This is a genomic window from Streptomyces sp. NPDC088785, assembly GCF_044750685.1.
Lineage (GTDB): Bacteria > Actinomycetota > Actinomycetes > Streptomycetales > Streptomycetaceae > Streptomyces.
In genome coordinates, this window is record NZ_JBIVKH010000005.1 from 1 (window position 1) to 56,423 (window position 56,423).

The following is a 56,423-nucleotide window of genomic DNA, read 5'->3' on the forward strand; positions in this document are numbered from 1 at the left end:
GCCCGTCGTCCCCCCCCCCGCGCCCGGGCGGGGGGGGCCGGCCGGGCCGGGGGCCGGGGGGGGGGGGCCCCCCCCGGGGGGGCCCCCCCCCGGGGCGGGGGGGGGGGGGGGGGGGGGGGGGCCCGGCCCCCCCCCCCCGCGACGGGTGCGCCGAACACGCCGTTCCGGAAGGGGACTTGTCGCACAGGACACCGGGTTACCGTGTGCCCTGCCCGATCCCCTCACCTGCCCCTCCGAACGCGACAGGGACACCCGATGAGCGACTCCGCACCGCCCCCGAGCACCTCCCCGGACGCCGGTCCCCCCGCGGACGCCGACACCGCCGCCCGCGTCCGCGACCGCATCGACGCCACGCGCCCCCACCCCGCCCGGGTCTACGACGCGCTCCTCGGGGGCCGCAACCACTACCCCGTCGACCGGGCCGCCGTCCTCACGTCCCTGGAGCACAACCCGCGCGGCTACCTCGACGTGCGGCACAACCGCGACTTCGTCCGGCGCGCGGTGCTGCACCTGACCCGCGAGGCGGGGCTGCGCCAGTTCCTCGACGTCGGCACCGGGCTGCCCACCGCGCCGAACGTGCACCAGATCGCCCAGTCCGTCGCGCCGGACACCCGGGTCGTGTACGTCGACCACGACCCGGTGGTCCTCGCGCACGCCCGCGCGCTGCTGACCGCCGGGCCCGAGGGGCGCACCGCCTACCTCGACGCCGACCTGCGCGATCCGCACGCCATCCTCTTCGGGGCCCGCGCCACCCTCGACATGGAGCGGCCCGTGGCGCTGGGTCTCGCGGCGATCCTGCACTTCCTGGAGTCCCCGGCGGCGGACGAGATCGTGGCGACGCTGCTCGACGCCCTGCCGTCCGGCAGCGCCGTGTTCCTGACCCACCTCACCCCGGACCTCAACCCGCGGACCCTGCTGCCCGCGCTGCGGGCGACGGGCCTGGACTTCACGCTCCGCACGCACGCGGAGGTCCTGCGCTTCCTCACCGACAACGGCCTGGAGCCCGTCGCCCCCGGCGTGGTCCCGGTGCACCGCTGGCACCCGGACGACACCTGGCACAGCACGGACCTCGAACCGGAGGACACGGCCGGCCAGGACGCCCTGGAGGTGGCCGCCCGGCGCGGCATCGGCGACGTGCGGGACGAGGACATCAACATCTACGGGGCGGTCGCCCTCAAACCGTGAGCCGGGCCAGGCCGCCGACCGGGAATGCGGGGCGCGCCCGCCCGGTTCGCACCCCTCGGAACATCTCCACACGCACGTCGATTCACGCACGTCGATTCACGCACGTCGGTTCACGCACGTCGATTCACGCACGTCGGTTCACGAAAAGGGAGCAGTGGATGAGTGACACGGGGGCTGTGGCGCAGGCCGGGGCCGCGGGGGACGCGAGCGTGCACGGCACGGTCGCGGACGGCTTCGACGAGATCCGTGCGGAGTTCGCGGCCGTCGTCGCCGCCGAAACGGCCGAGTCCGGGGCGCAGTTGGCCGTCCACCACGACGGGCGGCTCGTGGTGGACCTGTGGGCCGGCGCGGGGATGACGGCCACGACGCTCACCGGGATCTTCTCCAACAGCAAGGGAGCGGCCTACGTCACCGTGGCGCTGCTCGTCCAGGAGGGCGTCCTGGACCTGGACCGCCAAGTGGCCTCCTACTGGCCGGAGTTCTCCCCCGACGGCTCGGACCGGCTGACGCTGCGCGAGCTGCTCGCGCACCGCTCGGGACGGATCGGGGTGGACGGGGGCTTCACGCCCGAGGAGCTGGCGGACGACCGGCTGATCGCCGAACGGCTCGCCGGGCAGCGGCCGTTCTGGGAGCCGGGCACCGGGTACGGCTATCACGGGCTGGTGATCGGCGCGCTGGTCGGCGAGGTGGTGCGCCGGGCCACCGGGCGCACCCTCCAGGAGGTCTACGAGGAGCGGGTCCGCGCCCCGTACGGTCTCGATGTGTGGCTGGGCCTGCCGGAGGCGGAGGAGGCGCGGTTCGCGCCGGTGCGGCCGAGCCTGCCGACGCCGGAGCAGCAGGCGCTCATGGCCGCCCACGCGCCGGCCGCGGACAGTCTCCTGGCGGTGGCGTTCAACCGGGCGGGCGGCGCGGACTTCTCGCTCGCCGACTACGTCAACTCCCGTGCGGTGCGCGCCCTCGGGCCCGCCTCGGCCGGCGGCGTGGGCAGTGCGCGCGGGCTCTCCCGGCTGTACGCGGCCGCGCTCTGCGGGGTCGACGGGCGGCCCGCGCTGCTGAAGCCGGAGACGGTCGCCGAGTTCACCCGGCGCCACTGGACGGGGACCGATCTGGTGACGGGCGAGCGGGACCACTTCGCGCTCGGCTTCGAGACCCACGGGCTGCGCTACCCGCCGCTCGGCCCGGACGCGTTCGGCCACGCGGGGGCGGGCGGCTCGGAGGCGTTCGCCGATCCGGGCTCGGGCCTCGCCTACGGCTACACGCGGCGCCGCCTGGGCTTCCCCGTCGGCCCCGGCCCGGAGAACCAGCGGCTGGTGGCGGCCCTGATGCGGAGCCTGAAGGGCTGACGCGGGCGGATCGGGCAGGGCCCGGGTCCGGGGCCCGGGGTGCGGGCTCAGGGCCCAGGGCTCAGTGCTCAGGTCTCAGGTCTCAGGTGAGGTGCGGCCCGATCTCCGCGATCGCGGCCGGGCCGACCCGGCAGCAGCCGCCGATCAGCCGGGCGCCCCGGTCGCGCCAGCCGGTGACCCGCCGCCCCGAGAAGGACCCCTCCCCGGTCCAGCGGCGGGCCCGGGCGTCCCAGGTCTCGCCGCTGTTGGGGTAGACGACGACCGGCTTGCCGGTGATCCGCGCCGCCAGCGCGACCGCGTCGTCCACGTCCTCGGGGGCGCAGCAGTTCACCCCGACCGCGATGATCTCCGGGACGTCGGCGGCCGGCCCGAACGCCTCGTCGAGCGGCTGGCCCGCGCGGGTGCGGTCGCCGTCGATGCTGTACGAGAGCCAGGCCGGGACCCCGAGCCCGCGCACCGCCCGCAGGAGGGCGCGGGCCTCGTCGGCGTCGGGGACGGTCTCCAGGGCGAGGACGTCGGGCCGGGCCCCGGCGAGGACTTCGAGGCGGGGCCGGTGGAACCGCTCCAGCTCCGCGACGCTCAGCCCGTACCGTCCCCGGTACTCGGAGCCGTCGGCGAGCATCGCCCCGTACGGGCCCACGGACGCGGCCACCCACAACGGCCGCGCGGTGCGCGCCAGGCGCGCGGCCTCCCGGGCCGACTCCACGCTCAGGGCCATCAGTTCGGCGGCGCGCCGGTGGCCGATGCCGTGCCGCGCGAAGCCCTCGAAGGTGGCCTGGTAGCTCGCGGTGATGGCGACGTCGGCGCCCGCCTCGTAGTAGGCGCGGTGGGCCGCGACGATCGCCTCGGGCCGGTCGGCGAGCAGCCGCGCCGACCACAGTCCGTCCCCGAGGTCGTGCCCGGCGGCCTCCAGCTGGTTGGACAGGCCGCCGTCGAGGACGAGCACGTCGTCGCCGCGCAGGGCGGACGCCAGGGTGCCGGGGCCGTCGGGGAACGCGCTGGTGTTCATGTCCCTGACGCTACTGGCCGGAGGGTGACTCGTCGGCGAGCCGGTTGCTGCGGTCGATCTCCGGCATGTGGGTCTCGGCCCAGGCCCGCAGGGCGGAGAGCGGCTCTTCGAGGGACAGGCCGAGGGCGGTGAGCCGGTAGTGGACGGCGGGCGGCACGGTGGGTTCGACCCGGCGCGCGACCAGGCCGTCGCGGACCAGGCTCTGCAGGGTGACGGACAGCATCTTCTGCGAGATGCCGGGGACCCGGCGCCGCAGTTCGGCGAAGCGGAGCTCGTGCGGAGCCTCCTCGGCCAGCGTCTTGACCGCCAGGGACGTCCACTTGGTGCCGATCCGGTCGAGCAGCTGCCGGGCCGGGCAGCGCGGATCCAGCAGATCTCCCCGCTCGCCGGGCCGCGCGCCGGGTCCGCCGGGCTTCGATGCGGTCACTCGGGGCTCACCACCTGAAGGGAAAGTGCCGTCTTGGACGGACCAGGTTAGTTCCCTAGCGTGACCTGGTCACCCTTCCTCACCAACGGCCGGAGCCCTCCCATGCCCGAACTGCTGCGCGTCCCCGTCAACGGTGTCGAACTGAACGTCGCCGTCGCCGGATCGGGCCCCGCCGTCCTGCTGCTGCACGGCTTCCCGCACACCTGGGAGCTGTGGACGGACGTCATGGCCGACCTGGCCGGCCGCCACCGCGTCATCGCGCCGGACCTGCGCGGGTTCGGCGCGAGCGGTCCGGCCGCCTCCGGGTACGACGCGGGCACGCTGGCCGAGGACGCCGCGGCGCTCCTGCGCGCGCTCGGCGTGTCCTCGGCCGCGGTGGTGGGCATCGACGCGGGTGCCGCCCCGGCCTTCCTCCTCGCCCTGCGGCGCCCCGGACCCGTCCGGCGCCTGGTCGTCATGGAGTCCCTCCTGGGCACGCTGCCCGGCGCCGGGGACCTCTTCGCCGGCGGGCCGCCCTGGTGGTTCGGCTTCCACGCCGCGCCCGGCCTCGCCGAGACCGTGCTGGAGGGGCACGAGGCCGAGTACGTCGACTGGTTCCTGCGCGCCGGCACGCTCGGCGACGGGGTGCGGCCCGCCCTCCGGGACGCCTTCGTCCGCGCGTACACCGGCCGCCCGGCGCTGAGCCGCGCGTTCTCGTACTACCGGGCACTGCCCGAGAGCGCGGTGCAGATCGAGCGCGCGGTCGCCGCCGCCCGCCTGACGGTGCCGACGATGGCCCTGGGCGCCCGGCCGGTCGGTGCCGCGCTGGAACGCCAGCTGCGCCCGGTCACCGACGATCTCACCGGGCACGTCATCGAGGACTGCGGCCACATCATTCCGCTGCACCGCCCGCGCGCCCTGCTCACGCTGCTGCGCCCGTTCCTGGGCGTGGACGCCGCCTGACCGGGACCGCTGCCGAATGCCGACTGTCGACTCTCGGCGGGCGCCCCGGACGGGGTCCGTTTCGTACAAGACCGTGGCGCACCGGCCGCCTACGGTGAGACGCATGACCGACATCAGCATGCGCATGGACGCCATCGGCGTCGCCACCTCCGATCTGCCCGCGTCCCTCGCCTTCTACCGCCTCCTCGGCCTGGCGTTCCCCGACGGCGCCGAGGAGCAGCCGCACGTGGAGACGGAACTTGCGGGCGGGATCCGCCTGATGTTCGACCCGGTCGAGGACGCCGCTGACCAGGGCCGCGGCCGGATCGCGCTGGCCTTCCACTGCGGCGACGCGGCCGGGGTCGACACGGCGTACGAGCGGGTGACGGCGGCCGGGCACCGGGGCGAGAGCAAGCCGTTCGACGCGCCCTGGGGGCAGCGGTACGCGGTGGTGCTCGACCCGGACGGCAATCAGATCGACCTGTTCGCGTAGCGGACCCACCCCGCGCACCACCCCCGCACGCCGGACTCCGGACTCAGACGAGTCGGCTCAGGGTCAGGCCCGTCAACTCCTTCACGTCGCGGGAGAGATGGGCCTGATCGGTGTAGCCCGCGCGGACGGCCGTCTCGGCGAAGGGGACGCCCGCACGGGCCAGCGCGAGGGCACGCTGGAGGCGCAGGACGCGGGCGAGCGTCTTGGGGCCGTAGCCGAACGCCGCCAGGGAGCGGCGGTGCAGGTGCCGGGGCCCGAGACCGGTCAGCCGTGCCGTCCGCGCGACGCTCGCGCCCGAGCCCAGCGCGGTGACGATCCCGGCGAGCACGGGATCGGGTGGCGCCGCCGCCGTCACGAGCCGCCGGGCGACGGCCTCCAGCGCGGCGGCGGGGTCGGCGGCGGCGCCGATCCGTTCGGTGAGGCGGCGCACCCGCGCGGACGGCCACAGCTCGTCGAGCGCGACCGCGCGGTCACGCAGCTCGTGCGCCGGGACACCCAGCCAGGCGGGCGCCGTGCCGGGGGCGAACCGCACGCCCGCGTACCGCGTGACGGCCGCCGGGGCGGGACGGTGGGCCCGGGTGTCGGGGCCCGCGACGCGCAGCTCCCCCGGCCCGTCCGCCAGCCACAGCAGGTCGATGCAGCCGTCGGGCAGCACGGGCCCGGCCGGGCCCCGCGCGGGATCGAGCGTGCGCGTCCACAGCACCGCGCCCGACAGCCGGGCCGCCCGCTCGGTGTACGCGCCGTCGCCACCGGGCGCCTCCCCGCCCGTCACGAGCGGTGCTCCCGGGAGTCGGCGATCCGCGCCGCCCGCCGCGTCCCCGGCAGCCCTGCGAAGACGTCCATCCCGCCAGCCTAGACGGGCGCGGGCGCGGGTGCGGGTGAGCGTGGTGCGGGGCTCCCGGCGCCGGTGCGTCAGGGGGCCGGGGCGTCCCCGTCGTCCGGCGGGGACTCCCCCCGGCGCGTGTGCGAGGTCCGCAGCCGCGACGTCACGTCCTCCGGCGGCAGGAACTTCGACCAGCGCTCGGGGAACTCGGACGGCATGTCCGGGTCCCCGAGCCCGTCGTCGGCGTCGTCGGTATCGTCCGGGTCGCCGGTGGTGTCCGGGGCGAAGGGGCCCGGCCACACCGGACCGTCCCGGCGTCCGGCGGCCACCCGGCGTTCGTTCTCGGCCCGCGCCGCCGCCGTGGCCACGGACGGCCACACCCGGTCGATCGCCGCGTTCACGGCGGCCCCCACCAGCACGGCGAACGCCGAGACGCCGATCCACAGCAGCACGGCGACCGGCGCCGCGAGCGAACCGTAGATCGTCGGGCCCTCGATGGTGTTCGTGAGATACAGGCGGAGCAGGAAGCTGCCCGGAATCCACATCGCGAGCGCCACCAGCGCCCCCGGCACGTCCTCGATCCAGGGCGAGCGCACCGGCACGGACACGTGGTAGAGCGTCGTGAGGAAGGCGATGGACAGCACGAGCACGACCGGCCAGTAGAGGACCTGCACCAACGTCTCCGACCACGGCACGAGCGCGATCACGGCGTCCGGTCCGGCGATCATCAGCGGCAGCGCGACCGATCCGACGACGAGCCCCACGAGGAACAGCAGGAAGGCGAGCAGCCGGGTCCTGACGATGCCGCGCACGCCGTCGAGCCCGTACATCACCGTCACCGTGTCCACGAACGTGGAGACCGCGCGCGAGCCCGACCACAGCGAGATGAGGAAGCCGATGGAGATGACGTCGGGTCGGCCGCCCTTGAGGACGTCGTCCAGGATCGGTTCGGCGATCTCCTTCACGCCTTGGTCGGAGAGGACCGTGCGCGAGGCCTCCAGGATGTTGTCCCGGACGCCCTCGATGGTGTTGGCGCCGGTCCACGCGTCGACGTACGCGAGCAGGCCGACCAGTGACAGCAGCAGCGGCGGCACCGACAGCAGCGTGAAGAACGCGGCCTCGGCGGCGAGGCCCAGGATGCGGTACTCCATGCAGGAGTTGACGGTGTCCTTGAGGAGCAGCCACGCGGTCCTGCGTTTGGAGACGTTCTGGTAGAGCACGCGCGCGCGGTGGAGTCGGCCCTGCCGCTGGGGGGATTCACTTGCTGGCTGCACGCCCTAAAGGTATCCGCCGCGGGCGACCTCACCCATCCCCGGTGGCACGGGGTGGCCCGGGTAGGTTTCGGCCCATGGCAGGCAGCACGCACACCGTCGGGGCCCAGGCCCCGCCCGCGACGGGGCACGACCTCTTCACCACCGACCGGCCGCTGGCGGAGGGAGTGGCCCGGCACCTCGCGCCGGAGCTCCTGGCCGAGGCGCGCGCCGAGCTGGCGCTGCTCGGCCGCACCGCGGGCTCGGCGCAGGTCCGGGAGTGGGGGCGGCTCGCGGACGCCCACCCGCCGGTGCTGCGCACCCACGGCCGCGACGGCCGCCGGATCGACGAGGTGGAGTGCCATCCGTCCTTGCACCACCTGCTGGGCGCGGGGGTCGCGGCCGGACTCACCTCGGCCTGGACCCGGCCCGGCGGCCATGTGCGGCGGGCCGCGGCGTTCCTCGTCTGGTCGCAGGTCGAGGGCGGGCGGCTGTCCCCGCTGTCGATGACGCACGCGGCGGTGCCCGCGCTGCGCGCGCAGCCGGAGCTCGCCGCGGTCTGGGAGCCGCTGCTCACCTCCGGTGCGTACGACGCCGGGGCGGGGCCCGCGGCGGGCAGGGCTGGGGCTCTGGTCGGCAGGGGGATGCCGCAGGGGCGGGGCGGCGGCGACGGCCCGGCGGACGCCGTGCGGGCCCGCGCCCTGGGCGACGGCGGGTACGTGCTGGCCGGCCGGCAGTGGTGGTGCGGCGCGCCGGTGGCGGACGGGTTCCTGGTGCTCGCGCAGGCGCCCGGCGGCCCGACGTGCTTCCTGGTGCCGAGGGTCCTGGCGGACGGCGGGCGCAACGGGCTCGCGTTCCAGCGGCTGGAGGACGCCCCGGGCGGCCGCTCCCTGCCGTCGGCCGAGGTCGAGTTCGACGGGACCCGGGCGCTGCGGGTCGGCGACGAGGGCCGCGGCCCGCACACGGTGGGCGGCCTGGTCGCCGCGTCCCGGCTCGACCAGGTGCTGGGTGCGGCGGGTCTGATGCGGCTGGCGGTGGCGCGGGCGGTGCACCACGGCGCGTACCGGGAGGCGGCCGGCGGCGGGCGGCTGCCCGACGGGCCGCTGGCGGAGAACGTCCTGGCCGATCTGGCGCTGGAGTCGGAGGCGGCGACGACGCTGGCGCTGCGGCTCGCGGCGGCGTACGACGCGCCGGATCCGGCGGAGCGCGACATGCTGCGGCTCGCGGTGCCCGCCGCCGCGTACTGGGTGACCGGGCGGTGCGCCCCGCTGCTGGCCGAGGCCCGCGACTGCCTGGGCGGCGCCGGCGGTGCGCAGCAGCCGGGGATGCCCCGGCTGCCGCACGACGCGGCGCCGACCCCGGCCGGGCCGGGGTCGGGGAACCGGCGGGCGCTTGACGTGCTGCGGGTGCTGCGCGGGGAGCCGGGCGCGTTCCACGCGTTCCTGGTGGAGATCGGCCGGGCGCGCGGCGCCGACCACCGGCTGGACGCGGCGGTGAAGGCGCTGCTGACCGAGCTGGGCGACCTGGACGGCATCGAGGCGCGGGCCCGCCGGCTCACCGAGCGGATCGCGCTCGTCCTCCAGGGCTCGCTGCTCGTCCGGTTCGCGCCCCCGGAGGTCGCGGACCTGTTCTGCGCGACGCGGCTGGGCGGGGACGGCGGCGCCGCGTTCGGCACCCTGCCGCACACCCTCGATCTGGGGGCGCTGGTGGAGCGGGCGCGGCCGGTGTGAGCCGCCCGCACCGGTGGTACGGGGATGGCGCCGCGCCGACACGGCACCATCCCCGCCTTTCAGAGGCCCCGTCAGGAGCTTGAGCGCCGCCGGGGCGGCGTTGCTCCCAGTTTCAGCTGCCGCACGGCTGTTCGCCAGGGTTGCAGGGGGTTGCAACGTTCCTTCTGACGTCCGACCCTGGCCGTGGTTCGGAGGACGCACGACGGCGTGGGTCCTCCGCAGACCGTCCGCGGACCGAGGGCTCAGGCATGAACAACGACTCCACGATCGATCTGGCGCGTCTGGCGGCGATGGACGTGACGCTCGCGTCGCGCCTGCTGGAGGGCGTGCGGGACGCGACGCTCGCCGGGCAGCGGCCACGGGTGCGGCCCCGGCCGGTCATCGGTGAGTCCTGGCGGCGGATGCTGCGGGACGGCGTCGATCCGGACCGTGACGTGCGCCGGGGGCTGCTGAGCGCCGACGAGGTCGAGGAGCTGCGGCACTCCTCGCCGCTGGCGCCGGTGCTGCCGGTGCTGCGGGAGGCGCTGGTGGCGGTGGCCGGGGCGGCGCGGCACATCATGGTGATCAGTGACGCGGACGGGCGGATCCTGTGGCGGGAGGGGCATCCGGCGGTGCTGCGCAAGGGCGACCGGCTCGGCTTCGAGGTGGGCGCGCACTGGGCGGAGCACGTCGTCGGCACGAACGGGGTGGGGACGCCGCTGGTGACGCGCCGCCCCGTGCAGGTGTTCTCGGCCGAGCACTTCGTCCGCTCGCACCTCTCGTGGACGTGCGCGGGGGCACCGATCAAGGACCCGCGCGACGGCCGGCTGCTCGGGGTCGTGGACGTCAGCGGCCCGCTGGCGACGATGCATCCGGCGACTCTGTCCTGGGTGACCTCGGTGGCGCAGCTCGCCGAGGCCCGGCTGCGCGAGCGGCACGTCGCGGGCCTGGAGCGGCTGCGGTCGGTGGCCGCGCCGCTGCTGGCCCGGATGGGCGGCCGGGCGCTCGCCGTCGACCCGTACGGCTGGCCGGCCGCCGTGACCGGGATGCCGCTGCCGGAGCGGGTGGCGCTGCCCAAACAGCTGGCGGAGGGCCGCTGCTGGATGCCGTCGCTGGGCGCCTGCCAGGTGACGCCGCTGGCGGGCGGCTGGCTGCTGGTGCTCGCGGACGACGCCCCGCGGCAGCCGACCGCGACCCGGATCCTGCTCGACCTGAGCCGTCCGCGCCGCCCGGCGCTGCACGTGACGGGCAGCGCGGCCTCCTGGGTGCACGAACTGAGCCCGCGGCACGCCGAGTTGCTGTACCTGCTGGCCCGGCAGCCGGGGGGCCGCACGGCAGCGGGCCTGGCCGACGACCTGTTCGGCGACCCCGGGCGCACGGTGACGGTGCGCGCGGAGATGTCGCGGGTCCGGCGCTATCTGGGCGGGCTGCTGGCCCATCGCCCGTACCGCTTCCAGGACGACGTGGAGGTGGCGGCGGTGCTGCCCGACGACCCGCTGGACCTGCTGCCGCACTCGACGGCCCCCGCGGTCGTCAGGGCGCGGGCCGCCGCGCCGTGAGCCCGCGGGGCCGCCGCAGCGGCCTTGGCCGGAACGCGCCGGCCGTGATCCGATGACCGCATGAGCAGCAGTGAAACCAGCGACCGCGCCACCGTCCGGGTCACCACCTGGTCCCTGGAGCAGACCGCCCCGTCCGACCTGCGGCCGGTGCCGCCGCCCGGCGGCGACACCGTCCGTGTCGTGCGCGCCGAGGTGCCCTCCCCGGAGTTCAGCCGCTTCCTGTACGCGTCCGTGGGCGGCGACATCCGGTGGGTCGACCGGCTCGGCTGGACGTACGCGCGGTGGCAGGAGCAGCTCGCCCGGCCGGGGAGCGAGACCTGGGTCGCGTACGAGCGGGGGACCCCCGCCGGGTACGTGGAGCTCCAGGCGCAGGACGAGGGCGTCGTGGAGATCGTCTACTTCGGGCTGATCCCGGCCTTCCGGGGGCGGCGGATCGGCGGGCACCTGCTGTCGTACGGGATCGCGCGGGCCTGGGACCTCGCCGAGCGGTGGCCGGAGCGGACCCCGACGAAGCGGGTGTGGCTGCACACGTGCAGCCTCGACGGCGAGCACGCCATGGCGAACTACCAGCGGCGCGGGTTCCGGCTGTTCAGGACCGAGGTCGCCGACGAACCGGACGTGAGCGCTGCGGGGCCCTGGCCGGGCGCCGACCGGTGACGGTCGATCACCCATTTCCCGGCAATCCGGACGGCCCGCGCCACCCTTGACGTGACCAGGACCACACCCGTCCGCCATGTGGGACACATACGTCCACATGGCGGACGATGGTGGACCGGGCCCAAAGTCCCGTGACACGCTTCCGTCATGTCTACAGCTGGAATCGCCTTGGTGAGTCGGCGGCACGTCGACTTCGGCCGCATGTCCAGCGCCATCTGTCCGGCGCGCTGAGAGAACCAGCACCGCCGACTCCCCGCTCCACCGATCTCCCCGCGCACCGCCGCGCCTTGCGCGAAGTGTGCGGGTCAGAGCCGCCCAGAGCCCTGCCTGAAGGACGTTATCCATGGCTGCCACCCCCGAAAACCCCACCCCGGCCGCGCCGCGCCGCAAGGTGAGCCGTCACCGCGGCGAGGGCCAGTGGGCCGTGGGCCACTTCACGCCGCTCAACGGCAACGAGCAGTTCAAGAAGGACGACGACGGTCTCAATGTGCGGACACGCATCGAGACGATCTACAGCAAGCGCGGCTTCGCCTCCATCGACCCCAACGACCTGCGCGGACGCATGCGCTGGTGGGGTCTGTACACCCAGCGCCGGCCCGGCATCGACGGCGGCAAGACCGCCGTACTGGAGCCGGAGGAGCTGGACGACGAGTACTTCATGCTGCGCGTGCGCATCGACGGCGGGCGGCTGACCACCGAGCAGCTGCGCGTCGTCGGCGAGATCTCGCAGGAGTTCGCGCGCGGCACCGCCGACATCACCGACCGGCAGAACATCCAGTACCACTGGATCCGGATCGAGGACGTGCCGGAGATCTGGAACCGGCTGGAGGCCGTCGGCCTGTCGACGACCGAGGCCTGCGGCGACACGCCCCGCGTCATCCTCGGCTCGCCGGTCGCCGGGATCGCCGAGGACGAGATCATCGACGGCACGCCCGCCATCGAGGAGATCCAGCGCCGCTTCATCGGCAACCCCGACTTCTCCAACCTGCCGCGCAAGTTCAAGTCCGCGATCTCCGGCTCGCCGCAGCTGGACGTGGCGCACGAGATCAACGACATCGCGTTCGTCGGCGTCGAGCACCCCGAGCACGGGCCCGGCTTCGACCTCTGGGTGGGCGGCGGCCTGTCCACCAACCCCAAGCTGGGCCAGCGGCTCGGCGCGTGGGTGCCGCTCGACGAGGTCCCGGACGTGTACGGCGGCGTCATCGGCATCTTCCGTGACTACGGCTACCGGCGGCTGCGCACCCGCGCCCGCCTGAAGTTCCTGCTCGCCGACTGGGGCACGGAGAAGTTCCGGCAGATCCTGGAGGACGAGTACCTCCACCGCAGGCTGACCGACGGGCCCGCCCCGCGGCAGCCCGCCGGCACCTGGCGCGATCACCTCGGCGTGCACCGGCAGAAGGACGGCCGCTTCTACGTCGGGTTCGCGCCGCGCGTCGGCCGGGTGGACGGGACGACCCTGACGAAGATCGCCGAGGTCGCCGCCGCCCACGGCTCCGGCCGGCTGCGCACCACCGCCGAGCAGAAGATGATCGTGCTCGACGTCGCGCAGGAGCAGGTCCCCTCGCTGGTGGCGGCGCTGGAGGCGCTGGACCTCAAGGTCGAGGCCTCGCCGTTCCGGCGCGGCACCATGGCCTGCACCGGCATCGAGTTCTGCAAGCTCGCCATCGTCGAGACCAAGGCCCGCGGCGCCTCCCTCATCGACGAACTGGAGCGCCGCATCCCGGACTTCGACGAGCCGATCACCATCAACCTCAACGGCTGCCCCAACGCCTGCGCCCGCATCCAGGTCGCGGACATCGGCCTCAAGGGCCAGCTGATGCTCGACCAGAACGGCGAGCAGGTCGAGGGCTACCAGGTGCACCTCGGCGGCGCGCTCGGCCTGGAGGCCGGGTTCGGCCGCAAGGTGCGCGGCCTGAAGGTGACCGCGAACGAACTGCCCGACTACGTCGAGCGGGTCCTCAAGCGCTTCCAGGCGGAGCGCGAGAGCGGCGAGCGCTTCGCCACCTGGGCGGGCCGCGCGTCCGAGGAGGCCCTGTCGTGAGCGAGCGCGCGGCCCCCTTCTACTGCCCCTACTGCGGCGACGAGGATCTCCGCCCCCACCCCGAGGGACACGGCGCGTGGGAATGCGCGGCGTGCAACCGGGCCTTCCAGTTGAAGTTCCTCGGGCTGCTGTCCCGAGGACTTCAGCGCAACGACGGTGGAGGGGAACAGATATGACCACGTCTCAGATCTCGTCGCACACCGAAGAGCCGCACACCGAAGAGCCGCACACCGAAGAGCTGCACACCGAAGAGCCGGGTACCGCGGGGCTGGGCGACGAAGAGGTGCGGGCGCTCGCCGAGCGGGCCGGGCGCGAGCTGGAGGACGCCTCCGCCACGGAGATCCTCCGGTGGGCGGGCGACACCTTCGGCAAGCGGTTCTGCGTGACCTCGTCCATGGAGGACGCGGTCGTCGCCCACCTCGCCTCGCGCGTCCTGCCGGGCGTGGACGTCGTCTTCCTCGACACGGGCTACCACTTCGAGGAGACCATCGGCACCCGGGACGCCGTCGAGGCCGTGATGGACGTCAACGTCATCACCCTGACGCCCCGCCGGACCGTCGCCGAGCAGGACGCCGAGTTCGGCCCGCGCCTGTACGAGCGCGACCCCGACCTGTGCTGCGCGATGCGCAAGGTCGAGCCGCTGGCGCAGGGGCTGACCGGATACGCCGCCTGGGCCACCGGGCTGCGCCGCGACGAGTCCCCCACCCGCGCGAACACACCGGTCGTCGGCTGGGACGAGAAGCGCCGCAAGGTGAAGGTCTCGCCGATCGCCCGCTGGACGCAGGACGACGTCGACGCCTACGTCACCGAGCACGGAGTGCTCACCAACCCGCTCCTGACGGACGGTTACGGCTCCGTGGGCTGCGCCCCGTGCACCCGCCGCCTCGTGGCGGGCGAGGACGCGCGCGCCGGGCGCTGGGCCGGGCGCACGAAGACCGAGTGCGGGCTCCACGGCTGACCCCCATGAACGCACCCCAGACTTTGGAGAAGCAAGTGACCGGAGCCACGATCTGGCTCACGGGTCTGCCGAGCGCCGGCAAGACCACCATCGCGTACGAGCTGGCCGAGACGCTGCGCGCCGAGGGCCGGCGGGTCGAGGTGCTGGACGGCGACGAGATCCGCGAGTTCCTCTCGGCGGGCCTCGGCTTCAGCCGTGCGGACCGCCACACGAACGTGCGGCGCATCGGCTTCCTGGCCGAACTCCTCGCCCGCAACGGCGTGTTGGCGCTCGTCCCGGTCATCGCCCCGTACGCGGACAGCCGTGAGGCGGTGCGCAAGCGCCACCAGGCGGGCGGCACCGCCTATGTGGAGGTGCACGTGGCGACGCCGGTCGACGTGTGCTCCGTACGCGACGTGAAGGGCCTGTACGCCAAGCAGGCCGCCGGTGAGCTGACGGGTCTCACCGGGGTGGACGACCCCTACGAGGCACCCGAATCGCCCGACCTGCGCATCGAGTCGCAGAACCAGACCGTGCAGGAGTCCGCGGCCGCCGTGCGCGCGCTGCTCACCGAGAGGGGTCTCGCCGCATGACGTTCGCACCCACGTCCTCCGTCTCCGAGGGATCCGGCGCCGAAGGGTCCGGCGGGGCCGACAGCCCGTACGCGCTGAGCCACCTGGACGCGCTGGAGTCCGAGGCCGTCCACATCTTCCGCGAGGTGGCGGGGGAGTTCGAGAAGCCGGTGATCCTGTTCTCCGGCGGCAAGGACTCCATCGTCATGCTGCACCTGGCGCTCAAGGCGTTCGCCCCGGCACCCGTGCCGTTCTCCCTGCTGCACGTCGACACCGGGCACAACTTCCCCGAGGTGATCGACTACCGCGACCGCACGGTCCGGCGGCACGGCCTGCGCCTGCACGTCGCCTCCGTGCAGGAGTACATCGACCGCGGCGCCCTCAGGGAACGCCCCGACGGCACCCGCAACCCGCTCCAGACGGTCCCCCTCACCGAGAAGATCCAGAGCGAGCGCTTCGACGCCGTCTTCGGCGGCGGCCGCCGCGACGAGGAGAAGGCCCGCGCCAAGGAGCGCGTCTTCTCGCTGCGCGACGAGTTCTCCCAGTGGGACCCGCGCCGCCAGCGCCCCGAGCTGTGGCAGCTCTACAACGGCCGCCACGCCCCCGGCGAACACGTCCGCGTCTTCCCGCTGTCGAACTGGACCGAGCTCGACGTGTGGCAGTACATCGCCCGCGAGAACATCGAACTCCCCGACATCTACTACGCGCACGAGCGTCCCGTCTTCAGCCGCAACGGGATGTGGCTGACGGCCGGCGAGTGGGGCGGCCCCAAGGACGGCGAGACGGTCGAGACGCGGCTGATCCGCTATCGCACGGTCGGCGACATGTCCTGCACCGGCGCCGTCGACTCCGACGCCACGACCATCGAGAAGGTCATCGCCGAGATCGCCGCCTCCCGGCTCACCGAACGGGGTGCCACCCGCGCCGATGACAAGATGTCCGAGGCCGCGATGGAAGACCGCAAGCGCGAAGGGTACTTCTAGAGATGAGCACCACCCCCGCTGTTGAAGAGCTGGCCGGTCTGTCCGCCACCACCCTGCTGCGGTTCGCCACGGCCGGCTCGGTCGACGACGGCAAGTCCACGCTCGTCGGGCGGCTCCTGCACGACTCCAAGTCGGTCCTCGTCGACCAGCTGGAGGCCGTCGAGCACGCCTCGCGTTCGCGCGGCGCCGCCGAGCCGGACCTCGCGCTGCTCACCGACGGGCTGCGGGCCGAGCGCGAGCAGGGCATCACCATCGACGTCGCGTACCGCTACTTCGCCACGCCCCGCCGCCGGTTCATCCTCGCCGACACCCCGGGCCACGTGCAGTACACGCGCAACATGGTCACCGGCGCGTCCACCGCCGACCTGGCCGTGGTCCTGGTCGACGCGCGCAACGGCGTCATCGAGCAGACCCGCCGGCACGCCGCCGTCGCCGCGCTGCTGCGCGTCCCGCACGTCGTGCTCGCCGTGAACAAGATGGACCTCGTGGACTACGAGGAGCGGGTCTTCGCGCGGATCGCCGAGGAGTTCACCGCGTACGCCGGCGAGCTGGGCGTGCCGGAGATCACCGCCATCCCGATCTCGGCGCTCGCCGGGGACAACGTCGTGGAGCCGTCCGCCCACATGGACTGGTACGGCGGCCCCACCGTCCTCGAACACCTGGAGACGGTGCCGGTCAGCCACGATCTGACGGGGTGCCACGCGCGGCTGCCCGTGCAGTACGTGATCCGCCCGCAGACCGCCGAGCACCCCGACTACCGCGGCTACGCGGGCCAGATCGCCGCCGGCACCTTCCGCGTCGGCGAGCCGGTGACGGTCCTGCCCTCCGGGCGCACCTCGAAGGTCGCGGGCATCGATCTGCTGGGCACCCCGGTCGACGTGGCGTGGACGCCGCAGTCGGTCACCCTCCTGCTGGAGGACGACATCGACATCTCGCGCGGCGACCTGATCGTGCCGAGCCACGACGCGCCCGCCACCTCGCAGGACGTCGAGGCGACCGTGTGCCACGTCGCCGACACCCCGCTCGTCGTCGGCCAGCGGGTGCTGCTCAAGCACACCACCCGCACGGTGAAGGCGATCGTCAAGGAGATCCCGTCGCGGCTCACCCTCGACGACCTCTCCCAGCACCCCTCCCCCGGGCGGCTCGTCGCCAACGACATCGGCCGGGTGAAGGTACGGCTCGCCGAGGCGCTCGCCATCGACACGTACGCGGACTCGCGGCGCACCGGGTCGTTCCTCCTGATCGACCCGGCGGACGGCACCACGCTGGCCGCCGGCATGGCCGGAGAGTCGTTCGCGACCGCCGAGGCCACCCACTCTGTTGCGGACGAAGACGGTTGGGACTTCTGATCACCATGATCTCCATCGATTACTACGGCACGTTCGCCAAGGAGGGCGGCCGCGTCGGCAGCGGCTCCCTCGGCAGCGGACAGGGCGGGGTCGCGCGATGTGCGTGAAGACGTACGCGCACCGCTTGCGCGCCCACACCCCCCGCACCCTCAGCACCACGTCCCGCGTCCGGCCCGTCCGGCGAAGACGAAGACCTGCCGACGTCCCGGCCACGCCCTGAGGCGTGACCCGCCGGGCCTACGAGAGGAAAACCTCCCGTGCCTGCCAGCCGCTCCACCCTCGCGCGACGCTCCTTGATGGCCGTCGCCGCCCTGCCGCTCCTCGCGCTCGCCGCGACGGCGTGCAGCTACGGCTCGAAAGCCGATGACAGCTCCAAGGAGAAGGTCGCCGCCAAGGGCAAGGCGCTCTCCGCCGACTCCGTCAAGATCGGCTACTTCGGGAACCTGACCCACGGCACGGCTCTCGTGGGCAACCAGAAGGGCTTCTTCCAGAAGGAGCTGAAGGGCACGAAGGCCTCCTACCAGGTCTTCAACGCCGGCCCCTCGGAGATCGAGGCGCTGAACGCCGGGTCCATCGACATCGGCTGGATCGGCCCCTCCCCCTCGATCAACGGCTACACCAAGTCCAAGGGCACGTCGCTGCGCATCATCGGCGGCAGCGCCTCCGGCGGTGTGAAGCTCGTGGTCGACCCGAAGAAGATCAAGTCCCTCGACGACGTCAAGGGCAAGAAGATCGCCACCCCGCAGCTCGGCAACACCCAGGACGTCGCGTTCCTGAACTGGGTCGCCGAGAAGGGCTGGAAGGTCGACGCGAACTCCGGCAAGGGCGATGTCTCCGTCGTCCGCACGGACAACAAGATCACCCCGGACGCCTTCAAGTCCGGTTCCATCGACGGTGGCTGGGTGCCGGAGCCGACCGCGTCCAAGCTGGTCGCCGAGGGCGGCAAGGTGCTGCTCGACGAGTCCGACCTGTGGCCCGACAAGAAGTTCGTGATCACGAACATCATCGTGTCGCAGAAGTTCCTCAAGGCGCACCCGGACGTCGTCGAGGCCGTGCTGCGCGGTTCGGTGAAGACCAACAAGTGGATCAACGCCAACCCGGACGCGGCGAAGGCGGCCGCGAACAAGCAGCTGGAGGCCGACTCCGGCAAGGCGCTCCCGGCGGACGTGCTCGACCCGGCGTGGAAGTCCATCGAGTTCACCGACGACCCGCTGGCGTCGACCCTCGACAGCGAGGCCGCCCACGCGGTCAAGGCGGGTCTGCTGGAGAAGCCCGACCTCAAGGGCATCTACGACCTGGCGCCGCTGAACAAGGTCCTCAAGGCCGAGGGTGCCGGCGCGGTCGACGACGCCGGTCTCGGCAGCAAGTAACCGTCCAGTCCCACCGAGTTCCCAGGAGGTGACGACCATGGCGACCACCCTCGCCACCACGGCGGCCGGCTCCGCCGTCGGCACGGGCGGCACGGCGGCCCGTATCGAGCACGTATCGAAATCCTTCGGCACACCGGCCGGGCCCCAGCTCGTCCTGGACGACATCAGCCTCGATGTCGCGCCGGGCGAGTTCGTCACCCTCCTGGGAGCCTCGGGCTGCGGCAAGTCGACGCTGCTCAACCTGGTCGCGGGGCTCGACGCCCCGTCGGCCGGCTCCATCACGACGGACGGGCGGCCCGCCCTGATGTTCCAGGAGCACGCCCTCTTCCCGTGGCTGACCGCGGGCAAGAACATCGAACTCGCCCTGAAACTGCGGGGCGTGGCCAAGTCCGAGCGGCGCACCCGCGCCGAGGAGCTGCTCACGCTGGTGCGCCTCCAGGACGCGTACGGCAAGCGCGTCCACGAGCTGTCCGGCGGCATGCGCCAGCGCGTGGCGCTGGCGCGGGCGCTCGCGCAGGACGCCCGGCTGCTGCTGATGGACGAGCCGTTCGCCGCGCTCGACGCCATCACCCGTGACGTCCTGCACGGCGAGCTGACCCGGATCTGGAAGGAGACGGAGGTCTCCGTCCTGTTCGTCACCCACAACGTCCGCGAGGCGGTGCGGCTCGCCCAGCGCGTCGTGCTGCTGTCGTCGCGGCCCGGCCGGGTCGCCCACGAGTGGACCGTCGACATCGAGCAGCCGCGCCGCATCGAGGACACGGCCGTGGCGGAGCTCTCCGTCGAGATCACCGAACAACTCCGGGGGGAGATCCGCCGCCATGGCAAGGACTGAACCGACCGCCCTCGTCGACCAGAAGGACGGGAACGACGCGAGCGGCACCACCGGCGGGACGGGCGCACCCGCCGACAGCGTCCGCACGGACGACCTCGCCGGGCTCGAAGCGGGCCTGGACGCGCTGGAGACGGTGCACGCGGGGCGCACGCCGTTCTCGAAGACGTTCCGCGAGAAGATCCTGCCGCCGCTGACCGCCGTGGTCGTCGTCCTGGTGGTCTGGCAGGCACTGATCTCCTTCAAGATCGTCGATGATCCGACGAAGCTGCCCGCGCCCGGCGACGTGTGGGCCGAGCTGCGCGACGCCTGGCTCAAGGGCGATCTGCTCGGCTACATCTGGACGAGCGTGTCGCGCGGCCTGCTCGGCTTCCTCTTCGCGCTCGCCATCGGCACCCCGCTCGGGCTGCTGGTGGCCCGGGTGAAGTTCGTGCGCGCGGCGATCGGGCCGATCCTGTCGGGCCTCCAGTCGCTGCCGTCGGTGGCCTGGGTGCCGCCCGCCGTGCTCTGGCTCGGCCTGGACAACTCGATGATGTATGCGGTGATCCTGCTGGGCGCGGTCCCCTCGATCGCCAACGGACTGGTGTCCGGCGTCGACCAGGTGCCGCCGCTGTTCCTGCGGGCGGGCCGCACCCTCGGCGCGACCGGCGTGCGCGGGCTGTGGCACGTGGTGCTGCCGGCGTCACTGCCCGGGTATCTCGCGGGGCTCAAGCAGGGCTGGGCGTTCTCCTGGCGCTCGCTGATGGCGGCGGAGATCATCGCGTCGTCGCCGGACCTCGGCGTGGGTCTCGGCCAGCTCCTGGAGAACGGCCGCAACGCCTCCTCCATGCCGATGGTCTTCCTCGCGATCTTCCTCATCCTGATCGTCGGTATCGTCATCGACCTGCTGATCTTCAGCCCGCTGGAGCGTCGTGTGCTGCGCGGCCGCGGCCTCCTCGTCAAGAACTGAGCGACCTCTCATGCACCACTGCGCCGGCTCCCCCGTCCTGCTGGTCATCGCCCACGGCAGCCGCGATCCGCGGCACGCCGCGACCGTGCACGCCCTGGTGCGCGAGGTGCGGGCGCGGCGGCCGGGGGTGCGGGTGGAGACCGCGTTCCTGGACTTCGACGTCCCGTCGGTGGGCGGGGTGCTCGCGTCCCTGGCGGCGGAGGGCGTCCGCGACGTGGTCGCCCTCCCGCTGCTGCTCACCCGCGCCTTCCACGCGAAGGCCGACATCCCGGCGGTGCTGCGGGAGGCGCCGCCGGGCCTGCGCGTGCGTCAGGCCGCCGTCCTCGGCCCGTCGCCGCTGCTGGTGTCGGCCCTGGAACGGCGGCTGTACGAGGCCGGGCTCGACCCGGCCGACAGGCCCAGGACCGGGGTCGTGCTGGCCTCGGCGGGCTCCAGTGACCCGGAGGCGATCGCAGTGATCGCAGATATCGCGCGGGAGTGGCGGCACACCGGTTGGTGCGCCGTGCGGCCTGCTTTCGCCTCCGCATCTCTGCCGCGCACGGAGGACGCCGTGCGCGCGCTGCGCGACCTGGGCTGCGAGCGCGTCGCCGTGGCTCCTTACGTGCTGGCGCCCGGCCGGCTCCCGGACCGGATCGTGGCGGGCGCCGCCGGTGCGGACGTGGTGGGCGGGGTGCTCGGCCCGGCGCCCGAGGTGGCGCGGCTGCTGCTGCGCCGCTACGACGACGCGGCCGCGGCCGTACGGGAGTTGCTGGCCGTCGGCGCCTGAGCGGCCGGGTCAGGACGCGGGGCCGTCCGGCCCGCACAGCCGCTCCCCGAGGTCGCTGCGCCCGTACCGGACGCTGCGTCCGCCGCGGGTGCGGGTCAGCAGTCCGGCGTCGTAGAGGATCGACAGGTGCTGGCTGACGGCGCCGGGCGTGACGGCGAGGCGGTGGGCCAGTTCGGTCGTGGAGGCGGGTTCCGCGAGCAGCCGCAGGAGCCGGGCGCGGGCCGCGCCCAGCAGCCGGGTCAGGGCCTCGCCCGAGGCGGGCGGCGCGGTCTCGGAGATCGTGGCGCGACCGCGCGCGGGGTAGCTGAGCAGTGGGGGGAGTCCGGGGTCGATCATGGTGTGGGCGCCGTGCGCGAACAGGGTCGGCACGAGGACGAGTCCGCGGCCGCCGATGGGGATGTCGGCCTTCGGCCAGGGGAGATAGCCGTGGCTGTTGGTCTGGACGAGGGTGAGGACCGCGCCGTCCCACGACAGGCGCGGGTCGAGGCCGGTGAACAGGCCGCCCACCCCCTCCTCCGCGAGCACCTTGCCGCGATGGGTGAGGTCGGCCTCCAGGACGGACTGCACGCGCGGCCACCAGTCGGCGGCGAGGCAGGCGTGCCAGTAGGACTCCAGCGCGTCGGCGATGCGGTGGCGGAACGCGGCCGGGTCGGCGAGCCCGGCGCGCAGCACGGGCGGCAGCCGGTCGGCCGTGGTGTCGTACGCGGAGGTGAATCCGGGTGCGAGAAGGTGCGGCGGCACCCGGCGCAGCGCGTCGAGCTGCCGGGCGAGCGCGGGGCGGGGCCGGTCGGGGCGCGGGGTGAGGAAGTCCGGGATCCACAGGTGCGGGGCGATGAGCGCGCCGAGGAGTTCGGTGTCCTGGCGGCGGAAGGCGGGCCCGAGGCGGCGCAGCCAGGGCCGCTGGTGCGGGTAGCGCGCGGGTTCCCGCCAGGCGCGCAGCGAGTACACGGCCTCCTGGAGCGGCGAGTAGGCGAACGACGTGCGGGCCAGGTCGCCCATGACGAAGCGGAACTCGATCACGGACGGCGTCCCTCTTCCGGTCGTCCTTTTAGCCCCACGCTAAAGAAATGTCGCGGCGTCCGGAACCCCGTTTCGCTGGAGGCATGACCACCTCACCACCGGCGGCGCGTCCCGCCGCCCCCGCGGCCACCCGTTTCGGCGGCCTGCTGCCCGCCGGCCCCGTGCTGCGGCGGCTATCCGCCCTCACGCTCCTCAACGCCTTCGGGCGCGGCCTGTTCTTCCCCGTCAGCGTCCTGTACTTCACGCGGGTCGTCGGCCTGGGCGCGACCTCGGTCGGGGTCGGGCTCACGGTGGCCGGGCTGTTCGGGATCGCCGCGGGGCCGCCCGCCGGGTGGGCCTCCGACCTGTGGGGGCGGCGCACGCTGCTGACCTGGCTGTGGATCGGCTGCGGCGGGGCGCTCGCCGCGTACACGGTGGTCGGGTCGTACCCGGCGTTCCTCGGTGCGGCGATCGCGTACGCGGCGCTGTGCCAGGCGGGCATGGGCGTGCGCAACGCGCTCTACGCGGACGTGCTCCCCGCCGGGGCGCGGGTGGAGGGCCGCGCGCATCTGCGGATGGTGACGAACGCCGGCATGGGGGTGGGCGGGGCCTTCGGTGCCCTGGCGCTCCAGCTCGACAGCCGGGCCGGGTACACGGTGCTGATCCTGCTGGACGCGGGCCTGTTCGTGGCCTCGGCCCTGCTGGTGCGGCGACTGCCGGGCGAGGGCGGGCGGCGGGTCGCGGACGGCGCCCCGGCGGGCGGCCGCTGGCGGGCGGTGCGCGATCTGCCGTTCCTCGCGGTGACGTTCCTCAACGCCGTACTGGCCTTGCAGTACGGCCTGTTGGAGGTGGGGCTGCCGCTGTGGATCGTCGGGCACACCGAGGCGCCGCGCTGGTCGGCGGCGCTGGTGATGGTCCTCAACTGCGTCCTGGTGGCGCTGGTGCAGGTGCGGGCGACCCGGGGCGTCGCGGATCTGCCGGGCGCGGTGCGGGCGATGCGCCGCGCGGGACTGCTGCTCGCACTGTCGTGCGCGGCGTTCGCGGTGACGGCCGGGCTGTCGCCGCTGGGGGCGCTGGCCCTGCTGGTGGTGGGCGCGGTGGTGCAGGTGCTCGCCGAGGCGCTGTCGGCGGCGGGCGGCTGGACCGTCGGGTACGGGCTCGCGGACGCCCGTGCGCAGGGCGTCTACCAGGGCGTGTTCAACTCCGGCCAGGCCGCGGCGGCCATGGCCGCGCCCGCGCTGGTGACGGTGACGGCGATCCGGCACGGCGCGGCGGGCTGGATCGTGCTCGCGGCGTTGTTCGTGGTGGCCGGTCTGGGGGTGGGGCCGGCCGTGCGGTGGGCGCGGCGGGACGCGGAGTGGCGCGGGGAGTGAGGGGGGTGAGGGGGGTGACGAGGGGTGACGAGGGGTCGGTAGGCGTCGAGCCGGCGGTGGCCCGCGGCCGGTCCACCGCGGGGCACGTCCCAGCCGTGCGGGACGAGTCCGGCCCACGGCCTCGCGAGCCGCGCCGCGTACCGCTCGGCCCAGTCGCCCCCGGCGGTGGGGTCGCGGTCCGCCAGGTCCTCGGGAGGGAGCTACGAGAGGGAACTACGGGGACGGGCTCCGGGTGGCCCGGAGCCGCGCGTCGACCGCGGCGGCCAGGTCCGCGATCGGGGTCGCGCCGGGCGGGCGCCCGTGGCGGGCCGCGTCGTTCGCGCGTTCCTGGAGGACGTCGTTGACCGGGGTCGGCACCCCGTGCAGGCGTCCGAGGAGGCCGATCTCGCCGTTGAGCCAGTCCACCTCGACGCTGCCCGCGCCCCGGTCGAGCGACTGCCAGGTGGAGCCGCCGCCGCGCGGTGCGCCGTCGAGCGGCTCCAGCGTGATCCGGTCGCCGCGCACCGCGCGCTCCTCCTCCGGCCCGGTGTGGGCGATCCCGGCGGCGTCCAGCACGGCCTCGCCCTCGGCGCGGGCCCGCCGGTACAGGGCGGCGCCCGCGTCGTCGGTGCGCACCCCGGACAGCGCCTCGATGGCGTTGGCGAGGTTGGCGAGCAGCTTGGCGTGCTTCCAGCGCATCACGTCGTCGACGACGGGCGCGGCGAGCCGCCCGCGCTCCAGTCCTGCGGCGATCTCCCGCGCCGTGCCGTCGCTGCCCGCGGGGTAGCGGCCCAGGTGGAGGATGCCGGTGAGCGGCGTGCCCGCGGCGCGCACCACGCCCGGCTCGACGAGGGTGGCGGGCAGCCAGACGCACATCGCGTACACGCGCCGGAAGGAGCGCAGGGCGAGCCGCTCGCTCTCGACGCCGTTCTGCGCGCACACCAGGGGCAGCCGGCCGGCCGCGGTGCCGCCGCCCTCGACGGGGGCGGCGCCCCAGGCGGCCAGCGCGGCGGCACTGTCCTGGGTCTTCACGCAGAGCACGAGGACGTCGTCGGCGCGCAGTGTGCCGAGGGCTCCCGGCCCGTCGGCGACGGGCGGCCGGTGCACGCGTGTCCCGTCCGGCGCCTCGAACAGCAGTCCCCGCTCGCGCAGCGCCTCGTACTGCTTGCCGCGCGCCACCAGGACGACGTCCTGCCCGGCCTCGGCGAGCCGGGCGCCGATGGCGCCGCCGACCGCTCCCGCTCCGATGATGAGATAGCGCATGAGGGCGACCCTGGCACAGACCCGGCCTCCCGAACCAGGTGCACAGGCCATCGGTTACCGTCGGGCCATGACGACCAGCGCTCCGCGGACGACCCTCACCCTCGGCTCCGACCTGCCCGTTCGCCGGCTCGGCTACGGCACGGTGCACCTCACGGGGCGGGGCGCCTGGGGGCCGCGCGGCAGCGACGCCGACGCGACGGCCGTGCTGCGGCGGGCCGTGGAGCTGGGGGTGACGCTCATCGACACCGCCGACAACTACGGGCCGGGCATCGCGGAGGAGCGGGTCGCCGCCGCACTGCATCCGTACGCCGACGACCTGGTGATCGCCACCAAGGGCGGCTGTGTGCGGACCTCGGCGGAGGCCTGGCACATCGACGGCAGCCCGGCCTGGCTGCGCGCGACGTGCGAGGCGAGCCTGCGCCGGCTGCGGCTGGAGCGGGTCGACCTCTACCAGCTGCACCGGATCGACCCGCGCGTGCCGCTCGCCGACCAGCTCGGGGTGTTGCGGGAGCTGCGGGACGAGGGGAAGATCCGGCACGTGGGCCTGGACTCCGTGCGGGCCGAGCAGCTCCAGGAGGCCGTCGACCTGGACATCGTGCCGATCGTCTCGGTGCAGAACCGCTACAACGTCCTGGACCGTGCCGCGGAACCGCTGCTGCGGCTGTGCGAGGCGCGGGGCATCGCGTTCCTGCCCTGGTTCCCGCTGGGCAACGGCGCCTTGACGGATCATCAGGGGCTGACGGAGGTCGCGGCGGCGCACGGCGCGACCCCGTCGCAGGTGGCCCTCGCCTGGCTGCTGCACCGCTCCCCCGTGCTGTGCCCGACGCCGGGCACGGGGAGCGTGGCGCACCTGGAGGAGAACGTCGCGGCGGCCGGGCTCCGACTCACCGAGGGGGACCTGGCCCGGCTGGACGCGCTCACGGTGCCGGGCGCGTGAGCTCCACGAGCCGCTCGACGGTGTTCCAGTTCCGGCTCGTCGCGATCAGGCCCTTCTGGACGGCGGGCCGGGCCAGCTGCTCGGCCAGCTTGGACCGGCCGAGCCCGTCGGGCGCGTAGAGGTAGAGGGCGCGGTCGCCGAGCCGGAAGTCCTCGGGCACGTGGGCGGCCCGGTCGATCCCGGCATACCGCTCCGGGTCCGGGGTCCGCGACAGGTACGTGACGTGCAGTTGCTTCGCCTCCAGCTCGGCGGCGGGGAACGGGCAGGCGTCCCGGACGGCCGCCAGGTAGGCGTGGTCGCGGACCAGGACGTCGACCGGGAAGCCGAACGTGTCGGCGACGGCCTGCGCGATCGCCGCGGCGAGCGGCTCCTCTTCGCCGCCCTCGGCCGTGAAGGTGACGTTCCCGCTCTGCAAGTAGGTCGTCACGTCGTGATGGCCCAACCCCTCGACCAGGGCCCGCAGTCGGGCCATCGGGACCTTCTTGTTGCCGCCGACGTTGATGCCGCGCAGCAGCGCCGCGTATCCGGTGATCGTCATGCGCCCACGATAGGGCGGCCGTCGCGCCCCGTGGGGGTGGGCGCGACGGCCGCCGACCGAGACGAAACCCTGGCCGATGGACGCGAGCAGATCAAGACCTCCAGACAGCTGTGACTTATTCAACAAGGTTCCGTAATACCGAAGCGGACGGCCCAACTCAGATAGATGTAAGGGGCGTTCGTCATCCTCCGCGCCGACGGCCGCCGCCCGCACCTCGTCGGGCAGCACGACGAAGCGCGCGCACGCCGCCCCTACCTTCGAATCCGGAGGTGACCTCATGGTGAGGAACGGGGAACGGCAGGAGGGGCGGGTCCGCGGCGTCGCGGCCCGGGCCGGCGGGTGGAGCGCCCGGCACCGATGGGCGGCGGTGGGGATCTGGGTGCTGTTCGTCGTCCTGGCGATGGGCCTCGGCAACGCGGCGGGCCGGGTCGACGTCAAGGAGAGCGACCAGCTGAAGGGCGAGACCGGCCGGGCCGAGCAGATCACCGAGCGGGCCGGTCTCGACGAACCGGCCGGCGAGACCGTGCTCGTCCAGGCGAAGGACGGCCGGCTGCGCTCCACGGCACCGGAGTTCCGGCGGGCGGTCGAGGACGTCGTCAAGGCCGTCGAGGGCACCGGCGCGGTCACGAACGTCCGCTCCCCCTACGCCGCCCGCGCCCAGTCCGTGTCGAAGGACGGCCGCACCGCGCTCGTCCAGTTCGACATGCGGGGCGACCCGGAGACGGCGGCGGACCGGGTCGGGCCGGTCCAGCGGGCCGTCGCGGGCGTCGCGGACGACCACCGCTCGCTGCGGGTGGAGGAGATCGGCGCGGCGAGCATGAACAAGACCTTCGACGACGCCTTCGGTGACGACTTCCGGACCGCCGAGTACTCGGCGGTGCCGGTGGCGCTCGGCATCCTGCTGATCGCGTTCGGCGCGCTCGTCGCGGCGCTGCTGCCGGTGGCGCTCGCGGTCACCGCGATCATGGCGACGATGGGCCTGATGGCGATCGTCAGCCATGTCCAGCCGATGAGCGACACCGCCAACTCGGTGATGCTGCTGGTCGGTCTCGCGGTCGGCGTCGACTACTGCCTGTTCTACCTGCGCCGCGAGCGCGAGGAGCGGATGAAGGGCCACGACGCGGGGACGGCGCTGCGGATCGCGGCGGCCACCAGCGGACGCGCCGTCATCGTCTCCGGCGTCACGGTCTGCGTGGCGATGGCGGGCATGCTGTTCACCGGCATCGCCGAGTTCCAGGCGATGGGGCTCGCCTCGCTGATGGTGGTCGCCGTCGCGATGGTCGGCTCGGTGACCGTGCTGCCCGCGCTGCTGTCGCTGCTCGGCGAGCGCGTCGAGAAGGGCCGCCTCCCCTTCCCGCGCCGGGGCCGGCGGCGCGGCGGCGAGAGCGGCAGCCGCTTCTGGACGCGCGTCCTGGGCGTCGTCCTGAGGCGGCCCGCCGTCTCGGTGGCCGTCGCGGTCTGCGCCCTGCTCGCCGTCGCCGCGCCGGCGCTCGGCATGAAGACCCAGAACCTCACCCTGGACCAGGAGTTTGGCGACTCGCTGCCGATCGTGGCGACGTACGACCGGGTCAACGCGGCGTTCCCGGGCGGCTCCGAGCCGGCCGAGGTCGTCGTCGGCGCCCCGGACATCGACGCGCCCGAGGTGCGCGCGGCGCTCGCCGACTTCCGGGCGCGGGCCGTCGCTTCGGGCGCCTCGCGCGGCCCGGTCGAGGTGACGGTGCACGCGGCGCAGAACGTCGCGTTCGTCTACGTGCCCCTGGTCGGCGGCTCCGACCAGGACAGGGCGGAGCGGAGCCTGACACTGCTGCGGGACGAGGTGCGGCCGGCCACGCTCGGCAAGGTCGACGGCGTCGAGGCGCCGATCACCGGTCAGGTCGCCGGGTCGAAGGACTTCAACGACCAGATCGTCGGCTCGGTCCTCCCCGTCTTCGCCTTCGTGGTCGCCTTCGCCTTCCTGCTGATGCTGCTCTCGTTCCGCTCGCTGACCGTCGCGATCACCTCGATCGTGCTCAACCTGCTGAGCGTGGGCGCCGCGTACGGCATCCTCGTCGCCGTCTTCCAGCACGGCTGGGGCGCGTCCCTGGTCGGCGCCGAGGGGGTCGGCGCGATCATCTCCTGGCTGCCGCTGTTCCTGTTCGTGATCCTGTTCGGCCTGTCGATGGACTACCACGTGTTCGTGGTGTCGCGGATCAGGGAGGCGCGGCTTCAGGGGCGCAGCAACACCGAGGCGATCCGGCACGGTGTCGTGACGACCGCGGGCGTGGTCACCAGCGCCGCCGTCATCATGGTCGCCGTGTTCTCGATCTTCGGCACGCTGTCCATGCAGTCGATGAAGCAGATGGGCGTGGGTCTCGCGGCGGCCGTCCTGATCGACGCGACCGTCATCCGCGGTGTGCTGCTCCCGGCCGTGATGGCCCTGCTCGGCGAGGCCAACTGGTACCTGCCCCGGTGGCTGCGCCGGATGCCGGACCTGACGCACGACGAGCCGCTCGCGCCCGCCCCGGTCCCGGCCGCGCCGGGCGACGAGGACGCGCGGCGGGCCGGGAACGCGAAGGGGGGCGAGGAAGTGCGCGTCTGACGACCGCCTTCCCCGCCCCGCTCCGGGACGGTGTGCCCGCCCGCCGCGTCAGACGGCGGTGGGCACACCCTCCTCGTGGTTCTTCTGCCGCGGGATCTCCGGCGCGGGGCTCTCCTGCGCCTGGCCCTCCTGCTCCCGCGCCTCCTGCTCCTGCGCCTCCAGCTCCTGCGCCTCCAGCTCCTGCGCCTCCAGCTTCTGGGCCGCGTGCTTCTGGGCCTCCTGCTCGAAGGCGTCGAGCGTGCGGCCGAAGTCGCGCGTGGACAGCAGCAGCTTGTAGACGATGGCGAGTTCGAAGACGAGCAGCAGCGCGCCGGCCACCACGGTGGTGCCGATCACCTGGTCGATCAGCGGGCCGACGATGAAGACGGCCATCTGGAACTCGATGCCGCTGATCAGGTGGGTGCGGATCCGGTGGCGCAGCAGGAAGGCACGCAGCCGCAGATAGCCCGGGAAGCGGCTGCGGAACTCCTGGTGCAGGTCGACGACCTGACGCTTGGGGGCCAGGACCGGGGTCTGCGGTGCCGGAGCCTCCTGGCCCGGGGTCTCCGGTGCCGCCGGCCCGTCCGCCTCGCGCCGCGCCTCCACCACGTCGCCGTCCTCGTCGACGCCCGTCTCGGCGTCGGCGGCGGCGCCGCTCAGGTCCTGCTCCATGTCGGCCGACGGATTGGCCCGCAGCAGGTCCTCCATGAAGGCGAGGCTCTGCTCGTTCTGGGCGCGGCGGGCGGCCCGCACATGCGCCTTGATCTTCTTGCGCATGGTGTGCCGCGTCTTGAAGATCTCCAGCGCGTTGAGATAGCGCAGCCCGTCGAGGAAGACGACGGCGACCGCGAGCCACACGTACCAGATGTCACCGGTGCGGTGGTACTGGCCGCCCATCAGGGCGACGGCACAGGCCATGACGCGGACGCGGTCGAAGATGTAGTCGAGCCAGGCGCCGAACACGGAGCCCTGCCCGGTCAGCCGGGCGACCTTGCCGTCCATGCAGTCGAGGATGAAGCTCAGGTGGTACACGACGGCACCGGCGATCAGCCAGCGCCAGTCCCCCATGGCGAAGCAGCCGGCCGCGCCGAGGCCCAGGAGGAGCGCGCCCCAGGTGATCTGGTTCGGCGTGATGCGTGTCCACCGGGCAGTGAGCCGCACGAGCGGCGTCGCGACCGGGTCGACGAGCAGCACGGTCCACCACGCGTCACGCTTCTTCTGCGTGAGCCGACGCACGTCGGACAGCGGTGGTATGTCTCGGGGCATGGGGGCGCCAACTTTCGATGTGCCAGAGCAGGTTCACCTCACGCTAAGAAAGTATTCACACCAAGTTCAAGAGAAGTTCGGCACAACCTTTGCCGAGGAGTAGTGGTCAAAGGCGGCAATGCGTGTCGGCCCGTTATCGCATGCGCACATCTTTTTCACGGACGAATGGAACCGCTCGTCCCCGAATTCCGTCGGTGCAGTTCCGCCTCGATGAGGTCGGCCGCGCGCGGGGTGCCGCCCTCCCCGGCCATCTCCGCCCGGATCGCGGCGAGGCGTCGCGCCACCTCGGGGTCGTCGACGAGCGCGAGGACGGCTTCGCGCAGGTTGTCGGCCGTGGCCTCCTCCTTCGGGAGGTGCCGGGCGACCCCGAGCGCCTGGAGCACGTCGGCGTTCCCGAACTGGTCGACGGCCTGCGGTACGCAGACCATGGGGGTGGCGGTGCCGAGCCCTTCCTGACTCCCGCCCGCACCCGCGTGGGTGAGGAAAGCGTCGGCCTGTTCCAGGATCGCCAGCTGCGGCACCCAGTTCCGCACGTCCACATTCCCCGGAATGGCGCCGAGATCGTCGGCGGTGACGTGCTTGCCGATCTGGAGCACGACGTGCCAGCCCGGCAGATCCCCGAATGCCTTGACGCACTCGCGGTAGAAGTCCGGCTGGTCGGTGAAGGACGATCCGAGCGAGACGAGCAGCACCCGCTCGGCATCGGCCGGCCGCTGCCACGCGCCCTGCGCGGAGCGATCGCCCCGGCAGGCGCCGACGAAGCTGTACCGCGTGGTGTCGACGCGGTCGGCGTGCGGCTGGAGCGCCCGGGGGATGAGGACGAGGGAGCGGGGCGGGCGCCCGACGAACGGGTCCGGTTCGTCCGCGATCCCGTTCTCCCGCAGCCAGGCGGTGAACTTGGCGTAGTACGCCTTGCCCCGCTCGGTGCTCCTCGGCCCGGCCCACATCGGCTCGGCGACCTCCTCCTCGTAGCCGTCCCAGGCCACGAGGTTCGGTGAGAGGGAGACCGCGGGCACGCCCCAGCGGCGGGCGAGCACGATGGCCGGGTACGAGGTGATGTCGTGGATCACGAGGTCGGGCACGCCGGCCCCGCCCTCGCCCTCGTACGCCTCGACGAGCTGCGGCAGGACCTGGATGGCGTCGTCGAGGAACGGCTCCACGTTGTCGAGCAGCGTGGTCCCCCAGGCCGCCGGGTCGTCGTCGGGGCCGGGCAGCGTGCTGCGGTACGGGATCGGCTCGGCGCCGGTCTCGGCGACCTTGTCCACGAAGAGGTGCGGGATCGCGTACGTGACGCGGTGCCCGCGGGCCACGAGCTCCCGGATCACTTCGAGACTCGGGTTCACGTGCCCGTGGGCGGCGATGGAGAACATGGCGATGTGGGCGCGGGCACGGTCCTGGGGGTGTTCCGGGTTCGTCATGCGCCTACCGTAAACGAGACGAGACGTCTCGTGCAACCATTTTGCGCAGCGGGACCCGATCCCCCCATCGGATCGGAGGGATCGAGGGGATCGAGGGGCGGTCCGCGTCGGGGGGCGGTCGGATCAGCGCTGGTAGCGCGCGAGGACGAGGTTCCCGTCCTCGACCAGGCGTCGGCGGAGTTCGGCGAGGCCGATCGCGCCGCTGTAGTACTCCTGGAGCGCGGGCGTGGCCACCTTGTCCTTCCACTCCGGGTAGCCGCGCACGGACTGCGCCGGGGCCGGGCGGAGTCCGGCGGCGAGGGCGGTGCCGGTCGCCCAGCCGTTCTTCGGCGTGCGCAGCGCGGGGTCCTTCAGGGCCCGGGTGCCGGTGGGCAGCATCCAGTCGCCGAGGGCGAGCCGGACCGTGTTGCGCGGCTGGAGGAGGAAGTCGATGAAGCGGGCCGCCTCCTTCTTGTGCGGGCTGTCCTCGGACACGGAGAGGGTCTGCGGGCTGACGCCCTGGGCGAGGCCGTCGGCGCCCGCCGGCGCGGGCAGCACCTGCCACTCGAAGCCCTCGGGCGCCTGCTGCACGATCTGCTGCCGGTAGGAGAAGCCGAGCGGCACCATCGCGTACTTGCCCGCGAAGAACCCGGGCAGCGTGTCCGATCCCCCCATGCCGAGCGTGCTGCCGGAGGCGCTGTGGTCGGTGTTCACCTGGTCGTGGACGGTGCGCGGCACCACCGCGTCCGCCGCGCCGAACCGGATCGTCACCCTGCCGTCCGCGCCGCGGTGGAACAGCGTGCCGCCGGTGGACAGCGAGAGGTTCAGCGTCGCCGAGACCGGCTCCTTCAGCGGCCAGGCGACGCCGTACTTCCCGTCCCCGCTCAGCTCCGCGGCGATCCGCCGGAACTCGCCCCAGGTCCAGGGCCGTCGCGGCGTCGGGATCCGCACGCCCGACGCCCTGAGCCGGGCCGCGTCGGCGATGAGCACCCGCGGCTCCTGGAGGAAGGGGACGCCGTAGATCCCGTCGCCGAAGGTCGTCGTGCGCCAGCTGCGGTCCGGGATGTCGGAGCGGAGGCGGGCGGGGAGGTAGTCGCGCAGGTCGGCCAGGTACCCGCCGTAGGCGAAGTCGGCCAGGTCGTCGGAGGCGTCGTGGATGATGTCGGGCGCCTCGCCGCCCTCGAACGCGGTCAGCAGCTGGTCGTGGACGCTGTCCCAGCTGCCCTGGACGTACTCGACCCGGATGTCGGGATGGGCGCGGTTCCACTCCGCGACGAGCCGCTTGTTGGCGTCGACGGACTCCTTCTGCCAGGCCAGGGACTGGAACTCCAGGGTGACGCGGCCGTCGTCCGCCGTCCCGGACCCGCCCGAGCAGCCGGCGAGCAGCAGGGCCGTCACGGCGGCCAGCGCGGTGGCGGCCCGGCGCGCGCCGCGCATCACTTCACCGCTCCGGCCAGCATGCCGCCGGCGACGCGTTTCTGGATCACGGCGAAGATCAGCAGGGACGGCAGGGTCGCCAGGAACGCCCCGGCCGCGAGCGGGCCCAGGTCGGCGGCGCCCTCGGCGCCCAGGAAGTGGGTGAGGAGCACGGGCAGCGTCTGCCGCTCCGGCGACTTCATCAGGACCAGCGCGAAGAAGAACTCGTTCCACGCCGTGATGAACGCGAACAGGCCCGTCGCCACGAGCCCCGGCGCGAGCAGCGGCGCCGTCACCGAGACCAGGGTCCGCAGCCGGCCCGCGCCGTCGACGGCCGCCGCCTCCTCCAGCTCCCGGGGCACGGCCCGGACATAGCCGACGAGCATCCACAGGGCGAAGGGCAGCGCCCACACCACGTAGACGAGGGTGAGGCCCACCAGGGAGTTGATCAGGTGGAGGTTCTTCAGGACCAGGAACAGCGGGATGATCAGCAGGACGAAGGGGAACGCCTGGCTGATCACCACCCAGCCGGTCGCGGCCCGGGCGAGCGGCCCCCGGTGGCGGGCCATGACGTACGCCATCGGGGTCGCGACGGCGAGCGCGGCGACGGCGGCGCAGGCGGCGACGAGCAGGGAGTTCCCGGCGGCCCGCAGCAGGGGCTGCTCGTCGAAGGCCTGCCGGAAGTTGGCGAGGGTGGGGTGCGTGGGGATCCAGGTGGGGTGCAGGCTCGCCAGTTCGCCCGCGGGCTTGAACGCCGTGGAGATCAGCCACAGGAACGGGAACGCGAGGAAGACGAGATACGCGAGGAGCGCGAGATACTGGCCCGCGCGGGTGGACCGGCCGACCTTGGACATCACTCGTCGCCTCCCTTGAGCCGGCCCGCAAGGTAGAGGGCGAGCAGGATCGAGATGACGGCGACCATGGCGCAGCCCATCGCCGCCGCGTAGCCGAACTGGCCGTAGCGGAAGGCCTCTTCGTAGGCGAACAGCATGGGCAGGCGGGTGCGGCCGCCGGGTCCGCCGTTCGTCAGGACGTAGACGAGGGCGAACGAGTTGAAGTTCCAGATGAAGTTGAGCGCGGTGATGGCGAGGGCGACGGGCCGCAGCGCGGGCCAGGTCACCGTGCGGAACCGGCGCCAGGCCCCGGCCCCGTCCATCGCCGCCGCCTCGTGCAGTTCGCGCGGGGTGTTCTGCAACCCGGCGAGCAGCGCCACGGTGGTCTGCGGCATGCCCGCCCAGATCCCCACGACGATCACGGCGGGCAGCGCGGTGGCGAGGCCGGTGAGCCAGTCGCGGCCGTCGCCGAGGCCGAGGCCGCGCAGCGTCTCGTTGAGGACCCCGGCGTCGGGGTGGTAGACGAGCCGCCACATGATGCCGACGACGACCTCGGGCATCGCCCACGGGACGATCGCGAGGGCCCGCGCCAGCCACCTGAACCGCAGGTTCTGGTCGAGCAGGAGGGCGAGGCCGAGGGCGAGCACGAACTGCGGGACCGTCACCCCGACCGCCCACACCAGGCCGATCCGGAACGACTCCCAGAACAGGGTGTCGTGCAGCAGGTCCCGGAAGTTGAGGGTGCCGACCCACCGGGTGGAGGCGGTGCGGCCGGACTGGGAGTCGGTGAGGGCGAGCCCGACGCCGTACAGGATCGGGCCCACGCTGAGGGCGAGGATCGGGATCAGCGCGGGCAGCACCAGGAACCAGGCCCCGCGCTCTCGCGCGGCGGTCCGCTCCGCCTGCGGCGTGCTCGCCGTCGTCATGGAATGCGGCTCCTTCGGGCGGTTCGGATGGCGCGGTTCGGCTGACGCACACGGCTTCCGGCCGCCCCGGCGGCCCACGTCATGGTCGTGACAACACCGGATGGCGTCAAGACGTACGGCACCCGGATGTCATGCCGCGCGGGATGCCGCACGGACGGGTACGGGGGCGCGCGGCGCCGGGTGCGAGACTGGGCCGGTACCAGCTGGAACGCGGGAGGCACGACATGGACGAGGCACGGGCACGGGACGTGCTGGCGCGGGCGGGGATCGACGGCGGCGCGGAGCTGCTCGCCCTCGGGGAGAACGCGGTCTTCGGCGCGGGCGACCTCGTCGTCAAGGTCGGCCGCGGTACCGAGCGGGCACCGGAACTCCTCGACCGGGCCCGCCGCGAGCTGGCCGTCGCCTCCTACCTCGCCGCACACGGCGTCCCCGCGGTGCGCGCCGCCCGGGACGATGCGCTGCTCGTCGACGGGCACCCGGTGACGCTCTGGCACCGCATCCCGGCGGCCGTGCGCCCGGCCGAGCCCCGCGATCTCGCCGCGCTCCTCACGCTGGTGCACGCGCTGCCGGTGCCCACCGGATTCGAACTGCCCCGGCGCGAACTGCTCGGCGGGGTCGAGCGCTGGCTGCGGCTCGCGGGCGACGCGATCGACGCCGCCGACGCGGACTATCTGCGCGCGCGGCGCGACGGGTTCGCCGCGGCTGCCGCCGCGCTCACCCCGCGGCTGCCCGTCGGGCCGATCCACGGCGACGCGCTGCCCCGCAACGTGCACATCGGGCCCGAGGGGCCGGTCCTGGTCGACCTGGAGACGTTCTCCTCGGACTTCCGGGAGCACGATCTGGTGGTCATGGCGCTGTCACGGGACCGGTACGGGCTGCCCGCGGCGGCCTACGACGGGTTCGTCGAGGCCTACGGGTGGGACGTGCGCGAGTGGGACGGCTGCGCCGTGCTGCGCGGCGCCCGGGAGACCGCCTCCTGCGCCTGGGTCGCCCAGCACGCGCCGGGCAACCCCGAGGCGCTGGCCGAGTTCCGGCGACGGGTGGCGTCGCTGCGGGACGGGGACGCCACCGTGCGCTGGTACCCCTTCTAGGCGGGCTCCCGGCGGGTTCCCGGCGGGTTCTCAGCGGGGGCAGCGCCCGGCGCTCAGACGCCCGAGGTGCTGGACCGGGCGTCGGCTATCGGGCGCATCGGCCAGGCCGGGTCCACCACCGCGTCCGTCTCGCCCTTTTTGCGGAGGAACGTCTGGAAGTCGGCCGCCCAGTCCGCGTACCACTCCACCTGCCTGCGGTGCAGTTCGGCGGCGCCCAGTCCGGCGACCTTGGTGTGCCGCTCGCCTATCGCGCGCGCCAGCAGCGTCGCGGCCAAGGCGTCCGCGGAGGCGTCGTGCGCGGCGTCGAGCGTCACTCCGTACTCGGTGCAGACCGCTTCGAGGTTGCGCTTGCCCCGGCGGTAGCGGTCGACGCTGCGGTCGATCGTGTACGGGTCGACGACCGGTGCCGGATCGGAGCCGCCGAGGCGGTCGCTCAGCGACGGCAGGCCGTACCGGGCCAACTCGGCGGAGAGCAGCGTCAGATCGAACGCCGCGTTGTACGCGACCACCGGGACGCCCGTGCGCCAGTATCCGACGAGGGCGGTGGCGATGGCGTCCGCGACCCGGTCGGCCGGCTCGCCCTCGGCGGTCGCGCGCGCGGTGCTGATGCCGTGGACCGCGACCGCCTCGTCCGGGATCGGGACGCCCGGGTCGGCCAGCCACGTGCGGTGGCCGAGGACCGCGCCGTCCCTGACCTCGATGACGGCACCCGTGACGATGCGCGCCTCGCGCGGATCCGTCCCGGTCGTCTCCAGGTCGAAGCCGACCAATAGCTCCCGGTGCCAGCTCATGGCAGCCCCCTTCTTCGTGGTGCGTTCCCCCAGTGACCACCACGATCGCATGCGCCACTGACAATCGGTCCGCGACCCGGTGCACCGCGGCACACACCGGGCGGGCCGGCGCCCCCACCCGCGGCGACAGCGCTACGACACCGGGCGCCCGTCCACCCACGCCTGTTCGAACTCATCGCGGTACGTCACGAAAAGTCCGTTCTCGCCGGTGTCGGCGGAGGGGCCCGACCGCAGCACCCGGCCGCCGCCGCGCAGCACCAGGACCGGCGCCTCCATCCCCCGCATCCGCCGCAGGTACGTCTGGACGACGGCGATGCCGTCCGAGCCGTCGCCGTCGACGAGGTAGGCGGTGAAGCGCGGGGTCTCGTCGAAGACCCGGATCTCGAACGCGGCGGGATCCCGCAGGCCGGCCCGCACCCGGCGCATGTGCAGGATGTTCATCTCGACGGCGCGGCTCAACTCGCCGCGCTTGAGGCCCAGTTCCCGCTCGCGCCGCTTGACGGCGCTGGAGGCCGGGTTCAGGAAGAGCAGCCGGACCCGGCAGCCGGACCCGGCGAGCCGCACGAGGCGCCGCCCCGAGAAGTTCTGCACCAGCAGATTCAGGCCTATCCCGATGGCGTCGAGCCGGCGGGCCCCGCCGAACAGGTCCTCGGCGGGGAACTGGCGCAGCAGCCGCACCCGGTCGGAGTGGACGCCGACCACGTCCGCGTACCGGTCGCCGACCAGGTCCTCGACGGCGTCGATGGGCAGCCGGCGGGCGGAGGGCACGTCGGAGCCGGCGCCGAGCATCTCCAGGAGCCGGGCCGAGGCGCGCTCGGCCTGGGCGAGGACCGTCTCGGACAGGGCACGGTTGCGGGAGACCACGTTGCGGGTGACCTCCAGCTCGTCCAGGGCGAGTTCGACGTCGCGCCGGTCGTCGAAGTACGGCTCGAAGCACGGCCAGTGCTGCACCATCAGCTCGCGCAGCTGGGGCAGCGTCAGGAACGACAGGACGTTGTCGTCCGCCGGGTCGAGGAGGTAGCCCTTGCGGCGGCTGACCTCGCGCACGGCGACGGCGCGCTGCACCCACTCCTGGCCGGCCGGTCCGGCGGCGGCGACGACCCAGTCGTCCCCGTTCACCGGCTCGTAGATGGGGCGCAGCACGGCCGCGACGACGGCCCGCAGCCGCTGCTCGACCAGGTTCAGCCAGATGTAGGCGCGGCCGGCCCGCTGTGCGCGCGTGCGGACCTCGCGCCAGGCGTCGGTGCCCCAGTCCAGTTCGGGTCCGATCTGCGATCCCACGTCCATGGGGCGGGCCAGCGACACCGCGCCGGGCGGGATGTCCGACGAGCCCGCCCCTAGCCCTTCCTGACCCTCGTGACCGTCGTCACCAGGGGGCAGCTCCAGACCACCCGAGCTCACCCGCTCCGCACCGCCTTCCGCTCCCCCGAGCTTTGTCGAGCTATGTCGAGCACTCCCCCTGCAACGATCAAGGAAGGGTACTCCGGGAGCGGCGGGCGGTGCAGCCGGATGGACCGGAGAGTTTCTCAACCGCCGTTCACGGGAAGGCCGTTCTGTCCGGCCAGATCCGCGGGAGTGAGCGGATTCATAGCGGTCACGTCCCTGGGGGCGATGGAGAAGCCCTGCCAGTGGACCGGCATGGGCTGCTGGTCCTCGTCCCGGGCGATGTGGTGGAACCCGATGTTGACCCAGGTGATCGGGTGCGTCAGCGCCTGACCCGAGACCCACTTGTCCACACTTGTCCCGCCGCAGTTCGCCGACGGGTTGTCGCTCGCGTACTGCTCGCACTTCTTGTACTCGGTGAAGTACACGTCGTGCTTGGTGAACGAGCGCCCGGGGAACTTGCTGGAGCGGCCGGGCACGAACTCGTACGAGCGCGGGTGGCCGTCCTTGTTCTTGCCGGCCGTGGACACCACGCGCCACCACCGCATGTCCTTCACGTCCCCGGCGAGTTCCTTGGTGACGGGGGTGCGGGTCGTCCTGGTGGTCGGCGCGCCGTTGCCGCTCGGCGCGGTGACCTTCGAGTCGTACTGCTCGACCTTGGCCTTGCTGGAGCCGTCGAGGCCGAAGTTGAGCCGCCAGAACACGTTGTGGCTGTGGCTCTCCGCGTAGGCGCTCGCGCCCTTGCCGATGGGCCAGCCCTTGCCGTCGGTGCCCTTGTAGTCGTACGGGGAGAGGCTGCCGGTGGCCCCGACGTTCGAGGTGATGGTGCCGTCGGAGGAGAAGCGCCACTCGGTGATGTACTCGTACCAGGAGGCCTTGTTGACCGTGTAGACCAGCAGGTCCTTGCCCTGCGAGCTGTACAGCTTGCCGCGGCCGCCGGTCGACTCGTCGTCGTTGAGCCGGTACGCGTGCCCACGCGCACGCGTGGTGGTGCACAGGCCCTTGATGCCGCCCCGGTCGGGGACCTTGACGGTCTTGATGGTGCCGCCCGGGCACTCGGCCGGCGTCAGGTTCTGCAACGCCTGGCCGAAGTCGGTGCCGGTGATGTCGTCGTACTCGTTCTCCCCGTCGTCGTAGGGGACATGGACCTGCGCGAGGCGGGCACTGGTGAGGACGGGGATCGGCTTGGGCTCGCTCTTGGGCTGGTAGCTGACAGCGTCCAGGACGAGCCCGGACAGCGTGTTGTAGTGCCAGCACATGCGCCAGGTGGTGCCGCCGTCGAGGGTCTGCTCGATCTGGTACGCGGCCGAGCAGGCGGGCGTGGCGGCGGCGGGGGCCCGCTGGGGCCCGGCGACGGCGGACGGGGCGGTGACGAGTGCGGTGCCGAGCAGCGCGGTGACCGCGAGGCCCGTGAGGACGGCGGCGGGCCGGGTGCGGGCGCGCGGGATTCTGTTGGCGTACGTGACGTGCATACGGAAGGGCTCCCTTGTGCAGGAGAAGCGGCGGCGGAAGTGGTCGGCGGGGCCGGGGCCCCGGTCGTCAGGACAGGCGGCCGACGGTCCGGTCGCTCAGGTCGACGACCAGGGCGCGGGTGTCGATCCACGGTCCGTTCGTGACCTTGGCGACGACGCGCAGGCACCGGTGCTTGCCGCAGGCGGTCAGGTCGGAGGGCACCTTGGCGACGGTCTCCTTGCGGAACACCATGCCGCTCAGCTGGAGCTGGCCGGGCGTGGTCAGCGGCTTGTCGGTGGCGTCCTCGTAGTCGCTCTTCAGGTCGGCGCCGAGCGGGCTGGCGATCAGCAGTTCGGCGGCCTGGCGCAGTTCGTCCCGGCTGGGCGGCGGCTGCACGCCCCGGTCGGTGGCGGTGTCCTCGACCTTGCCCGTGTCCAGGTTCACCGTGCGGGTGACGACCGCGTCCGTCCGGTAGTCGTAGAAGACGACGTCGGCCCGGCGCTGGGCCGCCGCGGCGGCGCTCAGGTCCGGGTCGGCCTCCGTCAGGTTCGTCGACAGGTGCTGCGGGCCCCGGTCGCCCTCCACGTCCCGCGCGTTCAGCCGCAGGCCGTTCGAGGCCTCGGCGAGCCGCTCCGCGCGGGCGGTCTCCGCGTCGGTCAGCGGATCGCGGCCGATGCCCTTCGCGCCCTCCTCGGGCGCGGCCTCGACCTTGCCCTCGGGTGCCACGGCGTCCTGCTGCGCGGTGGCGGCCCTGGCCGCGTCGTCCCCCTTGTCCTGCGGCAGGCTCACACCCAGCGTCACCGCGGCCCCCGCGACCGCGAGGGCCGCTCCCGCCACGATTTTCCCGAGATGGCGTCTTGCTAGCGCGCGCACATCTTCCCCCTTTGTCCCCGGCCGTCCCGTCGCGGGACATACCGGTATTGCGTGGTCGTCCTGTAAGAGGGACACAACTCCCGGCTGGTTCCGCCATGTTCGGGGGAGACTGTCCGATGTCGCCCGGAGCCCCGGGCCAGAAGTGGAAGAGTCGTCAGCATGCAGGTGTGGCCTGGACAGGCGTATCCGCTGGGTGCCTCGTACGACGGCGCCGGAACCAATTTCGCGGTCTTCTCGGAGACCGCCGACCGCGTCGAACTGTGTCTGTTGCACGACGACGGGTCGGAGACCGCGGTCGAACTGCGCGAGTCGGACGCCTTCGTGCGGCACGCCTATCTACCGGGAATCATGCCGGGGCAGCGGTACGGGTACCGCGCCCACGGCCCCTACGAACCCGAGCACGGGCTGCGCTGCAACTCGGCGAAGCTGCTGCTCGACCCCTACGCGCGCGCCCTCAGCGGGAAGATCGAGTGGAACGAGTCGGTGTACGGCTACCCCTTCGGCTCCCCCGACGAGCGCAACGATCAGGACTCCGCGCCGCACATGATGGCGTCGGTGGTCGTCAACCCGTACTTCGACTGGGGTGACGACCGTCCGCCGCGCACCGACTACCACGAGACGGTGATCTACGAGGCCCATGTGAAGGGCCTGACGATGAGCCATCCGGAGCTGCCGGAGGAGCTGCGCGGCACGTACGCGGGCCTCGCCCACCCGGCGATCATCGACCACCTCACCGAACTCGGCGTGACGGCGCTGGAGCTGATGCCGGTCCACCAGTTCGTCAACGACCACCGGCTGGTCGAGATGGGGCTGAACAACTACTGGGGCTACAACACGATCGGCTTCTTCGCCCCGCACAACACCTTCGCCTCCTGGGGCGACCGGGGCGAGCAGGTCCTGGAGTTCAAGTCGGCGGTGCGCGCGCTGCACCAGGCGGGCATCGAGGTCATCCTGGACGTGGTCTACAACCACACGGCCGAGGGCAACCACCTGGGTCCGACACTCTCCTTCAAGGGGCTCGACAACCCGTCGTACTACCGGCTGACGGACGACCAGCGCTACTACATGGACACGACCGGGACCGGGAACTCGCTGCTGATGCGGTCCCCCCACGTGCTCCAGATGATCATGGATTCGCTGCGCTACTGGGTCGAGGAGATGCACGTCGACGGGTTCCGCTTCGACCTCGCGGCCACCCTGGCGCGGCAGTTCCACGAGGTGGACCGGCTGTCGTCGTTCTTCGACCTGGTGCAGCAGGACCCGGTGATCTCGCAGGTGAAGCTGATCGCGGAGCCGTGGGACGTCGGCGAGGGTGGCTACCAGGTGGGCAACTTCCCGCCGCTGTGGACGGAGTGGAACGGCAAGTACCGCGACACGGTCCGCGACCTGTGGCGCGGCGAGCCGCGGGCGCTCGCCGAGTTCGCGGGCCGGCTGACCGGCTCGTCCGACCTCTACCAGGACGACGGCCGCCGGCCGCTGGCGTCCATCAACTTCGTGACCTGCCACGACGGTTTCACGCTGCGCGACCTGGTCTCGTACAACGACAAGCACAACGACGCCAACGGGGAGGGCAACCGGGACGGCGAGTCCCACAACCGGTCGTGGAACTGCGGGGTGGAGGGCGAGACCGACGATCCGCAGGTCCTCGACCTGCGGGACCGCCAGATGCGCAACTTCGTGGCCACGCTGATGCTGTCGCAGGGCGTGCCGATGCTCAGCCACGGCGACGAGCTGGGGCGCACCCAGAACGGCAACAACAACGCCTACTGCCAGGACAACGAGCTGGCGTGGGTGAACTGGGCGGAGTCCGGCGGGGCCGACCGGTCCGGTGCGCAGGGCGGCGCGTCCGGGGACACGCGCGAGGACGCGTTCCTGGCCTTCACGCGCGCGATGGTGCGGCTGCGCCGCGAGCACCCGGTCTTCCGCAGGCGGCGCTTCTTCCACGGCCGCCCGGTGGAGGGCACGCACGACGAGCTGTCGGACATCGCCTGGTTCACCCCCGAGGGCGAGGAGATGACGCAGGAGGACTGGGGGGCGACGCAGGCCCGCGCGCTGTCGGTGTTCCTCAACGGCAACGCGATCTCGGAGCCGGGGCCGCGCGGCGAGCGGATCACGGACGACTCGTTCCTGCTGCTGTTCAACGCCGATCCGGAGGCGCAGGAGTTCGTGGTGCCGGTCAATCACGGCCGGCAGTGGCACACCGTGGTCGACACGGCGCTGCCCGAGGGGGTCCCGGCCGACGAGGGCCCCAAGGTGCAGGCGGGCGACCGGTTGACCCTGACGGGCCGCAGCCTCACCGTGCTGCGACGGCCGGCCTAGCGGCGTCGGCGGCTCCCCGGAGGGGCCGCACGCGCAGGGCCACGAGGAAGGCGAGCCCCGCGGCCACGCTGCCGACCGCGAACGCGGCGGCGGGGCCGTGGGCCTGCGCCAGACGCCCCGCCACGGCGAGCGTGACGGCCTGTCCGCCGACGAACGCGCTCGCGGCGACCGTCATGCCCTCCGCGAGCCGGTCGCGCGGCACGGCGCGTTCGGTGAGCCCGAAGCCGGTGATGAGGTTCGGGGCGAACAGGGCGCCGAACACGGTCACGGCGACGTAGAGCACCGGCAGGGACCCGGTGACGATCAGCGGCAGGGACAGCAGCGCGGCGGCGGCCGTGGCGACCCGCCAGCGCGCGGGCAGGGTGAACCGCTCCGGCACCGCCGCCATCGACAGGCCGACGACGGCGCTCATGACGCCCATGGCGGCGTACACCAGGCCCGCCTGCTCCTCGTGGCCCAGCTCCTGGGTGAGCGCGGTGATCCCGGCGCCGCAGCCGCCCAGCAGGACGCCCAGGAGGACGAGCCCGACGCGGACGACGTGCACCTGGCGGGGCATGGGCGCCCGCTTCACGCGCTGGCCCCGCGCCCGCGGGGCCGCTCGGGGTACGGCCGCGGCCGTCGGGTGCAGGGCGAACGCGGTGCCGCAGACGGCGACCAGGACGGCCGCCGCGCCGAACGCGTAGGCGGGGTGGGCGACCACCGAGGCGACGCCGATGAGGGCCGGGCCGAGGACGAAGGACAGTTCGTCCATCGTCGACTCCAGGGACAGCACCGCGTCGACGACCCGCTCGTCGGCGCCATCGGCGCGGACCAGGGCGACACCGCGGGCCCGCGCGAGCGGCCCGATGCCGGGCACGGTGGCGCCCGCCGCGATGCCCAGGGCGACCAGCGCGGGCGTCGGCAGGTGGGCGAGCGCGCCCAGCGTGTAGAGCGCGACGGCGAGGGCGTTGGCCAGGGCGAAGACGAGCACGACGGGGCGCTGGCCGTGCCGGTCGGCGAGCCGGCCCACGAGGGGGCCGACGGCGACCTGGCCGAGCGCGAGCGCGCAGGCGACCGTGCCGCCGGTGGCCAGCGAGCCGCTGGTACGGGTGACCAGCAGGACGCTGCCGAACTGGATCACGGCGACCGGCAGCCGCCCCAGGAAGGACACGACCGGCAGCGGCCGCCCGGTCACCGCGAGGACCCGCCGGTAGGCGTCGAGCGTCGTGCCGGGGGCGCTGGTCCCCGCTGGTGTGCCGGTCATCGTCCGAAACTAACGAGGTGCGCGAGGGCCGACGCATGCGGCGATGACACGAAACCCGCCCACAGGGGTACGTAGATTCGCATGACGCCTCACGCCCCGACGGGCACCTACCGGCTCCAGCTGCAACCGGACTTCGGATTCGGCGCGGCCGCGGCCGCCGTCCCGTACCTGGCCTCCCTGGGGGTCTCGCATCTGCACCTGTCGCCCGTCCTGGAGGCGGTGCCCGGCTCGACCCACGGCTACGACGTCGTCGACCACGCGCGCGTACGCGATGAACTGGGCGGCGAGGAGGGGCTGCGGGACCTGGCCGCCGCCGCCCACGCGCACGGCCTGCGTCTCGTGGTCGACATCGTGCCCAACCACATGGCGGCGGCCCCCCGCCACAACCGCGCGCTGTGGGAGGTCCTCAAGGACGGCCCGTCGTCGCCGTTCGCACGCTGGTTCGACATCGACTGGGAGGCGCAGGACGGCCGGGTCCTGCTGCCGGTCCTCGCAGGCCCGGTGGGCGACGAGCTCACCCATCTGGCGGTGGACGGCGACGTGCTGCGCTACTACGACCACGTCTTCCCGCTGCGGCCGGGCACGGAGTCCCTGCCGCTGCCCGACCTGCTCGACGCCCAGTGGTACCGCCTGGCCTGGTGGCGCCTCGCCCGTACGGAGCTGAACTACCGCCGCTTCTTCACCATCTCGGACCTGATCGCGGTGCGCGTGGAGGAGCCCGAGGTGTTCGACGCGACCCACGCGACCGTGCTGCGGCTGCTGCGCGAGGGCGTGTTCGACGGCCTGCGCGTCGACCACCCCGACGGACTCGCCGAACCGGGCGCCTACCTGCGGCGCCTGGCCGAGGCGAGCGGGGGCCGGTGGACCGTCGTCGAGAAGATCCTGGAGGAGGAGGAACGGCTGCCCGGCGCCTGGCCGGTGGCCGGCACCACCGGCTACGACGCGCTGCGCCACATCGACGGCCTGTTCACCGACCCCGAGGGCGCCGACCGGCTGCTCACGCTGTTCCGCCGCTTCACGGGCGTCGCCGACGACGCGGGCGGCCGGTGGGCGGCCACGGCCCGCGGCGCCGCCCACCGGGTCGTCGGGCACGGCCTCGCGGCCGAGGTGGACCGGCTGACGCGGGAGGCCGTCGCCCTGTGCGCCCCGGAGCCCCGGCTGCGCGACCACGCGCCGTGGGCGCTGCGCACGGCCCTGTGCGAGCTGCTGGTGCGCGTGCCCGTCTACCGGCCGTACGTGTCCGGCGGGGACGAGCCCGCCACCGTCCTGACGCCCGCGGCCGCCGCGGAGGCCAAGGCGGTCTTCGAGGTCGCCGAGGAGGCGCGCGCGGTCGACGTCGTACGGGACCTCGCACTCGGGCTGCTCGGATCGGGGCCGCGGCACGAGGCGTTCCGGGCCCGGTTCGCGCAGACCTCGTCGGCGCTGCGGGCCAAGTCGGTCGAGGACGCCGCGTTCTACCGGTACACGCCGCTGCTGTCGGCCCTGGAGGTGGGCGGCAGCCCGCGGGAGCCCGCCGTCTCCGCCGAGGCGTTCCACGCGTACTGCTCGCGCGTGCAGCGCGACTGGCCGGACACCTCGACGGTGCTGTCCACCCACGACACCAAGCGCAGCGCGGACGTGCGCGCGGGCATCTCGGTCCTCACCCAGTGCCCGGACCGCTGGGACTCGCTGCTGTCCGAGGTCACCGAGCGGACCGCGCACGGCGGCACGAGCGCGCCCGACCCGCAGCTGGCGTGGGCGGCCTGGCAGCTGGCCGCGGGGCTCGGTCCGGCCGAACCGGAGCGGCTCCAGCAGGCGATGCTCAAGCACGTGCGCGAGGCGGGCCTGCACACGACGTGGACGGAGCAGGACGCCGCCTACGAGGACGCGGTACGCGCCTTCGTGGCGTCCGGCCCGTGCGGTCCGCCCGGCGACGTGGTGCTGCGGTTCATGGACGGGCTGCTCCCCCACGTGCGGGCCAATGTCCTGGGCGCCGCCCTGGTCCACCTGACGATGCCCGGGGTGCCGGACGTGTATCAGGGCAGCGAGCGCGAGTACCGCGCCCTGGTGGACCCGGACAACCGCGCCCCGGCCCGCTTCGACGAGAAGGAGGGCGGGGCGCTGTCCCGCGACAAGGAGGCGCTGACCCGGGCCGCGCTGCGGCTGCGCGGGGAGCGCCCCGAGTGGTTCGGCGCGTCCGCGACGTACGCACCGCTGACGGCGCGCGGGCCCGCCGCGGACCACTGCGTGGCCTACGCGCGCTCCGGGCGCGTGGTCGCGGTGACGACCCGGCTGTCGCTGCGGCTGGCCGAGGCGGGCGGCTGGCGGGACACGGAGCTGAACCTGCCCGCGGGCGAGTGGTCCGAACTCCTGGCCCCCGGGCGACGGTTCGGCGGGACCACGCGCGTGGGTGAGCTGTTCGGGGAGCTGCCGGTGGCGCTGCTGGTCCGGGCGGACTAGGACGGCTGCCCCACCGTTACGTTTTTCGTGGCTCCGCAATGGTGCCTCCGGCCTGCGGGTCCGGCATGACTTCCCCCCTTGTTGTTCATGATGCGGGGGGCGGTGTCACCGGGCCCGAAGGCATTCAGGGGCCGCTGATGAGGAGCTTGAGCACCATCTTCACCCGAGCCGGAAGATGTGGCAGCTCGGTGCCGAGGCAAGGCCGGACGAAAAGCGTGAGCGGAGGGGCCTGCACGTGATCGACACCGGCGACATCGACGGCTTCCTCGGCCTGGACGTCGGCAAGGGCGAACACCCCGCCACCGCCGTCGCACCGGCCGGCAAGAAGGCCTTCGACAAGCGACTGCCCACCACCGAACCCAGACTCCGCGAGCTGTTGGCCAAGCTGAAGGCCGAGCACGGAACCGTGCTCGTGGTGGTCGACCAGCCAGCCTCGATCGGCGCCCTGCCGCTCCTTCTTCCTCTCCGCGTTCGCCGCCCTGGGCGACCCGGCATCGCGGGCCTACGACGCCAAGAAGATCGCCCGGGGAATGCACCACACGCAGGCCCTGCTCTGCCTCGCCCGACGCCGGGCCGACGTCCTCTTCACATGCTCCGCGACGGACCCCTCTACGAACCGCAGCCGGTCAGGTCAGGCTGAGTCACCGAGAACCTGCCTTGCTTCGGTCCACAGCCGCTCGAACTCCTCAGCGGAGATCTCGGCTGCCTCGGGTTGGTCCTGCCAGCCGTCCATGGGGCCTTCGGCGAGAACGCCGTACTGCCGTTCATAGCGGCCCATCGCCGCGAGATCGGCATGGTCGCGCAAGTGCACAACCTCCGCCAGGGAAGCCGCCGTCACCGGCCGCGAGTCCTGCCCCCGGACCTCGACCTGACGCGCGGCCCAGCCGCCGTCATCGGCCTCGAAGTACAGCCACAGATCTTCGTCCTCGTAGTAGGTGCGGAACCAGGTCGCCATGCCGCCATCCTGACCCACCACCTTGACCAAATACATAGGGGCACCCCCCGGGCGCGGCCCGTCAGCGGACGCGGACGACGAGGGCGGTCGGTGCCCTGGTGAGCAGGCCCGCCGGGGCGGGGCGGAAGCCCGGGGCCCAGGCCAGGGCGGGCAGGGTCGTGAGCAGGGCGCTCAGGCCCGCGCCCGCGATCATGCGGGTGAACGGGACGCCGAGGCAGCGGTGCCGGCCGGCGCCGAACGCCAGCCGGCCGGGGTCGGTCCGGAACAGGTCGTAGCGGTCGGGGTCGGGGAACCGGGCCGCGTCCCGGCCCGCCGAGCCCAGCAGGCAGGCCACGGTGGCGCCGGCCGGTATCGTGCCGCCGCCCGCCGGGACCGGGGCGAGCGCGCGGCGCAGCACGAGGTGCACGGCCGGGTCGCGGCGCAGCGACTCCGCCCAGGCCGCGTCGCTCAGTGCGGGCCGCGCCCGGACCAGGGCCAGCTGGGCGGGGTGGTCGAGGAGGTTGGCGAGATGGGCGGCGAGGGCGCGTCCGGTGGCCTCGCCGGCCGCGCCGAGCAGGGTCGCCGCGATCCCCACGACGGCCTCGTCGGGCAGCGGGCGCCCGTCGGCGCGCGCGGTGCACAGGACCGACAGGAGGTCGTCGCCCGGGCGGACGCGGCGGCGGGCGACGTGGGGGCGCAGGGCGTCCGCCACGGCGGCGGGCACGGCGCCCAGGTGCGTCAGGTCGGTGCGGCTCCAGGCGGCGACGCGGGCCGTCTCCTCGTGCGGCAGGCCGAGCGCGGCGACGGCGGCGGCCGACGGCAGCCAGCGGCAGAACTCCTCGACCAGGTCGGCCTCCTCGCGGCGCACGAGACGCCGGGCCAGGACGAACGCGGCGCGCTCCACGCCCGCCCGCACGGCGGCCAGGGCGCGTCCTTGCAGTTGCGGGGAGACGAGTGCCCGGTGGGCGGCGTGCGTGCCCTGTTCGAGGTGGCTGAAGGTACGCCCGGGGGGCGGGGCGACCAGGCGCGGGTCGGCGAGCGCGGCCCGCACGTCGGCGTACCGGCTCACCAGCCAGGCCCCGTACCGCTCGTCGTGGTGCAGCGGGTGGGCGTCGCGCAGCGTGCGGTAGAGCGGATAGGGGTCGCGTGCGACGTCCGGCTCGGCCAGGCTCGGGGGCGTGCGCCGCACGCGCGCTCCCTCGGTGACCGGGCGCGCGGCAGGTTCCAGGGGGCACAGCACCGCGGGGTTCCCTCCTGGGCCGGTGCGCCGGGTGCCGCGCACGGATGCCTCCAGCGCACCACCACCGGCGGGGGTGCGCAGCGCCCGTGCGGCCGAACGGGTGAGCGGGGCCGGGCGCGTCCCGCGGGTGCGCCCCGGCGCGGGCGCGCACCGGGGCGGAAATCCCTGTCGACTGGACGCGCGGCGGGCGGCCGGGGCGCAGGGGGGGCGGTGTCCGGCGGCGGGCGGCTGCGGGACCGGCGGACCGGAACCGGCAATCCCCTTCGGCGGGCCGGGCCTTTCCGGGATGATTGCGGGAGTCGGCGTACCGGCGGCCGGGGCATCGGCCCGGCCGGATCGGCCCGGCACAGCCACGCCCGCACCACGTCGTCCGAGGCCGTCGGCGAGACGCTCCCGGAGCGTTCCGGGCATGGTCCGCACCGGCGGACGGCAGCCGGTACGGACCTTCTTGACAGGGATCGGCAAGCGTGGGGTACTGCGGATTGCCGACGGCGGGAGCACCAACGGGGGTGAGTCATCTGACGGACCAGCGGTACCCCACTGCGGCCCAACTGGCCCGGTCGGCGCGGGAGCTGACCACTGTACGACCTGACCTGTGCCGACTGCGCCAGGTGGGGACCTCGCGCGGGGGGCGTCCCCTGCATCTGCTCTCCGTGGGCCACGACCACCGCACGGTCCTGATCGTCGCGGGCGCGCACGCCAACGAACCGACCGGCGGCGCCACGGCGCTGCACCTGGCCCGGCGGGCCCTGTTCGACCAGGCGCTGAGGTCCGACCGGTCCTGGCACTTCCTGCTGTGCGCCGACCCGGACGGCGCGGCCCTGCACACGACGCCGCGCCCGCGCACGCTGCTCGACTACCACCGCCACTTCTTCCGCCCGGCCGGGCCCGAGCAGCCGGAGTGGTCGCCGTCGGTCCTGCCGGCCGACCGGCTGCCGCCGGAGACCACGGCGCTCACCGGGGTCATCGACGAACTGCGCCCCTATCTCCAGGTGTCGTTGCACGGCACCGAACTGGGCGGCAGCTGGGTGCAGTTGACGCGGGACATCCCGGGGCTGGCCGAGCCGTTCGCCAAGTCGGCGGCCGAGCTGCACATCCCGGTGGAGACGGGCGCGTCGGACGCCGCGGGCTGGCCCGCGTCGGGGCCCGGCGTGCACGTGATGCCGGATCCGGACGCGCAGGCGGCGTTCCCGAGCCTGCCCGACGACGCCCGGCACTCCACCTGGCACCACGCCCACCGGTACGGCGGTTCCACGGCGATCGTGGAGGTGCCGATGTGGGCCAGCGACCTGGTCGACGACCCGGCGCCGCATCCGGCGCCCGAGCGGGCCCTGCGGCGGCTCTCGGCGCGGCTCAGCCGGGACACCCGGCTCGTGGAGGACATCCTCGCGGAGGCGCTGCCCCGGCTCCCGGACACCCGGGGGCCGCTGCTGCGGGCGGCGCGCTGGGCGCTGAGCCTGGTCCCGGGGCTCGCGGACGACTGGATGCGGCCGCCTCCGCCGGACGCGACGATGGCGTACGTCGGCAGCATCGACGCGTTCGCCCGGCGGCTGCCGCTGCGGGCCGCCGCCATGCTGCTGCGGGTCCTGGAGGAGGCCGACGACCGGGCGGCGCCCCGGCTCGATCTCCTCGTCACCCGCTGGTGCGAGGTGTACGCCGACCGGTTCGGGGCCCGGTGGGTGCCGCTCGACCACCAGGTCGAGCACCAGGCGCGGACCACGGTCGCGGCCGTCCGGCACGCGCGGGGCTGAGCGTCCCGGCCGGCGACGGCCTCAGCGGCGGTCCGCCGCGGGGCCGCCGTCGGCGGACAGCCGGAACGACATGCGGCCGAACCCGACCTGGTCGCCGTCCCTGACGACGGCCGCGCCGATCACCCGCCGTCCGTTCACCGACGTGCCGTTGGTGGAGCCCAGGTCGCGCAGGATCCACAGGCCGCCCTGGCGGCTCAGCTCCGCGTGCACCCGGGAGACCGACTCGTGGCTGAGCCGCAGTCCGTTGGCCGGGTCGCGGCCGATGCGCAGCGGGTGCGGCTGGGCGACGGGCAGCAGCAGCCTCGGCAGCCGCTCCACGGTCCAGGCCCGGTGCAGCCGCACCGTGAACCCGGAGACGGCGCCGACGGCGCCGAGCATCACCCGCGTCCAGCGGTTCTCGGGGCGCAGGTCGGCGGTGAGCGAGGCGAGTTCGTCGGGCTTCTGCGTGGTGAGGGCCAGCTCCATGCGGCGCACGAACGTGTCGTGCGAGAGCCTGCCGAGGGCGACGCCGTCCCTGAGCACCCGCAGCGCACGGTCCCGCTCGGCGTCGGAGAGCCGCGCCGGGTACGGGTGGTGCTCGAACGATGACGTCACAGGGGCGATTGTCCGGCAGCGACGCCCGGGGTGTCCAGAAAGGGGGGTGCGCGGAACACACCTCGGCGAACCGGAGGCGCGGCGATCACGTCTGACGCACCATGGACGGGTCGTCACCGTGAGCAGACCAGCTGTTACGCGAGGGGGAACGTCCGTGCAGTTCGAGGTGTGGGCACCGCAGGCAGAGCGCGTGGAACTCCGGTTGGAGGACGCCACGCGCGCGTTGGAGCGCGATACGGAGCGGCCGGGCTGGTGGACGGTGGCGGCGGACGCCGCCGACGGGGACCGCTACGGGTACCTGCTCGACGGCGGGCCGCCGTTGCCGGATCCGCGCTCGCCGCGCCAGCCCGACGGCCCCGACGGCCTCAGCGCGGTCGTCGACCACGCGCGGTACGCGTGGCGCGGCGACTGGGCCGGGCGCGATCTGACCGGCGCCGTCCTGTACGAGTTGCACGTGGGCACGTACACGAAGGAGGGCACGCTCGACGCGGCGGCCGCGCGGCTTGGGCACCTGGCCGAGCTGGGCGTCACGCACGTCGAGTTGATGCCGCTGTGTCCGGTGCCGGGGCGGCACGGGTGGGGTTACGACGGGGTCAGCCTGTGGGCCGTGCACGAGCCGTACGGCGGCCCGGAGGCGCTGAAGCGGTTCGTCGACGCGGCCCACGAGCGGGGCCTCGGGGTCGTCCTGGACGTGGTCCACAACCATCTGGGCCCGTCGGGGAACTACCTCCCGGCGTTCGGCCCGTACTTCACGGACACCCATCACACGCCGTGGGGCAGCGCGGTGAACCTGGACGCGGCCGGGTCCGACGAGGTCCGCGCCTATCTCGTCGGCAGCGCGCTCGCCTGGCTGCGGGAGTACCGCCTCGACGGGCTGCGGCTGGACGCGATCCACGAGCTGCACGACCGGCGCGCCCTGCCCTTCCTGGAGGAACTGTCGGCCGCCGTCGACGGGTTGGCGCAGCGGCTGGGCCGTCCGCTGTTCCTGATCGGCGAGTCCGACCTCGGCGATCCGCGGGTCGTGACGCCCCGCGCGGAGGGCGGGCTCGGGCTGCACGCGCAGTGGAACGACGACGTCCACCACGCCGTGCACGCGGCCGTCACCGGTGAGGGGCAGGGCTACTACGCGGACTTCGCGCGCGCGCCGATGGCCGCGGTGGCCAAGACGCTCACGCACGGCTTCTTCCACGACGGGACCTATTCGGCGTTCCGGGGGCGCCGGCACGGCCGCCCGCTGGACCGCTCCCGGGTCTCCGCGCACCGGCTGCTCGCCTACACCCAGACCCACGACCAGGTCGGCAACCGCGCGCAGGGCGACCGGCTCGCCGCGTCGCTCTCCCCCGGGCTGCTGGCGTGCGCGGCGACGCTGGTGCTGACCGGGCCGTTCACGCCGATGCTGTTCATGGGCGAGGAGTGGGCGGCGGGCACGCCCTGGCAGTACTTCACCGATCACACCGATCCGCAGCTCGCGGAGGCCGTGCGCAAGGGGCGGCGGCGGGAGTTCGCGGCGCACGGCTGGGCGGAGGCGGACATTCCCGATCCGCAGGACCCGGCCACCCGGGAGCGCTCGTGCCTGGACTGGGCCGAGCCCGAGGCGGGGGTCCACGCGCGCGTCCTGGCCTGGTACCGGACGCTGATCGCGCTGCGGCGGGCCCGCATGGACCTCCAGGACCCGGATCTGGCGGCGGTGCGGGTCGCCTTCGACGAGCGGGCCCGGTGGCTCGCCTACCGCCGCGGGGACGTCCGGGTGGCGGTGAACCTGTCCGGGGCACCGGTGTCGATCCCGCTGGGCCGTCCGGTGACCCGGCTGCTCGCCGCCTGGGACCCGATCGACGTGCCCGGCGCCGACGGCCTCCTGACCGTGCCGCCCGAGTCGTGCGTGGTCGTGGAGGCGCCGTAGCCGCTCGGGGGCGGGGCGCCGGGGTCAGCCGACGACGGCCATCTCCCGCGCGGTGGCGTTGAGGCGCCGGCCGCCGTCGGCGGTGACCGTGACGATGTCCTCGATGCGGACGCCGAAGCGGCCGGGGAGGTAGATGCCGGGCTCCACGGAGAAGCACATGCCGGGCACCAGCTCCTGCTCCTCGCCCTCGATCATGTACGGCGGTTCGTGGGTGGTGACGCCGATGCCGTGCCCGGTGCGGTGGATGAAGGACGCGCCGTACCCGGCGTCGGTGATGACCTTGCGGGCGACGCGGTCGACGTCCTGGCAGGCGATGCCGGGGCGCACGGCGTCGCAGGCCGCCGTCTGGGCGGCCCGCACGATGTCGTGGACCTCGCGCTCCTCGGCGGTCGGCTCGCCGACGTGCACGGTGCGGGTGGTGTCGGAGCCGTAGCCGTGCTTGAGGCCGCCGAAGTCGAGGACGACCATGTCGCCGTCCTGGATGACGCGCTCGCTCGCCTCGTGGTGCGGGTTGGCGCCGTTGGGGCCGGAGCCGACGACGGTGAAGTCGACCTGCGAGTGCCCGAACCGCTTGAGCAGGTCGGACAGGTCGCGGGCAATGTCGTTCTCCTCGCGGCCCGCGAAGGGCACCTTCTTGATCTCCTCGTAAGCGGCGTCGGCGGCGGCGCCGGCGGCCGCGAGCCGCTCCAGCTCGGCGGCGTCCTTCACGGCGCGCAGCATGGGCAGCGCCTCGGTCAGGGACACGTAGGAGGTGTCCGGGAGGGTCCGCTGGAAGCCGAGCAGGTGCATCGCCCAGGCGTTGTCGCTGACGCCGAAGCGGCCGGAGCCGTCCAGCAGCGGGGCCGTGACGGCGTAGGGGTTCTTGCCGTCGGTCCAGTCGCGCAGCGTCATGGCGTCGGCGCCCGCGGCCTTCGCGGCGTCGGGCGCCTCCAGGGTGGGCACGACGAGGGTGGGCCGCTGTCCCGCGGCGAGCACCAGGAGGGTGAGCCGCTCGGTGTCGGCCGGGACGTGGTAGCCGGTGAGCCAGACCATGTCGGGGCCCGGTGCGACGAGCAGCCCGGCGAGTCCGGCGTCGGCCGCGGACTGCGCGGCGCGGTCCATGCGGGCCTGGTAGTCGGCCGCGGTGAAGGGGGCGGGTGTGCCGGTCGTCATGGGTCCGGGCCTTCCGTGGGTGCGTGGACGCGGGTCGCGGGCGGCTGCCACCGCCAGGGAGCATCCTGCCCGCCCGCGCGGGGCGACGCGACCATGGGGGCGGGCGCGCGCCGGGTGGCGCGGGTGCCGGGTTAGTGCCGGGGCTCCGCCACCTTCAGCACCATCCCGCAGGGCAGGACCTGGGTGTCCCGCCGGCCGCCCGCCGCGTACTCGTATTCGTACTCGCAGCGCCGCACGGCGCCCCGGGGCGGGGACACCAGCTCGATGACCGCCTCGAAGAAGAAGTCGCTGGTCTGTCCGGCCGGCACGGTCACGGGTGCGGTGGCGTGGTTCTTCAGACGGTCGAAGTCCGGCGTGTCCGGGTCGCCCTCGGGCGCGAGCAGGGGGATCGCGTCCACGTCCGCCATGGCGTAGGCGCCGAAGCCGGTGATCTTCATGCCCTGCGGCGGGTCGACGATCCGCGCCCGGGTGATCCGGATGCTGTGCCCGCTCCTGTTGGTCGGCAGGGGCAGGGCGTAGTACCAGGTCTGCCCGATCCGGGCGTGCGTGAAGCCCACCTCCGTCGTGGGCTGCGCACCGCCGCCCTCCAGGGCGTGACCCGCGCCGCGCCCCGGGGGCGCCCAGCCCGCCAGAAGGGCGCAGACCACGAGCGCGATCGCGCCGGTGGGCGTGGCGAACATCCGGCCCGTCCCACGACTTCTCATACCATCCCCCACAGAGCGGTCCCCCACAGAGCCTCCCGCGCCGGCACCGGCGTTCGGGGCACGAGCCCCCCGGCCCCTGCCGGGCGAACTCTAGAGGATCCGCGTACGGCGGGTCCGGCCTGGTCAGGCACGGTGGGCGGCGGCGCGGGGCCGGACCGCGCCGCCGCCCACCGTGTGCCGCCCTATCCGGTGTGTCCCTCGTGGCCGTGCCCGGCGCCGTGGTCGAACTTCAGGGCCTCCGGGGGCAGCACGACGAACGGCCGCATCATGCCCATGTCCTCGTGCTCCAGCAGGTGGCAGTGGTACATGAACCGTCCGTACGCGCCGTCGAACCGGCCCATCACGCGCAGCATCTGGCCGGGCAGGGCGCGGAAGACGTCCTTGTACCCGTGCTCGTTGGGCGGGAAGGGGACGGTCGTCGCCGCGTCGTACGTCACCGGCTTGACGGTGCCGCCGGCCGCCGGGTCGAAGCCGGAGGCGTCGTAGGCGTCGCGGCCGAGGATCTGGAAGTCGGCGAGGTGGATGTGCATGGGGTGCACCACCGGCGGGTTCACCGCGAGGTTCAGGAAGCTCCACTGCTCGTGGCTGCCCTCGCCGATGGTGAAGCCGAGTCCGTCGTTGAAGGTCCGGGCGGTGCGCCGGTAGGTCCTGAGCGTCCCCTTGTCGTCGACGACCTGGACGACGCCCTCGACGGGCGGGCTCAGCTCGGCGGCCTGCGCCGGGTCGACCTCCGTCATCTCCCAGATCTCGGGGTGGCCGCCGCCGCCCTTGGTGGCGGGCGGGGTCAGGACGATGAGCCGGTGGCCGTGCGGGATGTCGTGGGTCAGCCGCCGGAAGGAGCCGGACAGCACCTCGGGCAGGGTGAAGGAGTCCGGCTCGGCGCAGTCGCCGACCCGGAACTCCAGGACGTGCGGATAGCGCACGTCACCGGCGATGTCGGGCACCCCGGCCGGCTGCCGGGGTCCCTTGTCGACCAGGCGGACGCGTCGTCCGGCGAGCGCCGCGAAGTCGACGAGCAGGTCCATCCGCTCGGCAGGGGCGACGGTCAGCTCCGGCAGCGCGGCGTCGAAGTCGACGGGCACCGGGCGCGGCAGCAGTCCGCCGTCGCTGCCGATCTGGTGGAGCACGCCCGGGACGGGCTCGCCGTCCTCGTCGATCAGTACGAGGTGGTAGATCCGGGCGTTGGAGGCGTTGACCAGGCGGAAGCGGTGCCAGGCCGGGTCGACGTCCGCGTACGGCCAGATGCGGCCGTTGACCGTCGTGTACGGGCCGGTGAAGGGCACGGTGACGGGCTTGCCCGTCTCCGGGTTCGCCTCCTGGACCTTGACGGTCTTGTGGAGCAGCCGGCCGGTGAGCCGGCCGTCCTCGTCGGTGTCCAGGTTCCGGTCCGCGAGCAGCAGCGGGATCTCCCGCTCGCCGCACGGCAGGCCGAGCGCGTCCTCCTCGTCGTCCCGGACGAGGTACGTGCCGTAGAGCCCCGTCTGCACGTTCCACCGGGTGATGTTCATGGCGTGGTCGTGGTACCACCACTGGACCGCCTGGTGGTCGTTCGGGTACTCGGAGAGCTGGGCGTCGCCCGAGCCCACCGCGTTGTCCGCCCAGCCGTCGTTGCCGCCGCCGGTCTGGGCGCCGTGCAGGTGCGTGACGAACCAGGCGGGCAGGGCCGCGACGTCGGCGCTCGGCGCGACCCCGGCGCGGCCCGGTTCGGTGCTCGGACCCGGTGTCGCCGCGCTCACCTCCACGGCCGTCACCGGGTATTCGCTGCCCTTGGGGACGCGGTTGGTCCAGGCGATGCGGACGCGCTGTCCGCGCCGCACCTCGATCGTCGGGCCCGGCACCGAGCCCGCGTACCCCCACATGAGGGTCGGCGGGAGCTGCGGGTGCAGCCGCTGCCACAGGGG

At 73.7% G+C, this 56,423-nt stretch carries 48 protein-coding genes and 2 pseudogenes (1 of these 50 running past the window's edge); 27 read left to right on the plus strand and 23 right to left on the minus strand.

Annotated elements, in window-relative coordinates; translation table 11 throughout:
• The first annotated feature begins 255 nt into the window (after positions 1–255).
• A complete protein-coding gene (locus ACIP5K_RS17140; protein WP_401410244.1) occupies positions 256–1,185 on the plus strand; it encodes an SAM-dependent methyltransferase in 930 nt (309 codons plus the stop codon).
• Between the two features lie 158 nt (positions 1,186–1,343).
• Positions 1,344–2,528, plus strand: a complete 1,185-nt coding sequence (locus ACIP5K_RS17145; protein ID WP_401410246.1) for a serine hydrolase domain-containing protein — start codon at positions 1,344–1,346, stop codon at positions 2,526–2,528.
• A gap of 82 nt (positions 2,529–2,610) precedes the next feature.
• Here the strand turns inward: ACIP5K_RS17145 and mmuM are convergent, their stop codons facing one another.
• The gene (gene mmuM, locus ACIP5K_RS17150; RefSeq protein ID WP_401410248.1) at positions 2,611–3,537 is read right to left on the minus strand and encodes a homocysteine S-methyltransferase; all 927 of its coding nucleotides are present in this window, start codon (positions 3,535–3,537) and stop codon (positions 2,611–2,613) included.
• Between the two features lie 10 nt (positions 3,538–3,547).
• A complete protein-coding gene (locus ACIP5K_RS17155) occupies positions 3,548–3,964 on the minus strand; it encodes a winged helix-turn-helix transcriptional regulator (protein ID WP_401410250.1) in 417 nt (138 codons plus the stop codon).
• Positions 3,965–4,066: 102 nt separating this feature from the next.
• Here ACIP5K_RS17155 and ACIP5K_RS17160 point away from each other — a divergent pair, with 102 nt between their 5' ends.
• Complete coding sequence (locus tag ACIP5K_RS17160) at positions 4,067–4,906, plus strand: alpha/beta fold hydrolase (protein ID WP_401410252.1); 840 nt, start codon at positions 4,067–4,069, stop codon at positions 4,904–4,906.
• Positions 4,907–5,009: 103 nt separating this feature from the next.
• Positions 5,010–5,378, plus strand: a complete 369-nt coding sequence (locus ACIP5K_RS17165; RefSeq protein WP_401410254.1) for a VOC family protein — start codon at positions 5,010–5,012, stop codon at positions 5,376–5,378.
• 43 nt (positions 5,379–5,421) lie between these two features.
• Here ACIP5K_RS17165 and ACIP5K_RS17170 read toward each other — a convergent pair whose 3' ends face one another.
• Both ACIP5K_RS17170 and ACIP5K_RS17175 read right to left on the minus strand, forming a co-directional pair.
• Complete coding sequence (locus ACIP5K_RS17170; RefSeq protein WP_401410256.1) at positions 5,422–6,150, minus strand: helix-turn-helix domain-containing protein; 729 nt, start codon at positions 6,148–6,150, stop codon at positions 5,422–5,424.
• Between the two features lie 140 nt (positions 6,151–6,290).
• A complete protein-coding gene (locus ACIP5K_RS17175) occupies positions 6,291–7,475 on the minus strand; it encodes a YihY/virulence factor BrkB family protein (RefSeq protein WP_401410258.1) in 1,185 nt (394 codons plus the stop codon).
• 74 nt (positions 7,476–7,549) lie between these two features.
• Here ACIP5K_RS17175 and ACIP5K_RS17180 point away from each other — a divergent pair, with 74 nt between their 5' ends.
• The 13 genes from ACIP5K_RS17180 to ACIP5K_RS17240 all read left to right on the plus strand — a co-directional run bounded on the left by ACIP5K_RS17180 (position 7,550) and on the right by ACIP5K_RS17240 (position 21,172).
• Complete coding sequence (locus tag ACIP5K_RS17180) at positions 7,550–9,181, plus strand: acyl-CoA dehydrogenase family protein (RefSeq protein ID WP_401410260.1); 1,632 nt, start codon at positions 7,550–7,552, stop codon at positions 9,179–9,181.
• Between the two features lie 248 nt (positions 9,182–9,429).
• Entirely contained in the window at positions 9,430–10,719 is a 1,290-nt protein-coding gene (locus ACIP5K_RS17185) for a GAF domain-containing protein (protein ID WP_401410262.1), read from the plus strand.
• A 60-nt stretch (positions 10,720–10,779) separates the two neighbouring features.
• Positions 10,780–11,376, plus strand: a complete 597-nt coding sequence (locus ACIP5K_RS17190) for a GNAT family N-acetyltransferase (protein WP_401410264.1) — start codon at positions 10,780–10,782, stop codon at positions 11,374–11,376.
• 343 nt (positions 11,377–11,719) lie between these two features.
• A complete protein-coding gene (locus ACIP5K_RS17195) occupies positions 11,720–13,417 on the plus strand; it encodes a nitrite/sulfite reductase (RefSeq protein WP_401410266.1) in 1,698 nt (565 codons plus the stop codon).
• Positions 13,414–13,593, plus strand: a complete 180-nt coding sequence (locus ACIP5K_RS17200; protein WP_401410268.1) for a hypothetical protein — start codon at positions 13,414–13,416, stop codon at positions 13,591–13,593. The genes ACIP5K_RS17195 and ACIP5K_RS17200 overlap by 4 nt, the downstream gene beginning before the upstream one ends.
• Positions 13,590–14,375 (plus strand): phosphoadenylyl-sulfate reductase, encoded by a 786-nt coding sequence (locus tag ACIP5K_RS17205; RefSeq protein ID WP_401410270.1) that lies wholly within the window; start codon positions 13,590–13,592, stop codon positions 14,373–14,375. The genes ACIP5K_RS17200 and ACIP5K_RS17205 overlap by 4 nt, the downstream gene beginning before the upstream one ends.
• A 5-nt stretch (positions 14,376–14,380) precedes the next feature.
• Positions 14,381–14,947, plus strand: a complete 567-nt coding sequence (gene cysC / locus ACIP5K_RS17210; protein ID WP_401410272.1) for an adenylyl-sulfate kinase — start codon at positions 14,381–14,383, stop codon at positions 14,945–14,947.
• Positions 14,944–15,909: a sulfate adenylyltransferase subunit CysD gene (cysD, locus tag ACIP5K_RS17215; RefSeq protein ID WP_401410274.1), complete on the plus strand. Its 966-nt coding sequence runs from the start codon at positions 14,944–14,946 to the stop codon at positions 15,907–15,909. Before cysC ends, cysD begins: the two co-directional genes overlap by 4 nt.
• A 2-nt stretch (positions 15,910–15,911) precedes the next feature.
• Positions 15,912–17,258, plus strand: a complete 1,347-nt coding sequence (locus ACIP5K_RS17220) for a sulfate adenylyltransferase subunit 1 (RefSeq protein ID WP_401410276.1) — start codon at positions 15,912–15,914, stop codon at positions 17,256–17,258.
• A gap of 257 nt (positions 17,259–17,515) precedes the next feature.
• On the plus strand, positions 17,516–18,628 hold the full coding sequence (locus tag ACIP5K_RS17225; RefSeq protein WP_401410278.1) for an ABC transporter substrate-binding protein: 1,113 nt from the start codon (positions 17,516–17,518) through the stop codon (positions 18,626–18,628).
• Between the two features lie 37 nt (positions 18,629–18,665).
• Positions 18,666–19,460, plus strand: a complete 795-nt coding sequence (locus ACIP5K_RS17230; protein WP_401410280.1) for an ABC transporter ATP-binding protein — start codon at positions 18,666–18,668, stop codon at positions 19,458–19,460.
• Positions 19,447–20,406 (plus strand): ABC transporter permease, encoded by a 960-nt coding sequence (locus ACIP5K_RS17235; RefSeq protein ID WP_401410282.1) that lies wholly within the window; start codon positions 19,447–19,449, stop codon positions 20,404–20,406. Before ACIP5K_RS17230 ends, ACIP5K_RS17235 begins: the two co-directional genes overlap by 14 nt.
• Before the next feature lie 10 nt (positions 20,407–20,416).
• A complete protein-coding gene (locus ACIP5K_RS17240) occupies positions 20,417–21,172 on the plus strand; it encodes a sirohydrochlorin chelatase (protein ID WP_401410284.1) in 756 nt (251 codons plus the stop codon).
• 9 nt (positions 21,173–21,181) lie between these two features.
• On the opposite strand, the gene ACIP5K_RS17245 is transcribed toward ACIP5K_RS17240, so the two are convergent.
• A complete protein-coding gene (locus ACIP5K_RS17245; protein WP_401410286.1) occupies positions 21,182–22,192 on the minus strand; it encodes a DUF5937 family protein in 1,011 nt (336 codons plus the stop codon).
• 83 nt (positions 22,193–22,275) lie between these two features.
• On the opposite strand from ACIP5K_RS17245, the gene ACIP5K_RS17250 reads away from it, so the two are divergent.
• A complete protein-coding gene (locus ACIP5K_RS17250; protein WP_401410288.1) occupies positions 22,276–23,544 on the plus strand; it encodes an MFS transporter in 1,269 nt (422 codons plus the stop codon).
• A 213-nt stretch (positions 23,545–23,757) separates the two neighbouring features.
• On the opposite strand, the gene ACIP5K_RS17255 is transcribed toward ACIP5K_RS17250, so the two are convergent.
• On the minus strand, positions 23,758–24,786 hold the full coding sequence (locus ACIP5K_RS17255; RefSeq protein ID WP_401410290.1) for a ketopantoate reductase family protein: 1,029 nt from the start codon (positions 24,784–24,786) through the stop codon (positions 23,758–23,760).
• Positions 24,787–24,853: 67 nt separating this feature from the next.
• On the opposite strand from ACIP5K_RS17255, the gene ACIP5K_RS17260 reads away from it, so the two are divergent.
• Positions 24,854–25,723, plus strand: a complete 870-nt coding sequence (locus ACIP5K_RS17260) for an aldo/keto reductase (protein WP_401410292.1) — start codon at positions 24,854–24,856, stop codon at positions 25,721–25,723.
• Here the strand turns inward: ACIP5K_RS17260 and ACIP5K_RS17265 are convergent.
• Entirely contained in the window at positions 25,704–26,261 is a 558-nt protein-coding gene (locus ACIP5K_RS17265) for a DUF1697 domain-containing protein (protein ID WP_401410294.1), read from the minus strand. The two genes, ACIP5K_RS17260 and ACIP5K_RS17265, sit on opposite strands and share 20 nt — an antisense overlap.
• A gap of 277 nt (positions 26,262–26,538) precedes the next feature.
• On the opposite strand from ACIP5K_RS17265, the gene ACIP5K_RS17270 reads away from it, so the two are divergent.
• Complete coding sequence (locus ACIP5K_RS17270) at positions 26,539–28,839, plus strand: MMPL family transporter (protein ID WP_401410296.1); 2,301 nt, start codon at positions 26,539–26,541, stop codon at positions 28,837–28,839.
• Positions 28,840–28,887: 48 nt separating this feature from the next.
• Here the strand turns inward: ACIP5K_RS17270 and ACIP5K_RS17275 are convergent, their stop codons facing one another.
• The 5 genes from ACIP5K_RS17275 to ACIP5K_RS17295 all read right to left on the minus strand — a co-directional run bounded on the left by ACIP5K_RS17275 (position 28,888) and on the right by ACIP5K_RS17295 (position 34,656).
• The gene (locus tag ACIP5K_RS17275) at positions 28,888–30,084 is read right to left on the minus strand and encodes a CDP-alcohol phosphatidyltransferase family protein (protein ID WP_401410298.1); all 1,197 of its coding nucleotides are present in this window, start codon (positions 30,082–30,084) and stop codon (positions 28,888–28,890) included.
• Positions 30,085–30,239: 155 nt separating this feature from the next.
• On the minus strand, positions 30,240–31,502 hold the full coding sequence (gene mgt, locus ACIP5K_RS17280; RefSeq protein ID WP_401410300.1) for a macrolide-inactivating glycosyltransferase: 1,263 nt from the start codon (positions 31,500–31,502) through the stop codon (positions 30,240–30,242).
• Between the two features lie 123 nt (positions 31,503–31,625).
• A complete protein-coding gene (locus ACIP5K_RS17285; RefSeq protein WP_401410302.1) occupies positions 31,626–32,918 on the minus strand; it encodes an ABC transporter substrate-binding protein in 1,293 nt (430 codons plus the stop codon).
• Positions 32,918–33,751, minus strand: coding sequence for a carbohydrate ABC transporter permease (locus tag ACIP5K_RS17290; protein ID WP_401410304.1), 834 nt, complete (start codon positions 33,749–33,751; stop codon positions 32,918–32,920). Before ACIP5K_RS17290 ends, ACIP5K_RS17285 begins: the two co-directional genes overlap by 1 nt.
• Positions 33,751–34,656, minus strand: coding sequence for a carbohydrate ABC transporter permease (locus ACIP5K_RS17295; protein WP_401410306.1), 906 nt, complete (start codon positions 34,654–34,656; stop codon positions 33,751–33,753). Before ACIP5K_RS17295 ends, ACIP5K_RS17290 begins: the two co-directional genes overlap by 1 nt.
• Positions 34,657–34,880: 224 nt before the next feature.
• Here ACIP5K_RS17295 and ACIP5K_RS17300 point away from each other — a divergent pair, with 224 nt between their 5' ends.
• A complete protein-coding gene (locus tag ACIP5K_RS17300; protein ID WP_401410308.1) occupies positions 34,881–35,747 on the plus strand; it encodes a phosphotransferase enzyme family protein in 867 nt (288 codons plus the stop codon).
• A 53-nt stretch (positions 35,748–35,800) separates the two neighbouring features.
• Here the strand turns inward: ACIP5K_RS17300 and ACIP5K_RS17305 are convergent, their stop codons facing one another.
• From ACIP5K_RS17305 to ACIP5K_RS17320, 4 genes are all read right to left on the minus strand, one after another.
• Complete coding sequence (locus tag ACIP5K_RS17305) at positions 35,801–36,538, minus strand: 3'-5' exonuclease (RefSeq protein ID WP_401410310.1); 738 nt, start codon at positions 36,536–36,538, stop codon at positions 35,801–35,803.
• 132 nt (positions 36,539–36,670) lie between these two features.
• Positions 36,671–37,939 carry an SAV2148 family HEPN domain-containing protein gene (locus ACIP5K_RS17310; RefSeq protein WP_401410312.1) on the minus strand — a complete coding sequence of 423 codons (1,269 nt, stop codon included), beginning with the start codon at positions 37,937–37,939 and terminating at the stop codon, positions 36,671–36,673.
• Positions 37,940–38,064: 125 nt separating this feature from the next.
• Positions 38,065–39,393: a copper amine oxidase gene (locus ACIP5K_RS17315; RefSeq protein WP_401410314.1), complete on the minus strand. Its 1,329-nt coding sequence runs from the start codon at positions 39,391–39,393 to the stop codon at positions 38,065–38,067.
• Between the two features lie 67 nt (positions 39,394–39,460).
• Positions 39,461–40,210: a Tat pathway signal sequence domain protein gene (locus ACIP5K_RS17320; RefSeq protein WP_401410316.1), complete on the minus strand. Its 750-nt coding sequence runs from the start codon at positions 40,208–40,210 to the stop codon at positions 39,461–39,463.
• Positions 40,211–40,405: 195 nt separating this feature from the next.
• On the opposite strand from ACIP5K_RS17320, the gene glgX reads away from it, so the two are divergent.
• On the plus strand, positions 40,406–42,565 hold the full coding sequence (glgX, locus tag ACIP5K_RS17325) for a glycogen debranching protein GlgX (RefSeq protein WP_401410318.1): 2,160 nt from the start codon (positions 40,406–40,408) through the stop codon (positions 42,563–42,565).
• On the opposite strand, the gene ACIP5K_RS17330 is transcribed toward glgX, so the two are convergent.
• Positions 42,540–43,808 (minus strand): MFS transporter, encoded by a 1,269-nt coding sequence (locus ACIP5K_RS17330; RefSeq protein WP_401410320.1) that lies wholly within the window; start codon positions 43,806–43,808, stop codon positions 42,540–42,542. The two genes, glgX and ACIP5K_RS17330, sit on opposite strands and share 26 nt — an antisense overlap.
• A gap of 81 nt (positions 43,809–43,889) precedes the next feature.
• Between ACIP5K_RS17330 and treY the strand changes: the two genes are divergently transcribed.
• From treY to ACIP5K_RS17345, 3 genes and pseudogenes are all read left to right on the plus strand, one after another.
• On the plus strand, positions 43,890–46,247 hold the full coding sequence (gene treY / locus ACIP5K_RS17335; protein ID WP_401410322.1) for a malto-oligosyltrehalose synthase: 2,358 nt from the start codon (positions 43,890–43,892) through the stop codon (positions 46,245–46,247).
• Between the two features lie 235 nt (positions 46,248–46,482).
• A pseudogene (locus tag ACIP5K_RS17340) lies at positions 46,483–46,705 on the plus strand (transposase); the annotation flags it as partial.
• Positions 46,697–46,887 (plus strand): annotated as a pseudogene (locus ACIP5K_RS17345) (IS110 family transposase); the annotation flags it as partial. The pseudogenes ACIP5K_RS17340 and ACIP5K_RS17345, both read left to right, overlap by 9 nt.
• Here ACIP5K_RS17345 and ACIP5K_RS17350 read toward each other — a convergent pair.
• Together ACIP5K_RS17350 and ACIP5K_RS17355 are read right to left on the minus strand one after the other, a co-directional pair.
• Positions 46,879–47,238, minus strand: a complete 360-nt coding sequence (locus ACIP5K_RS17350; RefSeq protein WP_401410324.1) for a hypothetical protein — start codon at positions 47,236–47,238, stop codon at positions 46,879–46,881. The pseudogene ACIP5K_RS17345 and the gene ACIP5K_RS17350 sit on opposite strands and share 9 nt — an antisense overlap.
• A gap of 25 nt (positions 47,239–47,263) precedes the next feature.
• Positions 47,264–48,370 carry a cytochrome P450 gene (locus ACIP5K_RS17355; protein ID WP_401410326.1) on the minus strand — a complete coding sequence of 369 codons (1,107 nt, stop codon included), beginning with the start codon at positions 48,368–48,370 and terminating at the stop codon, positions 47,264–47,266.
• A 560-nt stretch (positions 48,371–48,930) separates the two neighbouring features.
• Here ACIP5K_RS17355 and ACIP5K_RS17360 point away from each other — a divergent pair.
• Entirely contained in the window at positions 48,931–50,172 is a 1,242-nt protein-coding gene (locus tag ACIP5K_RS17360) for a M14 family zinc carboxypeptidase (RefSeq protein ID WP_401410328.1), read from the plus strand.
• A 21-nt stretch (positions 50,173–50,193) separates the two neighbouring features.
• Here ACIP5K_RS17360 and ACIP5K_RS17365 read toward each other — a convergent pair whose 3' ends face one another.
• A complete protein-coding gene (locus tag ACIP5K_RS17365; RefSeq protein WP_401410330.1) occupies positions 50,194–50,766 on the minus strand; it encodes a DUF1707 and FHA domain-containing protein in 573 nt (190 codons plus the stop codon).
• Between the two features lie 154 nt (positions 50,767–50,920).
• Between ACIP5K_RS17365 and treZ the strand changes: the two genes are divergently transcribed.
• Positions 50,921–52,666 carry a malto-oligosyltrehalose trehalohydrolase gene (gene treZ / locus ACIP5K_RS17370; RefSeq protein WP_401410331.1) on the plus strand — a complete coding sequence of 582 codons (1,746 nt, stop codon included), beginning with the start codon at positions 50,921–50,923 and terminating at the stop codon, positions 52,664–52,666.
• A gap of 24 nt (positions 52,667–52,690) precedes the next feature.
• Here treZ and ACIP5K_RS17375 read toward each other — a convergent pair whose 3' ends face one another.
• From ACIP5K_RS17375 to phsA, 3 genes are all read right to left on the minus strand, one after another.
• Positions 52,691–53,818: an aminopeptidase P family protein gene (locus ACIP5K_RS17375; RefSeq protein WP_401410333.1), complete on the minus strand. Its 1,128-nt coding sequence runs from the start codon at positions 53,816–53,818 to the stop codon at positions 52,691–52,693.
• Between the two features lie 131 nt (positions 53,819–53,949).
• Positions 53,950–54,498, minus strand: coding sequence for a hypothetical protein (locus ACIP5K_RS17380; protein ID WP_401410335.1), 549 nt, complete (start codon positions 54,496–54,498; stop codon positions 53,950–53,952).
• Positions 54,499–54,704: 206 nt separating this feature from the next.
• Positions 54,705–56,423, minus strand: the 3' portion of a protein-coding gene (phsA, locus tag ACIP5K_RS17385; protein ID WP_401410337.1) for an O-aminophenol oxidase PhsA. It continues 219 nt past the right edge of the window; 1,719 of the gene's 1,938 nt are visible here — the last part of the coding sequence; the start codon falls outside the window, past its right edge; it ends in the stop codon at positions 54,705–54,707.

Excerpts from the sequence above, each read along its gene's own strand:
- ACIP5K_RS17260 (WP_401410292.1), top strand. The coding sequence starts at position 24,854 with ATGACGACCAGCGCTCCGCGGACGACCCTCACCCTCGGCTCCGACCTG.
- ACIP5K_RS17330 (WP_401410320.1), bottom strand. The coding sequence starts at position 43,808 with ATGACCGGCACACCAGCGGGGACCAGCGCCCCCGGCACGACGCTCGAC.
- ACIP5K_RS17350 (WP_401410324.1), bottom strand. The coding sequence starts at position 47,238 with ATGTATTTGGTCAAGGTGGTGGGTCAGGATGGCGGCATGGCGACCTGG.
- ACIP5K_RS17140 (WP_401410244.1), top strand. The coding sequence starts at position 256 with ATGAGCGACTCCGCACCGCCCCCGAGCACCTCCCCGGACGCCGGTCCC.
- ACIP5K_RS17220 (WP_401410276.1), top strand. The coding sequence starts at position 15,912 with ATGAGCACCACCCCCGCTGTTGAAGAGCTGGCCGGTCTGTCCGCCACC.
- ACIP5K_RS17145 (WP_401410246.1), top strand. The coding sequence starts at position 1,344 with ATGAGTGACACGGGGGCTGTGGCGCAGGCCGGGGCCGCGGGGGACGCG.
- ACIP5K_RS17235 (WP_401410282.1), top strand. The coding sequence starts at position 19,447 with ATGGCAAGGACTGAACCGACCGCCCTCGTCGACCAGAAGGACGGGAAC.
- ACIP5K_RS17160 (WP_401410252.1), top strand. The coding sequence starts at position 4,067 with ATGCCCGAACTGCTGCGCGTCCCCGTCAACGGTGTCGAACTGAACGTC.
- ACIP5K_RS17270 (WP_401410296.1), top strand. The coding sequence starts at position 26,539 with ATGGTGAGGAACGGGGAACGGCAGGAGGGGCGGGTCCGCGGCGTCGCG.
- cysD (WP_401410274.1), top strand. The coding sequence starts at position 14,944 with ATGACGTTCGCACCCACGTCCTCCGTCTCCGAGGGATCCGGCGCCGAA.
- treY (WP_401410322.1), top strand. The coding sequence starts at position 43,890 with ATGACGCCTCACGCCCCGACGGGCACCTACCGGCTCCAGCTGCAACCG.
- ACIP5K_RS17190 (WP_401410264.1), top strand. The coding sequence starts at position 10,780 with ATGAGCAGCAGTGAAACCAGCGACCGCGCCACCGTCCGGGTCACCACC.
- ACIP5K_RS17285 (WP_401410302.1), bottom strand. The coding sequence starts at position 32,918 with ATGCGCGGCGCGCGCCGGGCCGCCACCGCGCTGGCCGCCGTGACGGCC.
- ACIP5K_RS17180 (WP_401410260.1), top strand. The coding sequence starts at position 7,550 with ATGGCAGGCAGCACGCACACCGTCGGGGCCCAGGCCCCGCCCGCGACG.
- ACIP5K_RS17230 (WP_401410280.1), top strand. The coding sequence starts at position 18,666 with ATGGCGACCACCCTCGCCACCACGGCGGCCGGCTCCGCCGTCGGCACG.
- ACIP5K_RS17375 (WP_401410333.1), bottom strand. The coding sequence starts at position 53,818 with ATGACGACCGGCACACCCGCCCCCTTCACCGCGGCCGACTACCAGGCC.
- ACIP5K_RS17300 (WP_401410308.1), top strand. The coding sequence starts at position 34,881 with ATGGACGAGGCACGGGCACGGGACGTGCTGGCGCGGGCGGGGATCGAC.
- ACIP5K_RS17315 (WP_401410314.1), bottom strand. The coding sequence starts at position 39,393 with ATGCACGTCACGTACGCCAACAGAATCCCGCGCGCCCGCACCCGGCCC.
- ACIP5K_RS17250 (WP_401410288.1), top strand. The coding sequence starts at position 22,276 with ATGACCACCTCACCACCGGCGGCGCGTCCCGCCGCCCCCGCGGCCACC.
- ACIP5K_RS17265 (WP_401410294.1), bottom strand. The coding sequence starts at position 26,261 with ATGACGATCACCGGATACGCGGCGCTGCTGCGCGGCATCAACGTCGGC.
- ACIP5K_RS17195 (WP_401410266.1), top strand. The coding sequence starts at position 11,720 with ATGGCTGCCACCCCCGAAAACCCCACCCCGGCCGCGCCGCGCCGCAAG.
- ACIP5K_RS17185 (WP_401410262.1), top strand. The coding sequence starts at position 9,430 with ATGAACAACGACTCCACGATCGATCTGGCGCGTCTGGCGGCGATGGAC.
- ACIP5K_RS17165 (WP_401410254.1), top strand. The coding sequence starts at position 5,010 with ATGACCGACATCAGCATGCGCATGGACGCCATCGGCGTCGCCACCTCC.
- ACIP5K_RS17205 (WP_401410270.1), top strand. The coding sequence starts at position 13,590 with ATGACCACGTCTCAGATCTCGTCGCACACCGAAGAGCCGCACACCGAA.
- ACIP5K_RS17240 (WP_401410284.1), top strand. The coding sequence starts at position 20,417 with ATGCACCACTGCGCCGGCTCCCCCGTCCTGCTGGTCATCGCCCACGGC.
- ACIP5K_RS17255 (WP_401410290.1), bottom strand. The coding sequence starts at position 24,786 with ATGCGCTATCTCATCATCGGAGCGGGAGCGGTCGGCGGCGCCATCGGC.
- ACIP5K_RS17305 (WP_401410310.1), bottom strand. The coding sequence starts at position 36,538 with ATGAGCTGGCACCGGGAGCTATTGGTCGGCTTCGACCTGGAGACGACC.
- mmuM (WP_401410248.1), bottom strand. The coding sequence starts at position 3,537 with ATGAACACCAGCGCGTTCCCCGACGGCCCCGGCACCCTGGCGTCCGCC.
- ACIP5K_RS17295 (WP_401410306.1), bottom strand. The coding sequence starts at position 34,656 with ATGACGACGGCGAGCACGCCGCAGGCGGAGCGGACCGCCGCGCGAGAG.
- ACIP5K_RS17275 (WP_401410298.1), bottom strand. The coding sequence starts at position 30,084 with ATGCCCCGAGACATACCACCGCTGTCCGACGTGCGTCGGCTCACGCAG.
- glgX (WP_401410318.1), top strand. The coding sequence starts at position 40,406 with ATGCAGGTGTGGCCTGGACAGGCGTATCCGCTGGGTGCCTCGTACGAC.
- ACIP5K_RS17290 (WP_401410304.1), bottom strand. The coding sequence starts at position 33,751 with ATGTCCAAGGTCGGCCGGTCCACCCGCGCGGGCCAGTATCTCGCGCTC.
- mgt (WP_401410300.1), bottom strand. The coding sequence starts at position 31,502 with ATGACGAACCCGGAACACCCCCAGGACCGTGCCCGCGCCCACATCGCC.
- cysC (WP_401410272.1), top strand. The coding sequence starts at position 14,381 with ATGAACGCACCCCAGACTTTGGAGAAGCAAGTGACCGGAGCCACGATC.
- ACIP5K_RS17380 (WP_401410335.1), bottom strand. The coding sequence starts at position 54,498 with ATGTTCGCCACGCCCACCGGCGCGATCGCGCTCGTGGTCTGCGCCCTT.